At 60.7% G+C, this 57,671-nt stretch carries 39 protein-coding genes (2 of these 39 running past the window's edge); 18 read left to right on the top strand and 21 right to left on the bottom strand.

Annotation, left to right across the window (positions count from 1 at the left end):
• Positions 1-1,728: the 3' end of a M12 family metallo-peptidase gene (locus tag ACYVAC_RS04085; RefSeq protein ID WP_461096301.1), read on the top strand. It extends 1,833 nt beyond the left edge of the window; only the last 1,728 of its 3,561 coding nucleotides appear in the window; the start codon falls outside the window, past its left edge; the stop codon is at positions 1,726-1,728.
• A gap of 77 nt (positions 1,729-1,805) precedes the next feature.
• On the opposite strand, the gene ACYVAC_RS04080 is transcribed toward ACYVAC_RS04085, so the two are convergent.
• The 3 genes from ACYVAC_RS04080 to ACYVAC_RS04070 all read right to left on the bottom strand — a co-directional run bounded on the left by ACYVAC_RS04080 (position 1,806) and on the right by ACYVAC_RS04070 (position 7,156).
• On the bottom strand, positions 1,806-3,278 hold the full coding sequence (locus ACYVAC_RS04080; protein ID WP_461096300.1) for a hypothetical protein: 1,473 nt from the start codon (positions 3,276-3,278) through the stop codon (positions 1,806-1,808).
• A 1,398-nt stretch (positions 3,279-4,676) separates the two neighbouring features.
• Positions 4,677-6,221, bottom strand: a complete 1,545-nt coding sequence (locus ACYVAC_RS04075; RefSeq protein WP_461096299.1) for an NADH-quinone oxidoreductase subunit N — start codon at positions 6,219-6,221, stop codon at positions 4,677-4,679.
• Positions 6,222-6,343: 122 nt separating this feature from the next.
• Complete coding sequence (locus ACYVAC_RS04070) at positions 6,344-7,156, bottom strand: TerC family protein (protein WP_461096298.1); 813 nt, start codon at positions 7,154-7,156, stop codon at positions 6,344-6,346.
• 293 nt (positions 7,157-7,449) lie between these two features.
• Between ACYVAC_RS04070 and ACYVAC_RS04065 the strand changes: the two genes are divergently transcribed.
• Both ACYVAC_RS04065 and tamL read left to right on the top strand, forming a co-directional pair.
• Positions 7,450-12,513: a translocation/assembly module TamB domain-containing protein gene (locus ACYVAC_RS04065; RefSeq protein ID WP_461096297.1), complete on the top strand. Its 5,064-nt coding sequence runs from the start codon at positions 7,450-7,452 to the stop codon at positions 12,511-12,513.
• Positions 12,514-12,613: 100 nt separating this feature from the next.
• Positions 12,614-14,971 (top strand): translocation and assembly module lipoprotein TamL, encoded by a 2,358-nt coding sequence (gene tamL / locus ACYVAC_RS04060; RefSeq protein WP_461096296.1) that lies wholly within the window; start codon positions 12,614-12,616, stop codon positions 14,969-14,971.
• A 216-nt stretch (positions 14,972-15,187) separates the two neighbouring features.
• Here tamL and ACYVAC_RS04055 read toward each other — a convergent pair whose 3' ends face one another.
• Positions 15,188-15,886 (bottom strand): arylesterase, encoded by a 699-nt coding sequence (locus ACYVAC_RS04055; RefSeq protein WP_461096295.1) that lies wholly within the window; start codon positions 15,884-15,886, stop codon positions 15,188-15,190.
• 147 nt (positions 15,887-16,033) lie between these two features.
• Here ACYVAC_RS04055 and ACYVAC_RS04050 point away from each other — a divergent pair, with 147 nt between their 5' ends.
• The gene (locus ACYVAC_RS04050; RefSeq protein WP_461096294.1) at positions 16,034-16,714 is read left to right on the top strand and encodes an ABC transporter ATP-binding protein; all 681 of its coding nucleotides are present in this window, start codon (positions 16,034-16,036) and stop codon (positions 16,712-16,714) included.
• Between the two features lie 81 nt (positions 16,715-16,795).
• Positions 16,796-19,354: an ABC transporter permease gene (locus tag ACYVAC_RS04045; protein ID WP_461096293.1), complete on the top strand. Its 2,559-nt coding sequence runs from the start codon at positions 16,796-16,798 to the stop codon at positions 19,352-19,354.
• Here ACYVAC_RS04045 and ACYVAC_RS04040 read toward each other — a convergent pair.
• Positions 19,351-19,992, bottom strand: a complete 642-nt coding sequence (locus ACYVAC_RS04040; protein WP_461096292.1) for a GDSL-type esterase/lipase family protein — start codon at positions 19,990-19,992, stop codon at positions 19,351-19,353. The genes ACYVAC_RS04045 and ACYVAC_RS04040 overlap by 4 nt on opposite strands.
• 137 nt (positions 19,993-20,129) lie before the next feature.
• Between ACYVAC_RS04040 and ACYVAC_RS04035 the strand changes: the two genes are divergently transcribed.
• Positions 20,130-21,008 (top strand): helix-turn-helix domain-containing protein, encoded by an 879-nt coding sequence (locus tag ACYVAC_RS04035; RefSeq protein ID WP_461096291.1) that lies wholly within the window; start codon positions 20,130-20,132, stop codon positions 21,006-21,008.
• A gap of 131 nt (positions 21,009-21,139) precedes the next feature.
• Positions 21,140-21,877, top strand: a complete 738-nt coding sequence (locus ACYVAC_RS04030) for an SDR family oxidoreductase (RefSeq protein WP_461096290.1) — start codon at positions 21,140-21,142, stop codon at positions 21,875-21,877.
• Between the two features lie 83 nt (positions 21,878-21,960).
• Here the strand turns inward: ACYVAC_RS04030 and ACYVAC_RS04025 are convergent, their stop codons facing one another.
• The gene (locus tag ACYVAC_RS04025) at positions 21,961-23,292 is read right to left on the bottom strand and encodes a UDP-N-acetylmuramoyl-tripeptide--D-alanyl-D-alanine ligase (RefSeq protein ID WP_461096289.1); all 1,332 of its coding nucleotides are present in this window, start codon (positions 23,290-23,292) and stop codon (positions 21,961-21,963) included.
• Between the two features lie 95 nt (positions 23,293-23,387).
• Between ACYVAC_RS04025 and ACYVAC_RS04020 the strand changes: the two genes are divergently transcribed.
• From ACYVAC_RS04020 to ACYVAC_RS03990, 7 genes are all read left to right on the top strand, one after another.
• On the top strand, positions 23,388-25,637 hold the full coding sequence (locus tag ACYVAC_RS04020; RefSeq protein WP_461096288.1) for an FG-GAP-like repeat-containing protein: 2,250 nt from the start codon (positions 23,388-23,390) through the stop codon (positions 25,635-25,637).
• 52 nt (positions 25,638-25,689) lie between these two features.
• A complete protein-coding gene (locus ACYVAC_RS04015; RefSeq protein WP_461096287.1) occupies positions 25,690-25,974 on the top strand; it encodes a hypothetical protein in 285 nt (94 codons plus the stop codon).
• 190 nt (positions 25,975-26,164) lie between these two features.
• Positions 26,165-26,377, top strand: a complete 213-nt coding sequence (locus tag ACYVAC_RS04010) for a heavy-metal-associated domain-containing protein (protein WP_461096286.1) — start codon at positions 26,165-26,167, stop codon at positions 26,375-26,377.
• Positions 26,378-26,418: 41 nt separating this feature from the next.
• Positions 26,419-28,689 carry a heavy metal translocating P-type ATPase gene (locus ACYVAC_RS04005; RefSeq protein WP_461096285.1) on the top strand — a complete coding sequence of 757 codons (2,271 nt, stop codon included), beginning with the start codon at positions 26,419-26,421 and terminating at the stop codon, positions 28,687-28,689.
• Between the two features lie 51 nt (positions 28,690-28,740).
• Positions 28,741-30,750, top strand: a complete 2,010-nt coding sequence (locus tag ACYVAC_RS04000) for a CocE/NonD family hydrolase (RefSeq protein ID WP_461096284.1) — start codon at positions 28,741-28,743, stop codon at positions 30,748-30,750.
• Positions 30,751-31,054: 304 nt separating this feature from the next.
• Entirely contained in the window at positions 31,055-31,399 is a 345-nt protein-coding gene (locus ACYVAC_RS03995; RefSeq protein WP_461096283.1) for a hypothetical protein, read from the top strand.
• A gap of 117 nt (positions 31,400-31,516) precedes the next feature.
• The gene (locus ACYVAC_RS03990; RefSeq protein ID WP_461096282.1) at positions 31,517-32,836 is read left to right on the top strand and encodes a cryptochrome/photolyase family protein; all 1,320 of its coding nucleotides are present in this window, start codon (positions 31,517-31,519) and stop codon (positions 32,834-32,836) included.
• A gap of 181 nt (positions 32,837-33,017) precedes the next feature.
• On the opposite strand, the gene ACYVAC_RS03985 is transcribed toward ACYVAC_RS03990, so the two are convergent.
• The 4 genes from ACYVAC_RS03985 to recQ form a co-directional block, all read right to left on the bottom strand.
• On the bottom strand, positions 33,018-34,259 hold the full coding sequence (locus tag ACYVAC_RS03985; RefSeq protein WP_461096281.1) for a lytic transglycosylase domain-containing protein: 1,242 nt from the start codon (positions 34,257-34,259) through the stop codon (positions 33,018-33,020).
• A 73-nt stretch (positions 34,260-34,332) separates the two neighbouring features.
• Complete coding sequence (locus ACYVAC_RS03980; protein ID WP_461096280.1) at positions 34,333-35,562, bottom strand: lytic transglycosylase domain-containing protein; 1,230 nt, start codon at positions 35,560-35,562, stop codon at positions 34,333-34,335.
• Between the two features lie 172 nt (positions 35,563-35,734).
• Positions 35,735-36,817, bottom strand: coding sequence for a lytic transglycosylase domain-containing protein (locus tag ACYVAC_RS03975; RefSeq protein WP_461096279.1), 1,083 nt, complete (start codon positions 36,815-36,817; stop codon positions 35,735-35,737).
• A gap of 154 nt (positions 36,818-36,971) precedes the next feature.
• Entirely contained in the window at positions 36,972-39,101 is a 2,130-nt protein-coding gene (gene recQ, locus ACYVAC_RS03970; protein WP_461096278.1) for a DNA helicase RecQ, read from the bottom strand.
• A gap of 198 nt (positions 39,102-39,299) precedes the next feature.
• Here recQ and ACYVAC_RS03965 point away from each other — a divergent pair, with 198 nt between their 5' ends.
• Positions 39,300-39,878 carry a hypothetical protein gene (locus ACYVAC_RS03965; protein ID WP_461096277.1) on the top strand — a complete coding sequence of 193 codons (579 nt, stop codon included), beginning with the start codon at positions 39,300-39,302 and terminating at the stop codon, positions 39,876-39,878.
• A gap of 81 nt (positions 39,879-39,959) precedes the next feature.
• Here ACYVAC_RS03965 and ACYVAC_RS03960 read toward each other — a convergent pair whose 3' ends face one another.
• From ACYVAC_RS03960 to ACYVAC_RS03945, 4 genes are all read right to left on the bottom strand, one after another.
• Complete coding sequence (locus tag ACYVAC_RS03960) at positions 39,960-41,072, bottom strand: SMP-30/gluconolactonase/LRE family protein (RefSeq protein WP_461096276.1); 1,113 nt, start codon at positions 41,070-41,072, stop codon at positions 39,960-39,962.
• Between the two features lie 100 nt (positions 41,073-41,172).
• Positions 41,173-42,387 (bottom strand): Pycsar system effector family protein, encoded by a 1,215-nt coding sequence (locus tag ACYVAC_RS03955; RefSeq protein ID WP_461096275.1) that lies wholly within the window; start codon positions 42,385-42,387, stop codon positions 41,173-41,175.
• A 15-nt stretch (positions 42,388-42,402) separates the two neighbouring features.
• Positions 42,403-46,083 carry a BamA/TamA family outer membrane protein gene (locus ACYVAC_RS03950; RefSeq protein ID WP_461096274.1) on the bottom strand — a complete coding sequence of 1,227 codons (3,681 nt, stop codon included), beginning with the start codon at positions 46,081-46,083 and terminating at the stop codon, positions 42,403-42,405.
• Positions 46,084-46,109: 26 nt separating this feature from the next.
• Positions 46,110-48,434: a hypothetical protein gene (locus tag ACYVAC_RS03945; protein ID WP_461096273.1), complete on the bottom strand. Its 2,325-nt coding sequence runs from the start codon at positions 48,432-48,434 to the stop codon at positions 46,110-46,112.
• A 574-nt stretch (positions 48,435-49,008) separates the two neighbouring features.
• On the opposite strand from ACYVAC_RS03945, the gene ACYVAC_RS03940 reads away from it, so the two are divergent.
• Complete coding sequence (locus tag ACYVAC_RS03940) at positions 49,009-49,401, top strand: VOC family protein (RefSeq protein ID WP_461096272.1); 393 nt, start codon at positions 49,009-49,011, stop codon at positions 49,399-49,401.
• Between the two features lie 5 nt (positions 49,402-49,406).
• Positions 49,407-50,159 (top strand): Dph6-related ATP pyrophosphatase, encoded by a 753-nt coding sequence (locus ACYVAC_RS03935; protein ID WP_461096271.1) that lies wholly within the window; start codon positions 49,407-49,409, stop codon positions 50,157-50,159.
• Here the strand turns inward: ACYVAC_RS03935 and ACYVAC_RS03930 are convergent.
• Complete coding sequence (locus ACYVAC_RS03930) at positions 50,154-50,822, bottom strand: peptidoglycan DD-metalloendopeptidase family protein (RefSeq protein WP_461096270.1); 669 nt, start codon at positions 50,820-50,822, stop codon at positions 50,154-50,156. The genes ACYVAC_RS03935 and ACYVAC_RS03930 overlap by 6 nt on opposite strands.
• A 226-nt stretch (positions 50,823-51,048) precedes the next feature.
• On the opposite strand from ACYVAC_RS03930, the gene ACYVAC_RS03925 reads away from it, so the two are divergent.
• Positions 51,049-52,545: a peptide MFS transporter gene (locus ACYVAC_RS03925; RefSeq protein ID WP_461096269.1), complete on the top strand. Its 1,497-nt coding sequence runs from the start codon at positions 51,049-51,051 to the stop codon at positions 52,543-52,545.
• A 60-nt stretch (positions 52,546-52,605) separates the two neighbouring features.
• Here ACYVAC_RS03925 and ACYVAC_RS03920 read toward each other — a convergent pair whose 3' ends face one another.
• From ACYVAC_RS03920 to ACYVAC_RS03895, 6 genes are all read right to left on the bottom strand, one after another.
• Complete coding sequence (locus ACYVAC_RS03920) at positions 52,606-52,944, bottom strand: translation initiation factor (RefSeq protein WP_461096268.1); 339 nt, start codon at positions 52,942-52,944, stop codon at positions 52,606-52,608.
• A 116-nt stretch (positions 52,945-53,060) separates the two neighbouring features.
• A complete protein-coding gene (locus tag ACYVAC_RS03915; protein ID WP_461096267.1) occupies positions 53,061-53,669 on the bottom strand; it encodes a class I SAM-dependent methyltransferase in 609 nt (202 codons plus the stop codon).
• A gap of 136 nt (positions 53,670-53,805) precedes the next feature.
• Positions 53,806-54,591 (bottom strand): LytR/AlgR family response regulator transcription factor, encoded by a 786-nt coding sequence (locus ACYVAC_RS03910; protein ID WP_461096266.1) that lies wholly within the window; start codon positions 54,589-54,591, stop codon positions 53,806-53,808.
• The gene (locus ACYVAC_RS03905; protein WP_461096265.1) at positions 54,588-56,060 is read right to left on the bottom strand and encodes a histidine kinase; all 1,473 of its coding nucleotides are present in this window, start codon (positions 56,058-56,060) and stop codon (positions 54,588-54,590) included. The genes ACYVAC_RS03910 and ACYVAC_RS03905 overlap by 4 nt, the downstream gene beginning before the upstream one ends.
• A 72-nt stretch (positions 56,061-56,132) precedes the next feature.
• Positions 56,133-56,798, bottom strand: coding sequence for a hypothetical protein (locus ACYVAC_RS03900; RefSeq protein ID WP_461096264.1), 666 nt, complete (start codon positions 56,796-56,798; stop codon positions 56,133-56,135).
• Between the two features lie 41 nt (positions 56,799-56,839).
• Positions 56,840-57,671 carry the end of a TonB-dependent receptor gene (locus ACYVAC_RS03895; protein ID WP_461096263.1) on the bottom strand. 1,364 nt of this gene lie beyond the right edge of the window, so the window shows 832 of its 2,196 coding nt (coding positions 1,365-2,196); the start codon falls outside the window, past its right edge; the stop codon is at positions 56,840-56,842.

Below are 57,671 nucleotides of genomic sequence, written 5' to 3'. Positions count from 1 at the left end.
GTGGTGTGGGCTGCCACTACCCGCAGTCTGTTTCGGTTCGATGGCAGCAGCTGGCAACGGATTCCTGTGCCGGTGGCGTCGTTGCTGCTGGTAATCGGGCTGGAAGTCGATACGGCCGGAGCGGTTTATGTGCTGACGGCGGGGCAGGGGGTGTTGCGCTACCGCGATGGGCAGTGGACGCAGTTTGGTGCCGAAACACTCGACCCGTATCTGTATGCCGGTACGCTCGACAGTCGCAACGGGCTCTGGGTGAGCAACAGCGCCGGTGTCGCCCGTTTCGACGGCCGCAGCTGGACACTGCTCAACAAGAGTACGGCCGGCCTGCCGTTCGATTACGTGACCCGGCTCAGTGTCGACACCAGCGCAACCCGGCTCGCCGTGGCCAACGGCCTCGAACTGGCCCTGCGCGACGGCAGCGGCAACTGGCGTCGCTGGGCCGTGGCCGACATCGACCCGACCAGCCGGCAAACCGGCGCCACCATTGCCGGGATGGCGTTCGACCGGCAGAACCGGCTAACGGTACTGACCCAGCACAACCTGTTTCGGCTGGAGGAGCAGGGCTGGGTAGCCAGTGCCGATCCCATGCGTACCGAACCCGGCCAGTCGCCCGTTATGAGCATCGGCCCCGACAACCGGGTCTGGCTAATCACCGACAACAGTACCTTGCCGGGCCTGAGTGTCTATGATGCCCGATCGGTGCGGCTTAGTGCGGCCAGCCGCGCGCGCTACTGCCCCGGCGATACGGTGGCCCTGCGCCTGTCGGTCGACGCGGGTATTCGCCCGGGAACCCCGCTCACCGCACAGCTGACCGGGCCCGGGGGTACCTACGATGTGCCCGTTCGGTTTGCCGGCGATTCGGTCTACGCGGCCCTGCCGGCCGGGCTTACGCTGGCGGGCAGTTACCGCCTGCGTCTGCTGATGCCGACGCTGGGTACGTCGGGCTGGGCCAGTCCGTATGTGCAGGTGCTGGCCGGGCCCCGCGTGCAACTGACCGGGCCGTCGAATGGGTCGGTCTGTGCCGATCAGCCCCTGTCGCTGTCGGCAACGGTCAGTGGGGGGACCTCGTACCAGTGGCTGCGCAATGGAAGCCCGCTAACCGATGCCCGTCAGCCGGTGTTTACCCCTAATCAGTCAGGTCAGTATGCACTGGCCGTTACGTCGGAGCAGGGCTGCACCACCACATCGACTGCGGTGAATCTGACGGTGGCCGCGCCCCTGACGGTTACGGTTGCCCCGACCGCACCGGCTCCGGTGTACATCCCGGATGCGGTTGAGCTGACGGCATCGGGCAGCTTGCTGACCGGCTACCAGTGGTATCGGGAGGGTGTCCGGATCGATGGGGCAACGGCGGCTGCCTACCGGGCTGCCCAGTCGGGGCAGTACACCGTTGGGGTAACGGGGCCGACGGGTTGTACGGCGCTGTCGGCGCCCGTGTCGGTACAGGTGCTGATTCCGGTAGCCACCGAATCCGAGGCCGATCTACACCTGGGTGTGCGTCCTAATCCTTCGTCGGGAGCCGTGGTTGTTCGCTTTCGCCTGGCGCAGCGTACCGACGTAACCGTGCGGCTGACCGATGCGGCCGGCCGGCAGGTACGGCTGGTTGTCTGGACGGGCCTTGCCGCCGGCCCGCAGGAGCGAACCCTCGATAACCTGCCGACGAGTGGCTTCTATGTCCTTAGCCTGACCGCTGGCAACCAGCAGGCGCGCCACGCCCTGATTCGGCAATAACGTTTCCCCTAAAGCAACAGCCCCGCCCACCAGTGTCGGTGAACGGGGCTGCCATGCCTTAAGTCAGAACAACTCGCTTACTGCTTGAGTACCTTAATAGTCTGTTGCTGGTTGCCACTGGTGGCCCGCAACAGCAACAGCCCGCTGGGCTGCTGGCCTACCTGAAACACCTGCGGCTGAGCTGCATCCGTCGGCGTCAGCTGGCGCTCGTCCAGCAACTGCCCCCCCGACCGCAGCAGCTGCAATCGCACGGGTTGCCCCTGATTGCCATCGACCTGAACCGATACCTGCTCGGTGACGGGGTTGCCCAGCAGCCGCAGCTGCAGGCCCGCCCCCGCTTCGGTCGTGGCCCGCCGGGCCGAACGGCCACAAACGGCTTTCAGATCCCAGGTGTAGGTGACGACCTGCCCGCTCTGGCGGGCCATGAGCGTAAAGGGCTTAACGTCGCTGGCGGTGCGGGAATCCTGGTCGACAAACTGGTTGGGGTTGGTGGTCCAGCCCGTGATACCGGCGGCCTGGAATTCGATGGGCGTGCCATCGCCCCCGCTAGTATTAAAAGTGATGGCCCCGGTCGCGCAGTTGTAGGTGGGCTGGCCCAGCGTCAGCGTGCCACCGGTTGTCGGCGGAGGAGTTGGCGTGGTTGGGTTGGTCGGCGTCGTGCCGCTACAGGCGGCTTTCAGGTCGAAGCTGTAGGTAGCCGTCTGCCCGCCTTGGGTGGCGGTGATGGTGATAACCTTGGGGTCGTTGCGCAGGCCGGGCTCAACTGTGCCGGTGTTGCTGGTCGGCGACGAGCGGGTGATGCCCGGTGCTGAGAAAGTGATAGACGTGCCGTTGCCCCCGCTGGTGTTGAACGTAATGGCGCCCGTCGTGCAGTCGTAGGTGGGCTGGGTAAGTGTCAGCGTACCACCGGTTGTCGGCGGAGGGGTCGGCGTGGTGGGGTTGGTCGGTGCCGTGCCGCTGCAGAACGCCTTCAGGTCGAAGCTGTAGGTAGCCGTCTGCCCGCCCTGGGTGGCGGTGATGGTGATAACCTTGGGATCGTTGCGCAGGCCGGCTTCAACCGTGCCGGTGTTGCTGGTCGCCGACGAGCGGGTGATGCCCGGTGCGGTGTAGGTGACGGGCGTGCCGTTGCCCCCGCTGGTGTTGAAGGTGATGGCCCCGGTCACGCAGTCGTAGGTGGGCTGGCCCAGCGTCAGCGTGCCACCAGTCGTAGGCGGAGGGGTCGGCGTGGTGGGGTTGGTTGGTGCCGTGCCGCTGCAGAACGCCTTCAGGTCGAAGCTGTAGGTAGCCGTCTGCCCGCCCTGGGTAGCCGTGATGGTAATAGGCTTCGGGTCATTGCGCAGGCCGGGCTCAACTGTGCCGGTATTGCTGGTTGTCGACGAGCGGATAATGCCTGGGGCGGTGTAGGTAATAGCCGTGCCGTCGCCCCCGCTGGTACTGAGGGTGATGGCGCCAGTCGAACAGTCATAAACGGGTGCGTTCACTACCAGGGGCTTGACGGGAGCGAGCTTCACCAGCCAGCCCGATACGTCGTTATCGGTTTTACCCTGCACATCGCCATCAGTCGATTGTGTTGCCCCTGAAAACAGATAACCACCATCTTGAGTGGCGATTATATCTCCCGCCAATTCCGTAGCGGATCCACCCAGGATTTTGGTCCAGCGTACCTGGTTGGCAGGGCCGAAGCTAGTCATCCGAATGTCACCCGATCGCTGGCTGACACCATCCATGACTGTAAAGCTGGTGCTGTTGTCACTGACAATCTTAGGAAATATAGAAACATTGCTTATAGTGCCATCGTTCGGATAGTTGGTGAACGTCACGTACTGTAACGACGGCCTGTACAGGGTGGCTGTGTTATTGACGCCGGGATTGGTTGGGCTAATTGTTAATGTAACCGTCTGCCCCGAGTTGATTCCGGTAGCAATGAAAGCCTGCGAATCGAAAGGGCTGGGAATGACGTCTGTCAACGCCTGGACAGCACTGTAGCGGTCAGACCAAACCACGCCTAATCCTGAATTAAGTTTAACGGCCCATCCCTGGCCGTAAGAACTGCCAACAACCAGATAGCCATCGGATAGCGGAATAAATCGATAGGCAACCCGATTAGGGCGGAATTGGCCCGGGGGAAATGGAAGTTCAACACTGACCTGCTTCAGAAAAGAACCCCCGGCTGTGAATTGATACAGACTCGTGCCTGTGCCTTCACGACCATAGGATATGGTTCCTAAAACGGTGATACCTCCGTCTGGCGCCTGCACGATATCGAATGGAGTAGCCTGTGGATACGTACCGTTTGGATTGCTGTACGTTTCGAATGGCTGGGTCGAAAGGCTATCCCCAGCAGGATTAAGCAGAATAACGGCCCACTTATAATAGTAGCGGCTGTCGTGTGCCAACACAGCACTGTTACCGTTGGACAGTGGAACGATGTCATCCGCAAAGTAGGTGGCCATTTTTTTTCGCCATCGCTGGGTGCCATCACTACCCAAGCGGAAAACATCACCACTGGCTACGTAATAGTCACCATTCGGCGCTTGTTTAACAGAGCCGCCCATCAGTTTCTGCCACTGAATGGTGGGGGGTGTCTGCGCCCAGAGCGTTGACAGGGTGGACAGGCTGAGCCAGGTCAGTAGGCAGAGCAACAGCCGGGGGTAGTTGTTTTTCATAGCGTCATGGATTGATTTTACATTGGGCAACAAAGAAAGCGGTTGGGTGCGTCGGGTAGGTGTCAATTTGATCATATGGCTGGATATTGACTGGACGGTAGCCGACGAAGCCGCAGCCAGCAACGGCACAGCAATCGGCCCGGTGATGGACAGGGTAATACCAGCGCAGGGCCGGCGGGGAGACGGGATAGGCATGGGGATAGCAGCGGGGTGTTTGCCCCCTGTATCGCGATGCCGGCCGAAAGGTGAGCGGCTGCTACCGAAAAATTGTGTGAACGGCCGCTATGGGGTCCTGATCCAGCTGATTACCCAGTCAGGCCAGGCAAACAGCAGCAGCGTGATCAGCGCCAGCCCAACGGCCAGCCCGACAGCTGCACCGGGCAGGGCTACCGGAGTTGAAGAATCCTCCACAGAACCATCCAGTCCGGGACCATCCAGTCGGGAACGGAAGAATAGTAGAAACGGAATCCGCAGGTAATACACAAGGGCGACGAGCGCGTTGAGCAGGCCACCCACAAACAGGGCCAGCAGCCACGGATCGCCGGTATGCTGCCAGGCGTCGAACAGGGCCGAAAACGACAGCAGCTTGGCAATAAAACCAACGGTGGGGGGGAGCCCTGTCAGCGCCAGCATAACTACCGTGAGCGCAATGGCCAGCAGGGGTTGCCGGGCACCCAGTCCGGCAAACTGGCTGATGCGCAGATTGTCGCTGCCCTGACTACGAGCCAGCAGATCGATCAGGAAGAAAGCGCCGAGGGCGATAAACACGTAGGTGGCCGCATAGAACAGCACGGCTTCGAACCCGGCCTGACTCAGTGCCACCACCCCCACCAGCAGAAACCCGGCGTGGGCAATGCTTGAGTAAGCCAGCATGCGTTTGGCATCGGTCTGGCGCAGGGCCGAGAGGTTACCGATCAGGATACCGGCCAGCGCCAGTACGGCCAGGGGTGTTTGCAGGGCGGCCGCCGTGGCAACATCGGCCGAAGCCTCGGCCGGCAATGCCGTTACCAGCCGAAGCAGCACGAGCACGGCGGCCGCTTTGGGAGCGACCGAGAAAAAAGCCGCTACGGGCACCGGGGCCGCTTCGTAGGCGTCGGGCGTCCAGACGTGAAACGGCACCCCGGCCAGCTTGAACAGCAGCCCCGCCAGGGTGAGCAGCATGGCTACGGCCGCCACCGGGGCTTCCTGCTGCGACAGACCGATGCCAAAGGCATCGGCAGTGAGATCGAGGGTGCCGGTCATGCCATAGAGCAACGACATGCCGTAGAGCATCACGGCCGAACTGACGGCCCCGAACAGCAGGTACTTGATACCGCCTTCCGACGCCTTCCGATCGGCGTTGAGGGCCGTGAGCAGGTACGAGCAGATCGACACCAGTTCGATGCTCAGGTAAATGCTCAGCAGGTTGACCGACAGGGTCATCAGAAACAGGCCCAGCGTCATGGCCACCAGCAGAGCGTACCACTCCACGGGTAGCCGCCGGGTTGGGCCAGCCACCGCCGGATCGCGATCGGCCAGCCAGTCGTAGGCCAGCACCAGGGCCGCACTCAGCGCCACCACCGCCTGAAAAAAGACAGCCTGCTGATCGACGTAGAGCAGGTGGGTAAACAGAAAGCCGCGGGTGGGCCGTAGTACCGCCAGGCCACCCGCCACCAGCACCGCCCCGACGCTCAGCCCCGCCAGCCAGCCGCGCCGACGCCGGGCCGGTGCCCGTAACAGCAGCAGTTCGGCAATGAGCATCGTACAGAAGGCCGCTGCCAGCCAAAGCTCGGGGCCAAACCCGCTGATACTGTTGAGGATGTCGGTAAGTTGGTCGGTAAGAGACAAAACAGGGGCTGGTTTAGACGTGGAGCGGGCCTGCCCCGGCACAAGGCCAGCGCAGGCCGCGCCTTAAGAAGGAGTGAGCAAGGCTGGCGAAACGAGGCTTGCCTGAATACACCTTTATACAATTAAATCATGCCGTCGCGTTCCGGCTGCCCGTCGTAGGGGTGGAGGTGAACGGGCTTCTGCGCCTTGCGAAGCCGGATGTTCAGAAACTCGACCAGCAGCGAGAAGGCAATGGCGAAGTACAGATACCCTTTGGGTACGGCACCGACGGCCTGCCTGAAAATCACCACTTCCGACAGGTGAGCCCCTTCGGCAATCAGCATAAAGCCGATCATGATCAGAAAGGCCAGTCCCAGCATCTGAATGGTGGGGTGCTCGTTCACAAACTTGCCCACGGGCCCGGCAAAAAACATCATAATGCCGATCGACAGAATCACGGCGATCATCATAATGGCTACGTTCTGGGTGAGGCCGATGGCGGTCAGAATGGAGTCGATCGAGAAAACGATGTTGGTAATGGCAATCTGCGTGACCACGCTCGATACGGTTGCTTTACCCTTCACGTTGCCCGCTTCGTCGGTTTCTTCGCCCCCTTCCAGCTTATGGTGGATTTCGGAGGTGGCTTTGTAAAGCAGAAACAGCCCCCCGCCGAACAGAATGAGGCTCTGACCCGTAAGCGCAGCTTCGAACCAGCCGGCGTTGATGTGGGTAAAGGGCTTGCTCAGCGAGATCACAAACGAAATGCCCAGCAGGAGCACCAGCCGGAAGGCCATGGCCAGTACCAGCCCGATGTTACGGGCGCGCTTCTGATCCTGCACGGCCAGCTTGTTGGCCGCGATGGAAATAAAAATGATGTTGTCGATACCCAGTACGATTTCCAGAAACGTCAGGGTGAGCAAGCTGATAATCGACTCTGCTGTAAATAATTCGCTCATCGTTGCCTGTTTAGGGGTTGGAAGGTGGAGTACAAAAGTACCGGCTGCCAGGCGGGTCTGCAACTGACAGCCCACGAAAGACGCCCGCACCGGACAAAAGGACCGGGGTTAATTTAAACGGCGCTTTTGGTGCTGCCGGGCAACAAACGTATGTTTATGGGCGTATGCGTTTTTAAGAAGCCATTGACCGGCTACTAACATAATGCCGGGTTGGTGCGTTACTCAGGGAGGGCAACTTCGTTTCCGATGCGGTCGGCCAGCCGATAGCCTGCCCCAAACACCTCGTTCGCCGAATGTCTGTACCAAAACTACTTGTTCGTATTCTGCTGGGTATCCTGGCCCTGCTGCTGCTGGTGGCCGGGTTCGTCGTGCTGGTGGTGTCGACGCCCTGGGGAGAGCAGTTTGTAACGAAACAAGTTAATTCGTACCTGGGCAATCACCTGAAATCGCCCTACCGCATCGGGCGCATTACCTACAAAATTCCCGATTACCTGCAGCTCGACGACGTGTTGTTTATCACGCCCAAGGGCGATACGCTGCTGCAGGGCGGCCGCATGCGGGTCGACCTCGATATGTGGGGGCTACTCAAGAACCGGGTCAGCATCGGGCAGATCGAACTGGAGCATATCCGCCTGAATGTCAATCGAAATCTGCCCGATACCACCTTCAATTTTCAGTACATTCTGAACGCGTTTGATACCGGCGCGGCTCCCGAACCGTCCGATACGGTATCGACACCGCTGGCCATCAACCTGGCGGGTGTTTCGCTGCGCGACGTGCGAATCCTATACCACGACGATGTGGTGGGCGCCGACATGAACGCTTACGTCGATACGCTGCGGGCCAACTTCGATAAAACGGACGTCAACACATCGCTCTATTACCTGAAAAATCTGACGGCTACCGGGCTCGACGTAAAAACCCGGCTCTACGAAGGACTCCCTACGCCCCCCAGCCCGCCCAACAAGACCATCGATTCGCTCGATCTGGCGCTGGGCAAATGGCAGCTCACCCGCACCAAATGGGATGTGCAGGTCGAAACCAGCGACTTCCGGACGCGGGGCAACGTGGGCAAGCTGGCCATGGTGTCCGATTATTTTTATATCGAGGGCGAAAAAATTGGCATCAAGTCGCTGGAGCTGACCGATGGCGATGTGAGCGCTACCCTGACCAAACCCAGCCGTAAGGCCAAACCCACGCCCCCCGTTGCCACCACCAGCAGTGGCGCACCGGGCTGGCAAGCCAAACTCACCAACGTACGGTTTACCAACAACCGCCTGCGCTTCGACGACGAAACGGCGCCCCGGCAGGCCAAAGGCCTCGACTACAGCCACCTCGATCTGCGGAATCTGGGCATCGATGGCCGGTTTCTGGTGTATCAGGACTTGGGCAAGCGGGGCCAGAAAGTAAGCGGACAGCTGCGCAACGGCCGTTTCCGGTCGAGCACCGGGTTTTTCCTGCAAAAGCTGGAGGGCGATGTGCTCTATACCGACACCACCACTACCCTGACCCGCCTGTATCTGCAGACACCCACCAGCCTGCTGCGCGACAAACTGGTGTTGCGCTACGATTCGCTGGGGCAGCTGAGCAACCCGCGCTTTGCCAAACGGGTGGGCGTTAGCGTGAATCTGAACAAGAGTTACCTGTCGGTCAACGATGTGCTGCAGCTGGCCCCGTTCCTGGCCGATACGCCACCTTTTGCCGGTAACAGTGGGGGTGTTTTCCGGGCCAACGCCACGGCTACGGGCACGCTGGCCTCCCTGAACCTGCCCCGCTTTGAACTCGATATGCTGTCGGGTACGCGCATCAAAGCCAGCGGACGACTCACCAACGTAACCGATCCCGAGCGGCTGGGCGTCGATATTGACATTCGGGAAGGCACAACCAACCTGGCCGACATCAACAAACTGGCACCCAAAGGCAGTATTCCCGCGTCGGTGGCGCTGCCGCCCGACCTGCGGCTGACGGGTAAGCTGCGCGGGGCGCTCAACGACCTGGTGCTCGATGCTAACCTTGGGACCAGCTGGGGCACGGCCGGCTTCGACGGGCGACTCACCAATTTCGTGACGGGCAAAAACCAACGCTACAAGGGTACCCTTAACCTAGTCGATTTCGACGCGGGCAAGTGGACCAAACAAACCGGCACGGTGGGCAAGATTACGGGTCGGGCCACGGTCGACGGACAGGGTATCGACGTCAATACACTCTCGACCCGCTTCGACCTGGCCGTTCGGTCGGCCGACCTGAACGGGTACGTTTACCAGAACCTGAACGCCAACGGTACACTGACCAACGGTGATCTCTCTCTGGTCGGAACGCTGAAAGACCCCAATGCCAACCTGGCGCTCGACACTAAAGCGAATCTGAAAGGGGCGTTTCCGGCCGTGACCGGCAAAGCCGTTATTAACGAGCTGAACCTGAAACCCCTCAAGTTATACAGTGACCCCCTGTCGCTGAAAGGGACCATCAACCTCGACATGACCTCGACCGACCCGAAGCGACCCATCGGGACCGTGTCGGCCAGCGACGCCGTGCTGACGTTGAGCGGCAAGAGCTACCCCGTCGATTCGCTCTACGCCCGGCTCTCGGCCGAGGGCAATACCAAGACTGTGGTGGCGCAGTTGCCCGGGGCCCGGTTGCGGCTCAATGGGCAGTTCGAGTACGACCGGCTCTACGATATCGTAGTGGGCGAGGTCAGTAAATACCTGGCCATCCCCGATCTGACGTACAAGAAAATTCCGCCCCCGTATGCCTTCACGCTGAACATGAAGGCCTACCAGAATCCCCTGATCCGGGCATTTGTACCGGCGCTGACCCGGCTCGATACGGTGCGGGTCAACGCCTATCTTGATAACAGCCGCGATACCACACTCTCGGCCCAGATACAGACCGGGCGCATCGTTTACGATACGACGCTGGTCAAGCCCAGTACGTTTCGACTGGCGGCCGTGGGCAACCAGCTGGGTATCGACGGCCGGGTGCAGGGCGTTGTGTACGATGGTACGGCCATTGGCGTAACCAGCCTGACGGGGGTGGCGCAGAGTAACCAGCTGCACTTCGGCATGATCGTGAAAGACTCCATCGATCGAGACCGGCATGGGCTGGCCGGCACCCTCAAAATTGTGGACAAGAACTACCGGTTTCAGTTCGACCGGCAGGGGCTGCTGACCAACTACGAACGCTGGACCGCTGATACGAGTGGCTTTGCCCAGTATGGTAGAGACGGGGTGCTGGTAAACGGACTCCGGCTCGAAACGGGCGAGCAGTCGCTGGAGGTAGCCAGTACCGAACCGTACGGCAACGCACCGTTGCGCGTTACAACCCGGGCTATTCAGCTGGCCAACCTGGCCCGCCTGTCGGGGCAGGATACGACCCTGGCCAGTGGCGAACTCAACGGGACCATCGTTGTGCGCGACTACATGGCTACCGACAGCAAGCTGGCCTTTATCGGTGCCATCTACGTCGATAGCCTGAAAGTGGTCGGCCAGCCCATCGGCAACGTAACGGCGCGGTTCAACAACACCTCGGAAGGGAAAATCAACGTCAACACGGTGCTGGCCGGGCCCTACAACGATGCGACCATTACGGGTTCGTATAACCCCGAAGATGCCAAACAGGCACTCGATCTGGCCATTAATCTCAACCGGCTCGACGCCCGAACCATCGAAGCCTTCAGCTTCGGTGAACTGCGGCAGGCGAAGGGCAAGCTAACGGGCGATTTTACGGTGAAAGGCGCCGTCGACAATCCAAAGCTCGATGGTAGCGTGGCCTTCGATTCGGTAGCGTTCAACATCAAACAGCTGAACACGACCTACTACATCGATCAGGAGAAGCTCGCTTTTGCCGGGCAGACCATTACCCTGAACGACTTCAATCTGCGCGACGTACAGGGCCGGACTCTGTCGACCGATGGGACCGTGACCCTGAAAAATATTCCTGACGTGGCCTATAACCTGCGGGTGCGGTCGAACGGATTTCAGGTGCTCAACGCGGCCCGTAAAGACAACGATTATGCCTATGGTCAGGCGTCGGTAACGGCCGATCTGCGCATTCGCGGAGTAGGCACCAGTCCGTCGGTGGTGGGGAAGGTAAAGCTCGACGACGGCAGTAAAGTATCGGTCGTACTGCCCGACGAGTCGGTCGACGTCAACGAAGCCAACGGTATCGTTACGTTCATCAACCCCAAAGATTCACTGGCGCTCAATAAATACCTGGTTGCGCCCAAAGTCGATACGACGAAGCGCCGGCTGAGTTTTGACAACCTGAACAACGCCAACATCTCGCTTGATCTGGAGGCCGATGAGAAGTCGGAACTGACGATTATCGTGGATGAGCTGAACGGCGATTACCTGCGGGCGCGGGGCAACGCACAGCTCAACGTAACGGTTACGCCGGCGGGCGACATCTCGGTGCTGGGCCGCTACGACGTAACGGAAGGGGAGTACTCACTGACGTACCAGGTGCTCAAGCGCCAGTTCAAAATTCAGAAGGGGGGCTACATCAGCTTTGCCGGCGATCCGCTCAAGGCCGACATCAATATCACAGCCGTGTATGCCGTGTCGGTGCCCCCCGGCGACCTGATCGGCAACGAAACCACGTCGCTCAGTGCGGGCAACATCAAACGCAAGATTCCGTTCGAGGTAGCTCTGTCGATCAGCGATAACCTGGCCGCGCCCAAACTCGACTTCGATATCCGGCTGGCCGAAGAAACAAGCGCGGCTACCGCCAGCGAGCTGGGTACCACCATCGAAAACAAGCTCAAATCGCTGCGGCAGGATCAGTCGCAGATCAACAAACAGGTGTTTGCCCTGCTTATTCTGAACCGGTTTTTGCCCGAAAATACATCGGACTTTTTCTCGGGTTCCGATACGGGCGGCCTCAATAACCAGGCCGAAGGGATTGCCCGCAGCAGCGTGAGCAAACTGATTTCGGATCAGTTGGGCCGACTGGCGTCCAACGTACTCAAAGGCTTCGACGTCGACTTTAATCTGCTCTCGCAAACGGGCAGCTCCAACACGGGCGGGGTCACCAACGGCGCCCGCACCGACCTGAACGTGGGGCTGTCGCGGAGTTTTCTGGAAGGCCGGCTGACCGTATCGGTGGGTCGTAACTTCGTGCTCGAAAATGCCGCCCAGAGTGCTACCCGTAATCCCAACGAAGTATTCGACAACCTGTCGGTTAACTACAACCTGACCCGCGACGGGCGCTATGTGCTGCGCGCCTACCGCAATAATGATTACCAGGCCATTCTGGATGGCTACATCATCGAAACAGGGGTGGGGTTCGTGATTACGGTTGATTACAACACGCTGGCCGAAATCTTTAAACGCTCGCCGGGCAGCCCGGCAGCCAACTAGCCGCGACGGTCTGTGGGTTCTGTTCCATAGCCGGCCCGCCGACCCCGCAAACCATCGATTTATGAGGAGTAGTTGCTATACATACCTGCGTCATTGCCTGATGGCAGCCCCGCCGACCCGCTGGCTGTGTGTATGCCTGTTGCTGTCACTGAGTGCCTGTAATATCGGCAAACACCTGCCCGCCAATGAGCGGCTCTACACCGGGACCGACATTACCATCAAAGCCGACTCGACCATTTCGGAAGACGATCAGACGGCGATCAAAACCAAGCTGGCCGAAGTAGCGCGGCCGCGTCCTAATTCGCAGATTTTCGGGTTTCCCTACAAAGTAGCGCTCTATTACCTGTTCGGCGAACCCAAAAAGCCGAACGGCTTCCGGGCCTGGTTCCGCAAGAAGTTCGGATCGGAGCCCGTGCTGGCCAGTGCCCGCGCCATCGGCGCCAATATTCCGGTCTGGAAAGCCATCATGCAGAACGAAGGGTATTTCGGGTCGGATGTGACGGGCGAACTGAAAGAAGACGGCTACAAGGCCCGGGGTACCTACGAGGTGCAGCTGGCCCCCCGCTTCTATGTCGACTCGGTCGCCATTTCGCTGCGGCACGATTCGAGCCAGGTACAGCGTGCGATGCAGGCCACGGCCAACCGGACCGTGATCAGGAAAGGGAACCCGTATCGGCTCGATGCCATCAAGATCGAGCGCGAGCGCATCAGTCAGGCGCTCAAGCAGCGGGGGTTCTATTATTTTCAGCCCGAATACATCAAGGTGCTGGCGCTGAACGATACGGCTGCCCACCAGACCGATCTTTACTTTGCGCTCGATCCGGCCATGCCGGCCGCAGCCGGGGTGCCCTATTCGATCCGGAACGTATTTATCTACCCGAACTACAACCTCTCGACGGCGCAGGCCGACACCAACCGCAGCCGGGCCTACCAGACCGACCAGGATTTTATCGTGGTCGATTCGACCCGGCGCTTCAATCCGAAGCTGTTCCGCGATGTGGTGGCCGTGCAGCCGCACCGGCGCTACAACGCGCGGGCGCAGGATCTGACCCTCTCCCGGTTTATCAACGTGGGCGCCTTCAAATTTGTCCGTAACCGTTTTGAGCCCGATGAACAGGGCGATTCGGCCGTGCTCGATGTGCATTATTACCTGACGCCTTACCCCGCCAAGTCGATGCGCGTCGAACTCGATGGTACGTCGCGTTCCAACAACTTCAACGGGTCGCAGATTATCGTGAGCTGGCGCAACCGCAACACCATCCGCCGGGCCGAACTGCTGACCATCAACGCCAACGTGGGTATCGAGTATCAGGTAGGCGGGGGCGATCAGGCCGTGACGAACTACCGCTATGGTCTCGACGCTATCCTGACCTTTCCGCGGCTCGTAAGCCCGTTCCATTTCAATTACGACCAGCGGGCCGCCCTGCCCAAAACAAACGTTACGGCCGGGTATCAGACCATTATTCGCGGGGGACTGTACCGGGTCAACTCCTTCCAGACCACGTTCGGCTACGCGTGGCGACGCAATCAGCAGATCGAGCATGTGTTTCAGCCGTTCAACGTCAACTACGTGTATGTGCCACTGAATCAGGTTGGCGACCGGGTGTACGAAATTCTGGCCGACACCGCCGTTGCGCCGGTGGTTAAGGCGCAGTACACCAACACGGTATTCCGGTCCGATCAGCTTATCCTGAGCACCCTGTACACGTTCCACTATAATTCGTCGCCCCGGTCCAGTTCGCCCAACACCTTTCGCTTTACGGGCAACGTTGAGCCGGCGGGCAATCTGGCCAGTCTGCTGTTTCGGAAACAGCTGCCTACCGACGAGCGCAAGGGCATCTTTGGCGTTCCCTTCGCCCAGTTCCTGCGGCTGGATGCCGATGCGCGCTTCTTCCGGAAACTGACGCCCAGCCTGACCTGGGCCAACCGGCTGTTTGCCGGGGTCGGTATCACCTATGGCAACTACAAGAACTACCAGCTTCCGTTCACGAAACAGTATTTCGTGGGGGGGAGCAACAGTATCCGTGCGTTCCGGCCGCGGGCCATCGGGCCTGGCCTCTACACACGTGATACCATTCGGAACGTGCCCCTGTTTCAGGACGGTGGGGGCGATGTGAAGCTGGAAGCCAATACCGAACTGCGACTGAAATTCAACAAGTATCTCGAAGGGGCTGTGTTTGTCGATGCGGGCAACGTCTGGACGTATTCCAACGCGACCATTTTCGGCGATGGCTCCCAGTTCAAATCCGACTTCTACAAGCAGCTGGCCGTGGGCACCGGGCTGGGCCTGCGCATCGATCTTTCCTACTTTCTGATCCGGCTCGACGTGGCTACGCCCCTGCGCAAGCCTTACAAAACCGATGGCAATGAGTGGGTTATCGACAAGTTCGACTTTGGCAGTAAGGACTGGCGCAAGCAGAACCTGGTTTTCAACATCGGTGTCGGCTATCCGTTCTGAGCAGGATTGTTGTAGACAGGATTACGGGATTTGACGGACTCTCGTTTGGTCTTGCTGGACAGGATTACAGGATTTGACGGATTCTGTATGGTTGTACTAGATGGGTTTTGGTCGGCACCGATCTAGCTGTAGCCGGCCGCATGGCCAGACTGGTGCCAGTGATGAAGAAAACAGGTTAAAAAAATCCTGCTTAATCCAGTAATCCTGTCCAATTCGCTACAGCACGGGTTGCAGCACCCGCCATACCGTATTGGCCACGATCTTGTGGCCAGCCACGTTGGGGTGAATCCCATCGGCCTGGTTGAGCGACTGAATGCCCCCCACCTTGTCGAGCAGGAACGGAATGAGAACCAGCTTGTTTTTGTCGGCCAGTTCCTTGTAGAGCGCCCTGAAATCGCGGGCGTAGGTGGTGCCCAGGTTGGGTGGAATCTGCATGCCGGCCAGCACGATGGTCGCCTTCGGGCTCTTTTGCCGCACCGTGTCGATAATGGCCTGCAGGTTCTGGCGGGTGGCCGTGAGGGGCAGTCCACGGAGGCCGTCGTTGCCGCCCAGTTCCAGCACAAACACATCGACCGGCTTGCGCAGCACCCAGCCAATGCGGCTCTTGCCCCCGGCCGTGGTTTCGCCACTCAGCCCGGCGTTGACAACCGTATAGCCCAGCCCGGCCGAATCGATTTTGCGGCCTACCAGCGCCGGAAACGCCTGTGCGGGTTCAACACCGTACCCCGCCGTCAGGCTGTTGCCGTAGAATAGAATCGTACGCCTGGGGGGGGCGGTAGCGGCCGGGGTCGCAGCCGGTGGGGCCGTGGTAGCCGGTGATGATTCGGTAGCGTTGTCTGACGAGCCGCAGCCCAGTACCGTTGAGAGCAGTAGCAGTCCGCTTATCACGGAAGCCGGGTGGCAAAAGAACTTCATGAGGACGATGGGAGTTGGGTTTACAGTAGCCAGTTTACAGGTTTCGGTACGCAGTTGTGGGGCTGCCCGGCTGTTGCCAGCGCCACAGCCTGCCGCAAACTGAATACCATACCCACTGTAAACCCAATACGGCAAACCAATTGTTCAATGAGTATTCTTCGCGTCGAAAATCTTGCCCGAACCTATACCAGCGGTGGCCGTGAGCTGACCGTGCTGCACGACGTCAGTTTCTCGCTCGAACCGGGCGATACCTTCGCCATTGTGGGGCCGTCTGGTAGTGGCAAAACCACGCTGCTGGGGTTGTGCGCCGGCCTCGACCGGGCTACCTCGGGCAGTGTGTACCTCAACGAAATCCGGCTCGACACGCTGAGCGAAGACCAGCGGGCCGCCATCCGGAACCAGCACGTAGGATTCATTTTCCAGAACTTTCAGCTGCTGCCCACCCTGACGGCGCTCGAGAACGTGATGGTGCCGCTCGAGTTGCGCGGCACGCCACGGCTGGGTGCAACCGGTGCGCAGCAAACGGCGCAGGCCCTGCTGGAGCGGGTAGGGCTGGGGCAGCGCGGCCATCATTACCCCACGCAGCTGTCGGGGGGCGAGCAGCAGCGGGTCTCGCTGGCGCGTGCGTTTGCCAACCGGCCCAAAATCCTGTTTGCCGACGAACCCACCGGCAACCTCGACGCCGATACCAGCGCCACCGTCATCGACCTGCTGTTTGAGCTGAACCGCGAAGCCGGTACCACCCTGGTGCTCGTTACCCACGACCTCGACCTGGCCGCCCGTACCCAACGCATCATCCGTATCAAAGGCGGAACGATGGTAAACTAAAGAGCGAAAGAGTGAATGAGTGAACGTGCTGAATAACCGCTCTTTCACTCATTCACTCTTTCGCTCATTCACTCGTTACTTATGCATACATCCTGGCTTTTTCGCATGGCGTGGCGCGACAGTCGCCGGAGCCGGCAGCGATTGCTCCTGTTTATGTCGGCCATCGTGCTGGGCATTGCCGCGCTGGTGGCCATCAACTCCTTCGGCGATAACCTGGCCCGCAGTATCGACGAGCAGGCCCGCGAACTACTCGGTGCCGATCTGACCTTATCGTGGAATCGCCCACCCTCGGCCCGGACGCGGCAGTTTATAAAGACCATTGGCCGCAACCGGGCCTACGAAGTGTCGTTTGCGTCGCTGGTATCGATTCCGCGTACGGGTGGTGTGCGGCTGGCGCAGGTGAAAGGGCTGGAGGGGCCGTTTCCATACTACGGCACCTGGGAGGTCGAGCCCCGGTCGGCTATCGCCCGGTTTCGGGCCGGCAACAGCCGGGTGGCCCTGGCCGACGATGGCCTGCTGGTGCAGCTGGGCGCGCAGGTCGGCGATTCGGTTCGGGTGGGTAACCAGTCGTTTCAGATTGTGGGCCGGGTGCTAAAAACGCCCGGTCAGGCGGCCATTGCGGCCACGGTGGCCCCTACGGTTTTTCTGCCCAACCAATACCTGACGGGCACCGGCCTGCTGCAGCGCGGCAGCCGGGTCAGCTACAAATATTACTACCAGTTTGCACCGGGTACCGATGTGGGTGCTTACGTGCGCACCGTGCAGCGTCGGCTCGAGCGCGACGGCGTCAACATCGATACCATCGCCGACCGCAAACGGCAGACCGGCCGCGCCTTTGGCGACCTGACCCGCTACCTGAGTCTGGTGGCCTTTGTGGCGCTGCTGCTGGGGTGCGTGGGCGTGGCCAGCGCGGTGCAGTTGTACGTGAAAGAAAAAATAGCGTCGGTAGCCATTCTGCGCACGCTGGGTGTCAGCGGCCGACAGGCTATGACCATCTATCTGATTCAGACGGCGCTGATGGGATTCATTGGGGCCGTGATCGGGGCAGGGCTGGGATCGGTGGTGCAGCTCATGCTCCCCCGGCTATTCGGGCGGTTTCTGCCCATCGCCGTAAACACCAGCCTGTCGGTGCCGGCCGTGCTGGGGGGCGTGGCAACGGGCGTGCTGATCGCCGTGCTGTTTGCGCTGCTGCCCCTGCTGGCCATTCGCAAGGTGTCGCCCCTGCGTACGCTCCGGGCGGCCTACGAAGCCGACACTGCCGGCCGCGATCCGCTGCGGTGGCTGGCCTACAGTCTGATTGGCCTGTTTATCGTGGGATTCGCCTACTGGCAAACGCGCAACCTGATGCTGGCCGTGGGTTTCACGGCGGGTCTGGTAATAGCCTTTGCCCTGCTGACGGGCGTGGCTCTGGGACTGATCGGCCTGGTTCGCCGGTTGTTTCCGGCCTCGTGGAGCTACGTCTGGCGGCAGAGTCTGGCCAACCTCTACCGGCCCAACAACCAGACCGTAATTCTGGTCACGGCCATCGGGCTGGGGGCGTTTCTGATTGCCACGCTTTACCTGGCGCAGGGTTTGCTGCTGAGCCGGGTCGAACTGTCGGGTAGCGGCCAGCAGCCCAACATGGTGTTATTCGATATTCAGAACGAGCAGATTGCCGGGGTGCGCTCGGCCGTGCAGCAGCAGGGACTGCCCATTTTACAGGAGGTACCCGTGGTGACCATGCGCCTGACCGACATCAACGGCCGTACGACATCGGCCGATACGGCCCGCCCCCTCGATCAGCCGGCCCGCCCCGACAGCGATACCGCTACTGGCCCGCCGGCCTGGGCCTTTACCCGCGAGTATCGGGTTACCTACCGCGATTCGCTGATTTCGTCGGAGAAGCTGGCCAGCGGGCAGCCACCCCGGCAAACCGACGGCGCCGTCTATGTATCGGTCGAGGAAGGGTTTCTGAACCGGCTCCACGCCAAACTGGGCGATACGCTGAACTTCAACGTGCAGGGGGCACCCATCCAGACCATCATTGGCGGCACGCGTGAGGTTGACTGGAACCGGGTGCAGACCAATTTTCTGGTGGTGTTTCCGGCGGGTGTACTCGAGCAGGCTCCGCAGTTTCGGGTGCTCATGACCCGGGTGCCCGGCAACCAGGCGTCGGCGCGGCTGCAGCGTACGCTGGTGAGCCGGTTTCCCAATGTGTCGGCTATCGACCTGGGGCTGATTCTGAAAACGGTGGATGAGCTGCTGGGTCAGATTTCGTTCGTAATCCGGTTTATGGCCCTGTTCAGTATCCTGACGGGGTTGCTGGTGCTGGGCAGTTCGGTGGTGCTGAGCAAGTACCAGCGCCTGCGCGAAAGTGTGCTGCTGCGAACGCTGGGGGCCAGCCGGCGCCAGATATTGCAGATCACGGCCCTGGAATACGGGCTGCTGGGTCTGCTGGCCGCGCTGGCCGGCATGGTGCTGGCACTGGCGGGCACCTGGGCGCTGGCCACATTCGTGTTCGAGGTGCCCTACCGGCCCGACCTCCTGCCCCTGGCGGTAGTGGCCGGGGTGGTTACCAGCCTGACCGTACTGATCGGGCTCGTCAACAGCCGTGAGGTGCTGAGCCGCTCGCCCCTCGAGGTGCTGCGGAGCGAAAGCTAACGCAGATAGGGGCGCAGAACCGGTACCCAGCGGTCGTAGCCGGCGGGGGTCATGTGCAGGCTGTCGCTTTTAAACAGACTGCCCTGCAACTGCCCGCTGGCGTCGAGCATGGCCGGACCGATGTCGACAAACCGGGCGCGCTTCTGCGTGGCCAGGTACTGACGGATCAGTTGGTTGGCTTCGTCGACAACGGGCCAGTATTGCCGGCGCGACGGGCTGCGCTTGATCGAAATAAAGGTGAACGGCACGCGGGGCAGCTGCTGCCGCACGTAGGTAAACAGCTCGGTAAACCGGGCGAGCGTTTGCCCGGCCGACTGGCCGGCGGCAATGTCGTTTTCGCCCGCGTAGAGCACAATCTGTCTGGGGTGATAGGCCACGATAAGCCGGTCGGCAAAATGCCGCACATCGCTTAATTCGGAGCCCCCGAAGCCCCGGTTGATGACGGGTTTGTTCGGAAAATCCTGCGCCAGCGTTGTCCAGAAACGTACCGACGAACTACCGGTAAACAGAATGGGCCGGGCCGGCGGAGGAGTGGCTTTGTCGGCTGATTCAAAAGCCGCAATCTCGGCTTCGAACCGGTGCTGGGCACGAAGCAGTGGGGCCGTAAACAGCAGCGAAAACAGGAACAGGTAACGCATAACAGACGAATCGAAAACAGATGAGTACGTGCAAAAACGGTATAAATAGGATGCCGTGGCCCGGCCCGTCAGCATTTCGAGCGAATTAACCGGCTTGAGGGTACGAAGGCTTTGTTTGATTTTCTTAGGTTTGTTCCATGAGCCAGTCAGTTAGTCCTGTTCCCCATGTGTGTCCCTTTGCCCGCGCCGAACGACGGCAGGTCAAGGTAATTACCATCGACCAGCCCGCGCAAACCTCTGTGGTGCAGGGGCGACGCGATTATTACAAAATTGTGCTGGTAACGGGACACGTAACTATTCACTATGGGGGGCAAAGCCAGACGGTCGATGGGTCGTTTCTGTTTTTTGCCAACCCGCACACGGCCCATACCGTAATTGATCTGGGGGCTGGTCGGCAGGGATACGGCTGTCTGTTTACCGAGCCGTTTATGGCTGGTCATGAACAGGCCGATCTATTGCAGCGGTCGGCCCTGGTGCGCACGGATCGGGCACCTATACTGCCACTGACCCCCGATCAGGCCACGTACCTGACGGCTTTGTTTCGGGCCATGCTGGCGGCCCAGCAGGACGCCTACGCGTACCGCAACGAGCTGATTCGCAATGCCCTGATGCTGGTGCTGCACGAAGCTGAGCGGCTGCAGCCAGCCACGGTGGTGCTGCCCCGCACGGCGGCTGCCCGAATCACCAATTTGTTTCTGGAGCGGCTCGAAGCACAATTTCCGATCGAAAGCCCCGCCGACCCGCTGCAGCTACGCGCCCCGCAGGATTTTGCCCGTGCGCTGTCGGTGCATGTCAACTACCTCAACCGCTCGGTCAGGGAACTGACGGGTAAGGCTACGTCGGTACACATTGCCGAGCGCATTGCGGCCGAAGCCCAGGCCCTGCTTCGGCACACCACCTGGAGCATAGCCGACATTGCCTACGGACTGGGCTTCGAGTACCCCACTTACTTCGACAACTACTTCAAGCGAATGACCGGCCAGACGCCAACCCGGTTTCGAAAAGGGGAGGTTTGATTTTCATATATTCCGGATTGATTGTCTTTAGTCTGACCGGTTCGACAACCGGAACTTTGTGGGCGTAATCCGTACCAGTCTGGGGCCGTCGGATGGCTGGCCCGCTGGTCGGCAGTAAACCGACAACGCACATGAAAAAAGCAATCATTACCGGAGCCAACAAAAGCATTGGTTTCGAAACCGCCCGTCAGTTGCTCCGGCAGGGGTATTATGTTTTTCTGGGCAGCCGTAGTCTGGCCAACGGGCAGGCGGCTGCCGATCAGCTCCGGGCCGAGGGACTGACGGCCGTCGAGGTGGTTGAACTCGACGTAACCAGCGATGCGTCGGTGGGAGCGGCCCGCGCGGCTGTCGGTGCCAAAACCCCCACGCTCGACCTGCTCATCAACAACGCCGGCATCAGCGGGGGGCTTCCCCAGCTGGCGACCAGCGTACCAATTGACACCTTCAGGGCCGTGTTCGACACCAACCTGTTCGGCGTGGTGCGCGTTACGCAGGCCTTCATCGATCTGCTGCAGGCGTCGCCCGAGCCCCGCATTGTCAACGTGAGTTCGAGCATGGGCTCGCTGACGCTGCATAGCGACCCGACGTTCCGGTTCTACAACCACAAAGGCGCGGTCTACCTGCCGTCGAAATCGGCGCTCAATATGTATACCATCAATCTGGCCTACGAGCTGCGGGATACGCCCCTGAAGGTCAACGCGGTCGATCCGGGCTATATCGACACCGATTTCAACAATCACCGCGGCACGGGCACCGTCGACGAGGCCGCCCGGCGCATCATCCGGTACGCACGCATCGGTCCCGACGGGCCAACCGGCCGGTTTTTCAGTGAGGAATATAACCCGGCCACGGGCGAAATCCCCTGGTAGGCAACCAGGCAGCAGCCAAACGGCCCCGGCAGCGTATCGTCTGCCGGGGCCGTTGCTGTGTGGGCCAGATGCTGGAGTGCGGGCTAGGCGGGCTCGTTGATGAAAGGCAGCACGCTTTCGAGCCCCATCCCGCGCGACCCCTTTACCAGGATATGGGTATCGGTCATGGGATGGTCCATGAGCCAGTTGTGAAGCGAAAACTTGTCCGGAATATAGTAGGCTTTGGGCAGGTGGGTGAGCGCATATTTCATGTCCTGACCGGCCAGAATCACGAGGTCGAAATTGGCTTCGGCCACCAGCTTGCCCAGGGCCGCGTGTTCAGCTTCGCTCTCGCTGCCCAGTTCGTACATATCGCCCAGAATCACCACCCGCCGGCTGGCCGGGGTGGCCGCAAATTGCCGCACGGCCGCGGCCATCGAGCTGGGGTTGGCGTTGTAAGCGTCGAGCAGAATGGTGTTGCTGCCCCGCCGGATCAGCTGCGAGCGGTTGTTGGTGGGGTTATAGGCGGCAATGGCTGCATTGGCATCGGCCGCCGATATGCCGAAATGCTGCCCGATGGCCTGCGCGGCCAGCATGTTGTCGAAATTGTAGCGGCCCGGCAGGTGCGTGGTGGTCAGCTGCCCCGTGGTGTCGCGGTAGGTCACGGGCGATTCTGACAATAGCTCGACCGGCTCGCCGGGGTAAAAAATGGCCTGCGCAAAGGTCGTTTCGCTCCGGATGCTTTTGAGCCGCTCGCGGTACATGGCCGTCAGTACCGTGTCGCGCGAGTTGATAAACACCGTGCCGGCCGTGGCGGCCAGGTAATCATACAATTCACCTTTCCCTTTCCGAACGCCTTCGATGCCACCAAAGCCTTCGAGGTGCGCCTTGCCAATGTTGGTGATGAGGCCGTGGCTGGGCTGGGCAATGGAGCAGAGCAGGGCAATCTCACGCTGGTGATTGGCTCCCATCTCCACCACGGCTATTTCGTAGGGCGTGGGGTTGTTGTCGGTGCGCAGGGCCAGCAGGGTTAGCGGTACGCCGATGTGGTTGTTGAGGTTGCCCACGGTGGCGTGGGTGCGGAAACGCGTCGACAGCACGGCCGCAATAAGTTCTTTGGTGGTGGTTTTGCCGTTGGAGCCCGTCAGGCCAATAACGGGTATGGCCAGTTGCCGGCGGTGGTGCCGGGCCAGATCCTGCAGCGCCAGCAGCGTGTCGGCCACGAGCAGGCAGCGCGGGTCGCGGGCGGCCACGGCGGCATCGTCGACCAGGGCGTAGCGGGCCCCCGCGGCCAGCGCCTGTTCGGCAAAGGTGTTGCCATCAAACGTATCGCCCCGCAGGGCCACAAACAGGCAGTCGGGCGTAATTCGGCGGGTATCGGTCGATACGCCGGAGCAGGTCAGAAATTTATCGTACAGGTCGCTTGTCGATTGCATGCCGAATAGACGTAAACGGGATTGTCGTTCGTTTTGGAAAGGATACGGCCGGGCGCTCAGGTGGCCCGCCGTAGCCAGGAATAACCCAAAAGTAAATGAAAAAGCTGTGTACGCTTTGGTTGAGCCTGATTCCGTGGGTAGGCTACGGGCAGACGGGTGTGTCATCATTCGGTTTTCAGTACGATCAGCGCCCCACTGTCAGCGTGGGGGGGCAGCCCCTGCTCAACCCCTGGGCCGGTGGACTCAACGCCATGCAGTATGCCTCGCTGCGGCTCAACGCCGACGAGCGGCCCGACCTGCTCGTCTATGACCGCACCACCCGTAAGGCCAGCACCTTTGTTGCTATCGACAACCCGACCGGAACCGGCATTGCCTGGCAGTATGCGCCCGAATACGAAAAATTACTGCCCCCGCTGGCCGGCTGGGTATTTGCCGTCGACTACGATGCCGACGGCCGCAACGACCTGTTTACACTGGTCGATGGTAACGTGGGGGTGTACCACAACGACAGCCAGGGCAACAGTCCTGCCTTCAGCCTGACCACCCGCTCGCTCATGACCCAGGGGTTCAGCGGCCGGCAGCCGGTCTATGTATCGCCCGCCGACCTGCCCGCTATCCTCGACTTCGACGATGATGGCGACATCGACCTGCTCACCTTCGACCCTACCGGCAATCTGATTGCCTATCAGCAGAACATGAGCGTGGAGCGCACCGGCAGGAAGGGCGGGCTCGACTTCAAGCGCCCCGACTGTTACTACTGGGGTGGTTTTCTGAAAGAATTCTGCAACGACTTTACCTTCAATATCAACTGCGACGGTAGCGTGGGCCAGTCGGCTACACCCCGCAAACGCCCCACCGGAGCCGCCCGACCCCTGCACAGCGGTAACACGCTGACCATTCTGGATACCGACGGCGATGGCCGCAAAGACATGCTGTTCGGCGCCGTGAGCTGCCCCGGTGTGGCCCGGCTCCGCAACGTGGCCACCAACGATAGTGCCGCCCGTTTTACCAGTTTCGACACCCTCTACCCAGCCCGTAACCCCATTCTGTTTCCGGCTTTTGCCGGTACAAGCCTGGTCGATGCCGACGGCGACGGTGTCCGGGATCTGATGGCGTCGCCCTTCGTCGATCAGAACGATAACAATGCGTATAATTTTCGGGCGTCGGGGCTATTCTATAAAAACATAGGCACCAATCAGAAACCCGATTTTCAGTACCGGCAGGCCGATTTTCTGCAAAGCGACATGATCGACCTGGGCGAAAATGCCGCCCCCGCGCTGGCCGACCTCGACGGCGATGGTGATGCCGACCTGCTGGTGGGCTACGGCGGGGCCATCAACGGCAAAACCTACCGCGCCGGCCTGTGGCAGTTCGAGAACAAGGGCACCCTGCAAAACCCCGCGTTCAGCCTTGTCAGTACCGATTACCTCGGCCTGGGGCAGGCGCAGACGCTGGTCAACGTGGTGCCGTCGTTTGCCGACCTGGATGGCAACGGCAGTCTCGATCTGCTTGTGACGGCTGCGAGCGCAGGTGGAGCCGTCGAGATCCGGGTATTTCTGAACGGGGGCGTCAGGGGAGCGCCGGCGCAGTATAACGCGGCTGCCCCCCTGCGCTGGCCCACGCCCGACCTGATGCAGCTGGGCGAACGCCTGACGGTGACCGACGTGGACCGCGATGGCAAGCCCGACGTGCTCATCGGCAAAAACGACGGCACCATCCATTATTTCCGCAACACCGGTACGGGTGCCAGCCCGGTGTTTGTGCTTCAGAGTCAGAACTTCGGCAATCTGCCGCCTGACCAGACCTACAGCCGCGCCCGCTCGCTGGCGTTGGCCGACCTCAACGGCGATCAGAAAACCGAACTGGTTACGGCGGCCAGCAACGGGCAGGTGCGCATTTACAGCTTTCCCGATCAGCCCAACCAGCCGCTTGCCCTGCTCGACACCCTGGCGGGGCTGACGCTGCCCGGTACGCTGCTGGTAGGTACCCTGGCCGACCTCGATGGCGACCAGCTGCCCGATCTGCTGCTGGGCAGCCGCGCGGGCGGGCTGCGCTACCTGCGCAACACCTCGACCCGGGTGGTCGTAACGGCTGTGCCCGAGACGTACAGCGGCCCCTGGACATTTCCCAACCCGACCGACCGCTACCTGACCGTTCGGGCTCCCTACGACGGGCAGGTCGAACTCATCTCGCTTTCGGGGCAGGTACTGCAGCCGGCGCAGGCCGTAAAGGCCGATACCGAACAGACGCTCGACCTCGAAGGGCTCGCCGATGGCACCTACCTGCTGCGGCTGCGGGCCCCGGGCCGGGGCCCGCTGGTTGAAAAAGTGGTGCTCTGGAAATAAGCCCAAAACTCTTTCCTGAACCGGTAGTTAGAGATAGAAAACCACAACGGCTATGGAAACCAACCATCAGAACGAAGAAGAAGACAATGGCGTCGTTTACGCCGGCCTGGGTGTAAACAATGAACCCGACAACTATAACCCCGGCAGCGAAGAAGCCGCCGACACGCTGCTCTATACCGACACAGCTACGGCGCAGCATGCTACCAACGAGGAGTCGAACGCCATCGACGATGCCGACATCGACGCAGACATTCTCGACGATGTTGATGATGACGCCATAGACGCCGAGATTACGGAACTGGGCGAAGAAGAAAACGAAGGCAACGAACGCTACTAGGCGCGCCGGCTAAACGGCATAGATCGATCAATTAACTGCAGGCGGCACCCCCGTCGGGATTTTCCCGGCCGGGGTGCCGCCTGTCTGTTTACCCGTATCCTGTACAGGGGATCGGCAATTTTATACAACCGTCGGAAACGTACCCCCGGTCAAGTCTTGTTGTATGGATAACTGTTAATGACGCTGTACCATGGAAACCATCCAATTCAAAACCAATATTAAATGCGGGGGCTGCATTGCCGCCGTTACGCCATTCCTGAACAAAACGGCCGGCGAAGGCCACTGGCAGGTCGATGTGAAGGACCCGAACAAGGTGCTTACCGTCGACGCCGGCGTGGCTACCGCCGAGGCTGTTCGGCAGGCCATTGTCGAGGCTGGCTACAAAGCCGAGCCGCTGGTCTGACGTTCCCGTTTTCGTAGTTCCCTCTTTTCCCCGCTGCTGCCATGGCTGCTTCGCCCACCCCAGCCCCGATTGCCGGGGCCATTCGCCAAACCTACCCCGTGCTTGAGATGAGTTGCGCAGCCTGCGCGGTCAGTGTCGAGTCGATGCTGAAACACACGCCGGGCGTGGTCGATGCGGGGGTAAACTACGCCAACCAGAGCGCCTGGGTACAGTACGACCCGGCCGTGGTGACGCCGGCGGGCCTGCAAACGGCTGTGCAGTCGATTGGCTACGACCTGGTGCTCGAAGCCGACACCCCCGAAGGACCCGACCCATGGCAGGTGCAGGCCGACGCCCAGGCGGGCCGGTATCGGCGGCTGAAACAGCGCACGATCTGGGCCGTACTGCTGTCGGTACCGGTGGTGGTGCTGGGCATGCTGGGTATGAACTGGCCCTACGCCAACTACATCATGCTGGCGCTGTCGGCGCCGGTGGTATTCTGGCTGGGGCGATCGTACTTCGCCCATGCCTGGCAGCAGGCGCGGCACGGGCGGGCCAACATGGATACGCTGGTGGCCCTCAGCACGGGCATCGCCTTTCTGTTCAGCGCCTTCAACACGCTGAATCCAGGCTTCTGGCTAAGTCGGGGGCAGCAGCCACATGTCTACTTTGAAGCAGCCGCCGTGATTATCGCCTTTGTGTCGCTCGGCAAACTGCTCGAAGAGCGGGCCAAGTCGAATACTGGTGCCGCCATTAAAAACCTCGTCGGGTTGCAGCCCGATACCGTACACCTGATCGAAGGCGATACCGAGCGCGAACTGCCTGTCAGCGCGGTACGGGTCGGGCAGGTGCTGCTCGTGCGGCCCGGCGAACGCATCGCCGTCGATGGCGAGGTGCTGGCCGGTGCATCCAATGTCGACGAAAGCCTGATCAGTGGCGAACCCGTTCCGGTGCGTAAAGGCCCGGGCGATGCCGTCTTTGCGGGGACCATCAATCAGACGGGCTCGTTCCGGTTCGTAGCCGGCCGCGTCGGGGCCGATACGGTACTGGCCCGCATTATTCGGGCTGTGCAGGACGCGCAGGGCAGCAAAGCCCCCGTGCAGAAACTGGTCGACCGGGTGGCCGGTATCTTCGTACCGGTAGTGCTGGGCATCGCCCTGCTTACGTTTCTGGGCTGGCTCTGGCTGGGGACACCCGAAACGGCGCTGACCACCGGGCTGCTTACGGCCGTAACGGTGCTGGTGATTGCCTGCCCGTGTGCGCTGGGGCTGGCTACGCCCACGGCTATCATGGTTGGCATCGGTAAGGGGGCCGAAGCCAATATCCTCATCAAAGACGCCGAAAGCCTTGAACTGGGTAGCCGGGTCGATACGGTGGTGCTCGACAAAACCGGCACCCTGACCCAGGGCAAACCCGTTGTGACGGATCAGCACTGGCTGACCGACGAGGCAGAACGGCCCCGGCTGATGGCTATTCTGCTGGCGCTCGAAACCCAGTCGGAGCACCCGCTGGCGAACGCCGTAGTCGAATCGCTGCAATCGGCGGGGGTGGTGGCCGGGACCGTCGATGCATTCACCAGCCAGACGGGGCAGGGCGTTACAGCCCGCGTTGGGGCCGATACGTATCTGATTGGCAACCGCTCGTTGCTGACCGCCCACGGTCTGACGCTGCCGGCCACGCTTGACGCTACCGTTGGGGCGTGGGAAGCTATGGCTAAAACGGTGGTTTTCTTTGCCCGGGCCGGGCAGGCTGTGCTGGCCGTACTGGCCATTGCCGACCCCATCAAGCCCACCGCCCGAGACGCCGTTGCCCGGCTTCAGGACATGGGCCTGACGGTGGTGATGCTGACGGGCGATACGGCCCGGACGGCCCAGGCCGTTGCCGGTCAGGTCGGCATTACCGACGTGCAGGCGGGGGTACTGCCCGCCGACAAGGCCCGCTTCGTGGCCGATCGGCAGCAGGCAGGGCACCGCGTGGCCATGGTGGGCGATGGGATCAACGATGCGCCCGCGCTGGCCCAGGCCGACGTGAGTATGGCGATGGGGCAGGGGTCAGATCTGGCGATGGACGTGGCCCGCATGACCCTGATCGGCACCGATCTCCAGGCAGTGCCCCGCGCCCTGACACTGGCTCGCCAGACGGTGCGGGTGATCCGGCAGAATCTGTTCTGGGCCTTTATCTACAACCTGATCGGCATTCCGGTTGCGGCCGGGCTGCTGTATCCCACGTTTGGCTTTTTGCTGAGCCCCATGATTGCCAGCGCGGCCATGGCCCTGAGTTCGGTATCGGTGGTAGGCAACAGCCTTCGACTGCGGGCCATGCGGCTCTACTGAGTTGGTGATTTAGGGTTTTTAGGCTATCGTTGGGGCATAAACCAGTCGCTAATGCCTCTTCTCTCTTCCTCATCAACGAGTGCCGTGGCCCGCTGCCTGCTGGCCGCCAGCCTGACCGTGGCGGTCCTGGCCGGTTCCGGACTGACGACGGCCCATGCCCAGACCTCGACCCGCACGGCCGACTCGCTCTTTGTGCGGCAGCACTACCGTAAACTCGATCGGCAGATTCCGATGCGCGACGGTACAAAGCTGTACACGCTGATCTATGTACCCGTCGATGCCTCGCCCACCAATCGGTACCCGGTGCTGATGGAGCGCACGCCCTACTCGGCGGGCCCCTACGGTGAAACCAATTACCCCATGCGGGGGCCGGGTCCCAGCCGGGCGCTGTCGCAGGCCAAATACATCTTCGTGTATCAGGACGTGCGGGGGCGCTACCGCAGCGAAGGGCAGTTCGAGGAAATGACGCCCGCCCTCAACCGACCCGATCGGCCCGCCGGCAAGGGCGGCCCGAAAGCCGCCGGCCGCAAAGCCGCTGCCCCCGCCGGCACCGACGAAAGCACCGATACCTACGACACCATCGAGTGGCTGCTCAAAAACTTGCCCAACCACAATGGTCGGGTGGGGCTCATGGGGATTTCTTATCCCGGCTTCTATGCCTCAGCGGCCCTGCCCGACGCCCATCCGGCCCTGAAGGCAGTGTCGCCCCAGGCGCCTGTAACCGATGAGTTCATTGGCGACGATGCCCGGCACAACGGCGCGTTTTTTTTGCTCGACAACTTCTCGTTCATGAACTACTTCGACGCGCCCCGCACCGGCCCCGTCGACGACTATGACCCCCTCTTTACCACGCAGACCAAAGATGCCTACCAGTTCTTTCTGAAGCTTGGCCCCGTGGCCAATGCCAACGGTCCGGCCTATTTCAACAAGCGCGGTAAAATCTGGAACGAATATCTGGAGCACGACACCTATGATGCCTACTGGCAGAGCCGCAATATTCGGCCGCACCTGAAGCAGGTAAAACCCGCCACGCTGGTCGTAGGCGGCTGGTTCGACGCCGAAGATCTGTTCGGCGCACTGCGCACCTACGAAGCCATCGAAACGCAGTCGACGGGGGCGGGGGTAGGTGCCAACAAGCTGGTCATGGGCCCCTGGACCCACGGGGCCTGGGCCCGCGACGACTGGAGCCAGTTCGGGCCGCTGCGGTTTGGACAAAATACGGCGCAGTACTACCGCGACAGCCTCGAAACCCGCTTTTTTGCCTACCACCTGAAAGGGCAGGGCACCTTCGACGCGCCCGAAGCCCGCGTGTTCGACACCGGTACCAACGCCTGGCAGTCGTTCAACAGCTGGCCACCGGCCGAGGCTAAACCCCGCCTGTTTTACCTGGCTCCCGGCCAGCAGCTGACTACCGAGCGCCCGACCGGCACCGATGGATTTGCCGAATACGTGAGTGATCCGGCCAAACCGGTACCTTACACCGACGGCGTGCAGGCCCGACGGAATAACCAGTACATGATCGAAGACCAGCGGTTTGCCGCCCGCCGACCCGACGTGCTGGTATTTGAAACCGAACCCCTGACCAGCGATCTGACGGTGTCGGGTCCCATCGATGCCTCGCTGTTTGCGTCGACAACCGGCACCGACGCCGACTTTATCGTGAAAGTAATCGATGTGTGGCCCGACAGCACCAAAAGCCCCGAGTTCAGCAAAGCCGACAGCCCGCTGCGGGGCATTCAGCTGGGCGGGTATCAGCGACTGGTTCGGGCCGAGGTACTGCGGGGGCGCTTCCGCAACTCGTTCAGCAAGCCTGAGCCCTTCACGCCCGGCCAGGTTACGGCCGTACGTCTGCAACTGCCCGATGTGATGCACACCTTCCAAAAGGGCCATCGGCTGATGGTGCAGGTGCAGCACTCCTGGTTTCCGCTGGTCGACCGCAACCCGCAGCAGTTCATCAATATTGGCACTGCCACGGCGGCCGATTTTAAACCGGCTACGATGCGGCTTTATTACGATGCGGCCCATCCGTCCGCTATTCAGGTGCGGCAGCTGACGCGCTGAGTGATCGCCAATGGCACGGAGTGGACACGCTTTCGTAACATTGGCATAATATTGAATCTTGTTTGGCTTATTCGAGCAATGGTCTGTTTTTAAGGCTGTCTGCGTCGAATAAGCCTTTTTTTTGATCGGCCTTGAAGCTGTTCTGCCAACGATTTAGAGCGTTACCAATTGGTGAGAAAAATAAATTTGCGCTTTTTGTTAACATTCGCGTAACATTTGCGTAATATTACAATAACATTAGTCCGGCGGTCACAGAGCCTGATCCGGCTTACCTGATTTTTCCACGTTTAATCGAATGAAGTCAATGAAAAAAGCTCTTTTTCTCGTTGCGCTGGTAGGCTTCCTGGCGACCCAGTCGTACGCTGATCCCACAAAAGACCGCAAGGTGAAGGCTCCCAAAGCGAGTCTGGAAAAGCAACTGGCCAATTACGTTACGTTTCCCGAGGCTCTGAAGCCGATGCAGCAGGGCGGGGTAGTCGTTATTCAATTCCGGGTCAATTCGGCCAGTGAGCTTTGTCAGCTTGCCGTATTTAGCCAGAATGAGCAAATCAACACAAGTCTTACGCAGCAGCTGACCGGTAAGAAACTGAGCGGCTACGCCAGCGATGCCGGCGAGCTGCACACTGTTCGGCTGCGTTTTCAGCCCTGACCAGCGCCAGTCAGTCCGGTCACTATCCTGTGCCCCCGAAAGATCTGCTTTCCGGGGGCATTTTTTTGCCCAACCATTCGGTTCATCCACGGGTTAGCTTTAAAACAAATCTGCTTTATGGCTGAACCCTTATCGCTGGTCTGGCTTCGGCGCGACCTGCGCCTGAACGACAATGCAGCCCTGTACCATGCGCTGCGCAGTGGCCGGCCCGTTTTGCCGGTTTTTATTTTCGACCGTACGATTCTCGATGCGCTCGACGATCCTCACGATCGGCGGGTAATGTTTCTGGTGCAGGAAGTCGAACGGCTGCGCGACGAACTGGCCGAAAAAGGGGCGGCTCTACTGGTGCGATACGGCCACCCGCTCGATGTCTGGAAAGACCTTACCCGTGCGTACCCGATCGGCGAGGTGTTTACCAACTACGACTACGAAGGGTACGCCAAGGAGCGCGACAAGGCGGTGGCGGCTATGCTGGCCGAAAAAGGCATTGGCTTCAGCGCCAGTAAAGACCAAACCATCTTTGACCGCGACGAAGTATTGAGCGGCAGCAAAACGCCGTACACGGTCTTCACACCCTACAGCAAGAACTGGCACGGTAAACTCAATGCCTTCTACCTCAAATCGTACCCAACCGGCAAATACAGCCGTCATTACTACAAAACGAAGCCGTTGCCCGTACCGTCGCTGAAGGAGATGGGGTTCAAACCCGTTGAGGCCGATTTCCCGAAACGCACCGTGCCCGACCGTCTGCTCGACCACTACGGCAAAACCCGCGACTTCCCCGCCGATACCGACGGTACCAGTCAGCTCAGTATGCACCTGCGGTTTGGCACCATCAGCATCCGCGAACTGGCCCGGCAGGCGCAGGCGGCCAACGACAAAACGTTTCTGAACGAGCTGTGCTGGCGCGACTTTTACTTTCAGGTGCTCGACCATTTTCCACACGTGGAGAAACACTCGTTCCGGCGGCAGTACGACGATATCAAATGGCGTAATAACGAAGCCGAGTTCGAGGCCTGGTGTAAGGGCGAAACGGGTTACCCGATCGTCGATGCGGGTATGCGGCAGCTAAATACCATTGGCTGGATGCACAACCGGGTCCGGATGATTACGGCCAGTTTTCTCTGCAAGCACCTGCTTATCGACTGGCGGTGGGGCGAAGCGTATTTTGGTAAGAAACTGCGCGACTACGACCTGTCGGCCAACAACGGCGGCTGGCAGTGGGCCGCGGGCTCGGGCACCGATGCCGCGCCGTATTTCCGGGTGTTCAACCCAACCGCCCAGGCCGAAAAATTCGACCCCAAGGGCGAATACATTCAGAAATGGGTGCCGGAGGTAAACGATCCGAAGCGCTATCCCAAACCAATCGTTGAGCACACCATGGCCCGCCAGCGCGCTCTGGATGCCTACAAAAAGGCGGTCGGGAAAAAGGAGTAGCTTTAGTATTCGGTTTACTGTTTTCAGTTTGCCGTTTTTAGGCACTTTACCAGTACTCAGTTTACTGTTTTCAGACACCTTATCCGTGTCCAGTATTCAGTTGACCGTTTTCTAATGATTGGCGTTTTACCACCAGTGCGCCGAATACAGTAAACTGAAAACTGAAAACCGAATATCCTGCCTACAGCTTCCACTGTACCACCCAGCCTGGTTTCAGGACTTTGGGTCGGGGGATGCCGGCCAGCCCGGTGACGGGATTGATGGCGATGAGTGTGAGCGGAATAGTAGCCTTGCTTTCGGCCGAAACGGCTTTGGTGGCCCGCAGGAACAGGTGGCCCTGCGCGTCGATATCGTCGACAACGCAGTAGAGTGCATCGCCGGGCTTCAGGTCGTCTTCGCCAATCTGCAACGGTTCGGTCAGCACGAAACTCCAGCTCTGCCCAACCCTGGGCTGGCCCGCCCGCAGTAGCCTGGCCTGCACGTCACCGGCAAATACGGCGGGGGTGTTGGGTCGGCTCTTCAGAATATCGGTCAACAGACTGTCCATCACCACCGCTTCGCTGCGGGCCGGCGCGGGCCCGAGCGGATCGGCTATCGAGCTGATGGGTACGCCAACCGGCTCCGGCTCATCGTCCTGCAGCCAGCCCATGCGCCGGGCCTGTTCCCGTTCGGCTTCGTATTCGCGCCCCGTCGAGGCCAGCAGGATACCAACTGAGCCCATGCCATACTGCGGGTTGGTAAACAGCTCCTTCATAGCCAGAATCCGGTAGAGGTAATAGCCGGTTTCTTCGTTCATCACCATCGAGTAGTAATCGCGCTGGCCGGTGCGCGAAATTTTGCGCTGCACCATGCCCAGCCCTCCGTTATAGGCGGCTGCAGCCAGTGTCCAGGAACCCAGCTGCCGGTGCAGGTCTTTGAGGTACCGGCAGGCCGCTTCGGTCGATTTGCGCAGGTCGGTACGGTCGTCGTTGCCCGGTGCAATGGAAAGACCCATATCCTTGGCCGTTTCGTCCATAAACTGCCAGTAGCCCACGGCCCCTGCCGACGAAACGGCGTTGGCCTGCCAGGCACTCTCGATCAGGGGCAAAAACTTGAAGTCGTTGGGGATATTGTGTTTGGCCAGGATAGGCTCGATGATACTGAAGAAGGGGGCCGAACGGGCTTTGAGGGCGGCTACGTGCCGGGCGTAGCCTGCGCTGCCGGCCAGTGCCATGGCCAGTTTGTTCGACACGGCGCTTTGCTGGGTGGGCACCAGTTCACCGCAGAAGTGAATGCGGGCCGGGGTGGCCGGCAGGCGAACAGCAGTGCGGGTCAGGGGGCCTTTGGTCGATCGGACAACTGGTTTCCGGGCGGGCTGGGCCAGGCCGAAGCCAGCTACCAGGCCCAGGCCCATTGTAAACACAAAGCGAATGGATGGCGTCAAAACAAGTACGTGTTGGTACAGTGGATAGACAACACCGATCGGAAATGGTTTAGTTCAGCGGCATCTTATTGAGCTACAGGCTTTTCCAGGTCAGAATCCAGCCCGCTTTTACCTGGTCGACGTCGGGTAACTGAATGCCCAGTCGTCCGGTCGATGCATCGACAGCCGCCAGCGTCAGGTCATACGTGTGCTTTTCGCTCGTCGAATAAAGCTTGGTGGCGCGCAGATACACTTTGTTGGTAGTGGCATCCACATCTTCGACCAGCGCGTAGAGCACGTCGCCTTCATCGACTGGCTTGCCATCGGCAATGCCATCGCGGGTCAGGTGAAACACCCAGATCTGGCCCCGCTGCAGGCCCGACGCTTCGCGCAGCCGCGCTTTGATACCCCCCCGAAACACATCGGCCGCGTTGGGTAGCGGAATGTCTTCGGCCTGGGTCGAGGCTGTAGCTGCGTCGTCGGGCGTATCAATGGCCTGTTCGGTTGCCTGGGCCACCATAATTTCGGGCAGCAATACTTCGTCGTCCAGTTCCATGCGCTCATCGCCGAGGGGTTCGCTCAGGTGCGCCAGCACCCGATCTGGAATCAGACCCTGGTAGCAACGGTAGTTGGAGAAGAGCTCTTTGAAGGCCAGAATGCGGTACAGGTACTTGCCCGTTTCGGCATTGAGCCGCAAAAAGTAATAGTCGCGCTGCTGCTGCCGGCGAATGTTGCCCAGCAGCGCGCCAATGCCATTGTTGTAGGCGGCCGCAGCCAGGGTCCAGGAGCCAAGCCGGTTGTGCAGGTAGTTCAGATACCGGCAGGCGGCCTCCGTCGACTTCACCAGGTTCCGGCGGTCATCGGCACCGGGTCGCACGCACAGTCCCAGTTCGCGGGCCGTGGCGGGCATAAACTGCCAGTAGCCCACGGCTCCTCTCGGCGACACCGCAAAGCCTTTGAGGGCGCTTTCGACCAGCGGCAGGTACTTGAAATCGGTTGGAATGTTGTGCTTGGCCAGAATGGGTTCGATGATCGGAAAGAACGTCGACGCCCGCTGCCTGATTTTATACAGGGCCTGATTTTCGGCAGCGTTGCGAACCAGCGCCGTAACGAGCCGGCGCGCTACCCGCTCTTCGTGCAGTGGTACCGATTCGCCACAGAAAAATACGGGTGGCAGCGCCCGCAGATCGGGCTCAAAAGACAGGGCATACGTCAGATCCTGCGTGGAAGCGGGGTGGTGAGCCGCCTGGTCGAGCAGGTCGTGCGTTCCGGCACTGGCTGCCACCAAACCGGTCGCCAGCGTGAGGGTAGCAAGCAGGTTCATCGGGATAGGTTAAGTAAGTGTTGTTACGGCGTTATGACCAGTCACATCTAGTATGGTAACACCATAGCTTTGGTATTTTTTTACCTGTTTCTGGTCTGCCCCAGCCTGGAGCAAAAAAAATGCCCGACTGGGAGTTCCAGCGGGCATTCAGGATTATTTCGGCTAAAAAAAATCAGATCCAGTCCCAGAAGTGCAGCGGACGTACGCCCTGGCCCTTTTTGTATTGCAGGAAGCGGGGTCGACGGAAACGCAGTACGGTCAGGCCCATCATCAGTTTCCGGACGGGCGATTCCATATTCTGTTCATCCAGGTCGGTCGCTTTGGGGCGGGCCATAGCGGCAGCCGCCAGCAACTGGCTGGTATCCGACGGCGACCGGGTGAGAGCTACGTTGGGACGCGGCCCCCAGGTTGGGTCGATATCATCGTCGTCGACCAGTTCGATCGTGGGCGAATCCTTGATTTTCTGGGGAATGGCCAGGGGCTTGTGCCAGCTGGGCAGGGGTTTGGTCAGCTGCTCGACCGTCGAGTTTTTCAGCAGCAGGGCATATTGCCGGGGGTTACTGAGCAGCTCTTTGTAGGCCAGCACCCGAAACAGATAGCGGCTGGTTTCGCGGTGGAGCCGGAGCCGGTAGTAGTTACCGTGGCCCTGCTGCGCCATTTTCTTCTGTACGTGGGTGATGCCAGCGTTGTAGGCGGCTGCTACCAGTGTCCACGAACCCAGCTGGCCATAGAGCTGATGCAGGTGGTGGCAGACGGCCACCGTGGCTTTTTCAAGATCATACCGTTCGTCGACCTTGCCATTGACCTTCAGACCCAGGTCGCGGGCCGTACCCGGCATCAGCTGCCAGTAACCCGACGCGCCCTTGGGCGAAACGCAGTCGTTGACAAGTTCGCTTTCGGCCAGGGGCAGAAACCGGAAATCGCGCGGGATTTTGTACTTGCGCAGGATGGGGTCGATGATGGGAAAAAAGGTAGAGGCCCGCCGGCGGAGGGTGAAGAGGCACTCCTGCTGGGCGCCATACGTGCGCAGCGTCTGGAGCCAGCGACGCGAAACGCGGGGCTCATCGACGGGTAATTCTTCGCCACAAAAATAAACCGGAAACACCCGTTTCGACGAGTCGACGACGAGCAGCGAGGGGTTGTCGAGACCATGAGCCGACGCGTGAATACGGCTGGTATCTGCGCCGGAAAAGGCGCTTGCAAAAGCCGGCGTGAGGGTGGCCAGAACAAGGGATAAACTTACTTCCTGAATCAATTTATGGGTATTTGTCGTGATAGCTGTAGACAATAAAACCCGCGCTTTCGGAACGGGTTTGTCTACAACTGTTTTACGAATATACCTGATTGTCTGATATATACCAAATCGTCATTCTACGAATTATCCAACGGTCAGCGATTTGGGGGCTTTTTCAGGCCTGCAAAAGACCCCAGACCAGGGTCAGTTTGGCGTAGTCATAGCGGCCGTTGAAATGCTCGTAAACTGGCTTCAGCCGACCCTCTTCTACCCCGATCGATTTCATCGCTTTTTCGATTTCCCGCCGGTCCGAAGGGTCGATCAGCGACACCAGATCGATGTCTTCACCAGCCCGCGCCAGCTGCACCAGATGGCTCGCAATGGAGCTGCTGGTAAGACCCCGCTCGCTGGCAATTTCCTCGATGCTGTAGCCCCGGTTGAAGAGGTCGAGGGTTTGCAGCTGGGTAGAGCCGCGCGGCTTTTCGCCGGCCTGCACCCGCCCCCTCACAAAGCCCGTAATGACGTTCAGAAACTGCCGCCCGAAGAGTTCCAGCTTGCGCTCGCCCACCCCGCTCACGTTGCGCAGCGCATCGGGGGTGAGGGGCCGTTGCCGGGCCATGTCTTCGAGGGTCGTATCGGTAAAAATCACGTATGGCGGTACATTCTGCTCATCGGCCAGCGACTTGCGCAGGGCCCGGAGCTGTTCAAACAACTCGTCGCGGTTGACTTCTGTTTTGGTTTTCGGTTTTTCGACCACCGGCTTGGGTGCATCGTCGGGGCGGACAAGCTCGACTTTACGGCCGCCAAACAGCACCTGATCGGCCAGAATACCCCGGCGCAGGGCGTAGTGCTGGTCGTAAGCAACCTCGATTACGCCCGTGTTGATGAGCTGATGCAGGTAGTTGCGCCAGTCTTCGAAGCGCAGGTCGCGGCCGGCGCCGTAGGTTTTGATCTGATCGTAGCCCCCCTGCACTACGGCCTGGCTGCGCGAGCCGCGCAGAATATCGATGAGCAGGTTCATGGGCACGCGCTCACCCGTTCGGACAATGGCCGAAAGCGCTTTCTGGGCCAGTACGGTGCCATCGAACGTCACGCGCGGATCGCGGCACACATCGCAGTTGCCGCAGGGTTCGGGCAGGTCTTCCGAGAAGTAGGAGAGCAGAATCTGCCGGCGGCAGGTGTGGGCATCGGCATAGTGCTGCATCCGCTCCAGTTTGGCCAGCTGCAGCCCCAGGTTGGCCGGGTTGTTTTCGGCCAGCATGTCTTTGTAGGTGGCCACATCGGCAAAGCTGTAGAAAAGCACCGTCTGCGCTTCGGCCCCGTCGCGCCCGGCCCGGCCAATTTCCTGGTAAAAGCTTTCGATGTTTTTGGGCATGTTGTAATGAATCACCCAGCGCACGTTCGATTTGTCGATGCCCATGCCAAAGGCGATCGTGGCGCACATAATCCGAACGTCATCGCGCAGAAAAGCTTCCTGCGTGCGGGCCCGGTCGTCGGGATCCATTTTGGCGTGGTAAAACGCGGCATTGAACCCTTTCTCCTGCAGCTTGGCGGCCAGCGACTCGGTCGATTTCCGGCTCAGGCAATAGATGATGCCCGAGGTGTTGGGCTTCTGCTGCAAAAGCCGGATGATCTGCTGAATCCGGTTCTGACCGGGCAGTACTTTCAGGCTGAGGTTTTCGCGGTTGAACGACGAGATAAAAACGGCCGGATCGACCATGCCGAGCCGGGTGGCAATGTCCTGCCGGGTCAGCTTGTCGGCGGTGGCGGTGAGGGCCACCGTGGGTACACCGGGAAAGCGCTGTTTGAGCACGTGCAGCTGCGTGTACTCCGGCCGGAAATCGTGCCCCCACGACGAGATGCAGTGGGCTTCGTCGATGGCAAACAGCGAGAGGTTGACCATCGACAGCAGGTTGAAGAACGATTCGGTCAGCAGCTTTTCGGGCGATACGTAGAGCAGCTTGAGTTTGCCCGATACGCAGTCGTCTTCGATGGCACGCAGTTCGCGGCCCGTTTGCGTACTGTTGTAGGAAGCCGCCGGGATGCCGTTCATGTGCAGGGCACCCACCTGATCTTTCATCAGCGCAATCAGGGGCGATACGACCACCGTCAGGCCGGGCAGCATGAGGGCCGGAATCTGAAAACACACGGATTTGCCCCCGCCGGTGGGCATCAGCACCACCGTGTCGCGCCCGCCGATGATCGATCGGATAATGTCTTCCTGCATGGGCCGGAAGCGGTCATATCCGTAGTAGCGTTTAAGAAAGTCGGCGGGGGTGGTGAGGGGTGTTTGTTCGGTGATCATCAGTTTGTTGCGGCCCGGCGCGGGCATGAGGGCAAGGCAACGGCCAGCCCGGCAGACCTGCCGGCAATGGGCCGGGGACTCAATCAAATATACACAAAAAAAATGAGCCTGGCTCGTGGCGTTTATCTGAAATTCCATCCATATTTCCCGCACATTCCGCGTACCCTTATTTTTTCACCGTAAAACCAACTGATTATCATGAAGAAGACACTTGCCACACTGAGCCTGCTGATGGGCCTGCTCGTTGCTTTCGGCACGCAGGCGCAAACCGCATCGGGAACGATGCAAACCACGACCCGCGCTGAGAAGAAAGCCAAGAAAGACGCCAAGGAGGATAAGAAGGAAGCCAAGGCCGATAAGAAAGCGGCTAAGGAGGCCGGCGACAAGGATGCGGCCAAAGCGGCTAAAGCCGAGAAAAAAGCCGCCAAAGCCGATAAGAAAGCGGCCGATGCGCCCGATGCCATGAAGCCCATGAAGGAAGCCAAAGCCGATAAAAAGGACGCCAAGGCCGATCTGAAAGCCGCCAAGGCCTCGGGCGACAAGGGGGCGATGGATGCTGCCAAAGCCGATATGAAAGCTGCCAAAGCCGACAAGAAGGAGGCAAAAATGGCCAAAGGCAAGATGAAGGAAGAGAAAGCCACCCCGGCCGATTACAAAGCGCCCGTTGACCGATCGATGAAGGGCCCCAATGGCGAGCCCGTGATGACCGGCCCCCGGGGTGGCAAGTATTACATCAACAAGAACGGCAACAAGACCTACCTCAGCAGCCTGAAGTAAGCCTGCCCGATGGTGTGAAAACGGGCGCGCCCGCTCCGGACAACTCCGGGGCGGGCGCGCTGCTGTTTGGGGGGACCCCGCTTATTGAATCGTGATGTACGACATCGTATGAACGGCGTCGGCCTGGGTGTTCACGAAGTTTTTCTCGGGCTTGTCGAAGTTCGAGATATAAAGCCGGTTGCCTTTCAGCAGCACTTCGGCCGGCTGATCGAGTTTGCCGCCTGTGCCATCGGTGTCGGGGTTCTGCGCCAGCGTGCTGACGGTTCCGTCGGCCGCGACCACCATGATCGCGTTTTCGCGCGAATTACACACGTAGAGCTTGTCGGTTTTGCGGTCGACGATCAGGCCGTCGACGCAGGGAATCTTCTGGCTCAGCTTGAACACGCTGTTGGAGGCCAGGCTGCCGTCGGGTTTAAGCGTGATTTTATACATGGTGCCATCGCCAAATGAGCCGGTATAGAAGTTACCTTTGCTGTCGTAGTCGAGGCCATCGGCTCCGTTGTCGACACCCGTTTCGTTGACCGTGGTGGTGAAGGTAGTCAGCACGTGGGGGTCCATCGTTTTGGGTTTCAAACTGACGGTGCCTTTGTTGAGCTCATCGAGTTTGAAGTGGAAGATGGCGCTGCCCTTGTCGTTGTCGGGCATATCCCACTGGCTGTCGGTAACATAAATGGTGTTGCCTTTCCAGACCACGGCGTTGGCCAGCCCGAAGTTGACCACTACCGGCTCGATGCCGGCGGCTTTACCGTTCTGAATCCGGATACGCATCAGCCGCGACTTGTAGTTCTTGTCGTTCTCGTACTGATTTTCGGCGTAGTACAGATTACCGTCGGGGCCAAAGGCCAGATCCATGGGGGCCGCGTGTTTGGTGTCGGGCTGAACGGGCAGGCTGGTGAAAAACTGGAGCGAGTCGCCCACGTATTTCAGGATGACCCCGGGGTAGGTGTTATCGGCCAGATTGGGTACCGAGAGGTAAATGGTACCATCGGGCCCTTCGGCCAGGCCATCGGGGGTATTGTACTGGTCGGGCAGGGTGTTGAGCAGAACGGGGCTGCCGACGGTGCTGACGGTAGCGGTGGCCGATGCGGTGGTATCGGTGGTGCCAGCCGTTTCGGTATCGGCTTTCTGGGCAGACTGGCAGCCGGCGGCCAGCAGACCCAGGCCGAGCAGGAGCGGAGCAGAAAATACATTCATGGGGGCGCGTTGAGTATGCGTGAGTAACTGGGAGATAAACCCCCTGTTCGCCGAATTGTTGATACCCAGCGCGCTGGCGCCCCCGCTTCCGGGCCGATTGTTAGTTGCCGGTGATAACGAACACTACCAGAAACGCTAGGGTCGAGAGTACAAAGCCCAGCATAAACACCGTGTACGCAATGCGCAGCAGCCGGTATTTCTTGGCCAGCACCTGCCCCAGGTTGTAGATGTCGCGGGTCATGGCTTTGTAGAGGTAATCGCTGTCCTGCATCAACTCGCCCATCGTCCACTCGTAGTCGGTACGGCTCATCTGGTAGAAATTACCGAAAAACAGGGGGTTGCCTTTGCGCTGCTGCACATCTTTGCGGGTCAGGCTGCCGTGGTTCACATTGGGCCGGGTAGCCAGAATGGCACTCACGATGGTAAGCAGCGCACTGATCAGAAACAGGGCCGTAGGAATAATCAGGGCCGGATTTTCTTCGATCCGCCGGGGCAGAATCGAGACCAGCACCGATACCATGATCGAGTTGACTGAAATCAGAATGTTGGCCTTGCTGTCGGCAATTTCGCTCAGGTGCAGGTGGTTGGCCGACGTGGTCCGGAACATGGTTTCGACCCCGCGTTCGGCGCGTTTTTCCTGCTCTTTGGTTTTCGGGCGGTCTTTGTGGTCGCCGGGTTCGGCCGCTGGTTGCTGCTGGTTCAGGCGCCGGATGGCTTTCTGCTCGGCCTCCTTGTTGAGCAGCCGGCGCAGGTTGCGCGCCTGCCCATCGGCCTGCAGGGTTTGGGCGTAGTCGGTAAAATACCGGTGGTGCTGGAGAAAATCGATGTTTTTCTGCCGCCAGGTGCTGCCCTTCAGCGACTTGCCCGTCAGCTGTTCCAGCTCGTCGCGGAGCCGTTTCTGCCGGTCGTTGTAATCGGCTGCGCCCAGATGAAACAGGTCGGCATCGCACAGAATCTGTTCGGCCAGGGTCGTGGGCGACTGGGGCATTTTGGTGGCGCGGATGGCCCGCTGCACCCGGTCGGTATAGTCGGGCGTTGCGCCGGCATTCTCCAGAAAGGCAGTGGCCAGCGCCAGGCCAGTTTCTTCGTGCGCATCGGGCGGGCCGGCCAGGTAGCCCACATCATGAAACCAGGCCGCCGTCAGCAGCGCCTGCCAGTCGGTTTCGGGCAGGGCGTAATGCCGCGCCAGCTGGTCGGCTACGTCGACCACTTCGCGCGTATGGGCCAGGGTATGATATACCAGGGCCGGGTTGGGATGTTCGTCGAAAAACCGGACGACGTAGGTTTCGGCGCGGTCGGTAAGCGAAGGGTTCATGGCGTTAAAATAGGGTCAAAGACGAACACCGAGGGCAATATAAGGCAGAACCCCGTCGGGCGATACACCCACCGAGGCCGTCAGGACAAGCAGACTGGCCGGGGTCACGTAGAGGCCTCCACCATAGCCCGCGTGCCAGCGCGCCGACGACTCGCCCCGGAGCCACACCCGCCCCAGGTCGTTGAAAGCCAGCAGCCCCACGCTGCCCGGAAACAGATACGACGAGAAGTCGAACAGCTTGAGCCGGGCTTCGATGTTGTGGTAGAAGGCGTGGTTACCGGCAAAGCGGTAGTTGCGAAAGCCGCGCAGGTTGTCGTGCCCGCCCAGATACAGCAGCTGATAGAAGGCTGGTTTGCCGTAGGTGAGGCCCCCGCCCAGCCGGTTGGTAAGCAGCAGCCGCCCGCCCCGCCCCACGCGGTTGGTCAGGGTGAAGTCGGTACGCAGCTGGGTCAGGTGGTTGGGCTGATCGCTGAATCCCTGCAGGCCCAGCAGCGTTGTGTGCCACAGCACGCCCCGCGTGGGCAGCGCCGAATTGTCGCGGGTGTCGAGCTGAAACCCGAGCTGCAGACCGGCATAATTTTCCTGGGTCAGAAACGTGGCCGGATTGGGGAGCTGACTCACGTACTGCCGAATGAAGCGCCCGTCGTTTTCGTCGCCGTCGAGCCGGAAATGCTGAAAGACAGGCCCCGCCGTCAGGTCGAACTGGTTACTGAGCCGGCGCCGGAGCAGGGGTGTCAGGGTAATGAGGTTGTAGCGGGTGCGGTAGTAGCGGATGCCGCGGCTTTTGTCGTAAACCGTTTCGTTGCCTGTCCCGAAAAAATTGGTGACGTTGTCGGGGGCTTTGACCACCGCACTCAGCCACAGATCGTTCTGCCCAATCAGGTGAGTAAACTGGCCGTCGTAGCGAATGGAAACGGCTTTGGTGGCCAGCGCCCGGCGTACCAGAAGCCGCTGCATCGACGCGTAGGGGTCTTTGCGGAAACCGTGGTGCGTCCATTGCGCCCCGACCCCGATCAGGAGGCCGTCGTCGAGGTTGTAGCCGACAGACGCCAGCGGGGCTAGCCGGTCGTAGCGAAACGCGTGGGGATCGTAGCGGTTCACGGCCGGATCGGGGGCGGTATGCAGGCTGGCGCGGCCGGCCGGCGGCAGTTCGTTGGCCTCGGTACTCAGGTCGTAGATACGGGGTTTGGCAACGCCTTCCGCCACCGTGAACCGATCGTTGCCCGCCCCGCCGATCAGCCGCACGACCAGGCGACTAGGATCGGGCCGGCCCGCGTTTGCCGAGGGGGCGTTGATGACCTCGAACTGATCATTGCCGCCACGGCCGTAGAGCCGGATTTCGTGGGTAACGGCGGGGTCGAACACGCGGTAGTAAAGCCGTTGCGCCCGTTCCCCGCGTTTGGTGATCTTGAACACCGACACGGCCACCTGTCCATTGGCCCGGTGCTCGACCCGAAACAGCTCCGTCTTGTCGGAGCCGGGAATGTCGACCGCTCGCGCCAGAAAACGGTAGTAGGTCAGGCCCTCCTGCCGCAACCATCCCCGCCGGGTCTTGAGCAGGGCCAGCAACTGCGGTCCTGCCTGCTGGCGGATGGGGGCCGGCAGGCGGTCGATAGCCCTGGCCAGCACCGCATCGGTCCAGGCCGCCTGCAGGGCAGTAATTTCTTCTACCCAGTCCTGCGCGTTCAGGCCCGGCAGAAACAGCCGGTCGAGAAAGCGGGCGTTGTACATGAAGCCGTCGACGTTGGCCAGTTCGGCGCGGAAACCCTGCAGTTTGGGCTGCAGCCAGGGCGCGGCCGCAATGGTCGGAAACAAACCGTTGGCCCGGAAAAAGACCTGGTCGCGGTCGCGTGGAATGGGGTAGTAGACGTTGCTGGTGGCGGTTTTTCGGCTACCCCAGCGCCACTGATCTTCGTGCCGATCCCAGTCGCCGATGAGCAGGTCGAGCATGCGGGCCCGCAGCAGCGCCCGCTCATCTACCTGATTGTCGTTGTCGTCTTCGAGGGCGTCGAGCAGTTTCGGGGTGCTGATGGATTTGCCATCGCCGGGGTTCCGCTCCTCAAGCAGACACACCGTTTGGGCGAAGTCGGCCCGGTAGGTATCGAGGGCCAGATCGTCGGGTACATATACGACCCGCGGGTTGGCGTGTGGCACACCGGCGGCCTGCGCCAGGGGTGGTACGGCCAGCGCCGAAAACGGGTGGCTGGCCGAAATTTCATCCTGCAGCACGGGGCGGGCAATGGTTTCGCGCAGGTTGGGCGGCAGGGCCGAGGTGGGGTCTTTCTGGATGGTACGCAGCACCCACTCGTGCCCCGACGCATCGGCCAGCCGCAGCGATTTGGTTTGCATGCCACCCCCGCGCTGCAGCACCCTGAACCCGCCCTGGGTGCGGCTTATGTCGAACACGGGCAGCGTGACCGGGGTGGCCCAGGCCCGGCGGTAATTGGTGCCGAGCAGCAACCGGTGCAGGGTGCCTACGCTGTCGTAATCTGGTGCCACAGCCACCCGCATACTGTCGGGCCAGGCAGGGCGGGTGGTCTGCCCGGTCTGCGCAACGGGCGTGGGGCGACTGGTGAAGAGTGGAGCGCTGTAGGCCCGGGTCGCGCTGGCCTGCTCGTCGACGGTATAGAAGGTAGCTGTCAGCCGCCCGTCAGTCAGTTCATCGAGTACTACGTAGCCCCAGTCGGAGCTGACAAAACGGGCCAGCTTACCGGCTTTGACCCGCTCGCGGTTGATGCCCGACCCACTCACAATAAACGATCGGTTGCCGTCGACAATGTGCTGGAGGGCGTGGTCGTGGCCCGATACAAACACCAGGTTGGGCGCCTGGGCCAGGGCCTGTTCGATGGCGCGGGCCATGCGCTTGTAGGCGGGGTTGGCCAGGTCCTGAATGTTGCCGAATACGCCCCGCATGAGGGGATAGATCGAGCCGATTACGGGCAGGGGCACATACAGGTTGGGCGAGAATTCGGTCAGCGGAAACAGATGCTGCTTAAGGGTGTAGTAGCCCCCATGAATACCGTAGCTGCGAAACGGGTGGTGAGCCGCCACGATGATGCCTTTGTCTTTGTAGCGGGCCGCCAGGTCGGTCAGGCGGGTCGTAACGGCGTCGGGTGTTTTGCAGTCGCAGTCCGACGTTTCGCCCGGCTTGTCGTAGGGGTGCAGCCACCATTGCGTATCGAGCGCTATCAGAATCAGGTCGTCGCCCAGCGGTACCACCATAGGGTCGGGACAACCGTTGGCCGGAAGCAGCCGGATATTGGGCGACTGCAGGCTGTCGAGCAGCCGGCCCTGCCGCCGTATGCGGTCCCAGCCGTCGGGTTTGCCCTGGGTCCAGTCGTGGTTGCCGGGAATAAATACGACCGACGATTGCCGGCCCAGGGCGGGGGCCGCCTGGTAGCGCAGTATCTGCGCCATCTCGGCATAGTCGGGGCTGGCGGGGTCGGGCAGGCCTCGGGGGTAAATGTTATCGCCCAGGTAAACGAGGGTGGTGGCCGGATCGTTGAGCGAATAGCGGGCTGCTACCGCGTCGACAACGGGGTTCTTGCCCTGCCGCAGCCGGCCGGCATCGCCGATCAGAATAACGCGCTGCCGAACCGAGTCGGGCCGCGCCGACTGGGCCAGCAGCCGCCCGGACTGGCTAAGGATGCCCAGCAGGCTCAACAGGCCGAGCGTGGTTGTCTGAAAACGATTCATACAGTGAGGTAGTGAAAAACGGGTAATCAGTCGGCATACCGGATCGAAACGTGCAGCGCTTTCAGATTGGTAAGGCCCTGCAGGGGAGCCAGGTCTACGTAGGTCAGGTCGGGTTCGAGCAGCCCCTGTGCCTGCAGGTCTGCAATAACGGGCAGATAGTCAGTCAGCTCGCCCCGGTGGCTGTATACCACCGCCAGCCTGTCGGGTTGGGTAAGGCGCTGGTCTGTACCGGCTACGTAGGCCTTGTCGATGCGTTTTTTGAGCACTTCGTAGCGGATGCTGTACGAGCCGTCGACATCGAACCGGTGCTCGTCGTGCCGAAAACTGATGTCGACCGGGTATCCGTGGGCCAGAATGAGCTGGGTGGTGCGTAGCGGCAGGGGCAGCAGGGGCAGCAGCCGGTGGGTGAGCCGCGCCAGCGTAACCATCGACCGGACCTGCCACTCGGCAAACTGCCGGCGGTGGCTGCCCGTAAAGGGCTGATTGGGGGCTATCGACTGCCCCGCGTAGAGCGTGTAGTCGAGGCCGTCGGTCCGGTAGCGTTCGGCGTAATGGGGGTAGATGGCCTGCAGGCCGGCTTCTTCCTGGCTGAGGTAATCGTTGAGGGTGGCATTGATCCAGCTGATGCTGCGATCGAAGGCTTGCAGGGCGCGGTTGAACCGGCCCGAATGCGGGTCGGTCTGGCTGAGATACTGCTGCAGGGCGGCATCCCAGGCCGACTGATCGTTGACCGTTAGCCGGCGGCAGAACGGATGCACCTCCTGCCCTAAAAACCGGTCGATATCCTGTTCGTCGTCGGCCCGGAGCCCCGTCCGGAGCCGTGTCTGCCAGTGTCGAACCTGCTCGTGCAGCGCGGTCAGGCCCGGCGGGCTGCCTGCGCCGGCCAACTGGCCCAGCAACACATCGACCGCCGTCAGCTGGTCGGACAGGTCCTGATGCACGGCCCGGTACCGCTCGACCGACGAGTCGCGGATGTCGATGGCGCCGTAGAACGGGAAAAGCTGTCCGAACGCCACCCGGGCCGTGTTTGTATCGGTTATGGGGCCGTCGCCCCGGCGCATCAGTGCCCAGGCCACGTCGTAGAATTTCCAGGCCACGGCGGGCTGCAGGGGGGTAAACTGTTTTTTGATGAGCCGTTCCAGCCGCTCCCGAAACTGGTGGAGCTGGTACCGCAGTAACTCCTGAATAAGCGGCAGGACGTGTTCAAGCTTTTTCAGGATGGTTTCGTCGAGCACATCGGGCCGGGGACTGCTGATTTCCAGCACGCCCAGCAGCGTGTTGACCGAGGCAATCGGGTAAAGCAGAAAGCCCTGAATTCCCTGTTCGGTCAGCGTCAGCCGGTTGGTCTCCGACAGTCCGTCGAGGTTCGGAAACAGGTAGGGAATGGGGTGCTGCATGAATTTTTTCAGAACCGGCTCCACCGTCAGTTCGTCGGGGCGGGGGGCGGCCTGCTGTCCGGCGTGGCGCAGAAACAAACTGCGTTTGCGCCGGTCGGGGTGCTGCACGTAGGTGCCGTTGACCTGCGGCAGCGGCACAATGTGAATCTGCAGGTCGGGCTGCCCGCAGAGGTTGCGCAGGGCCGTTTCGAAGCGATGATCGATCGCCGTTTCCGTGTCCGACTGCAGGTGGGCAAACACGTCCTGCAGCTGCTGAATGGTTTCGGATTCGGTGATGTCTTCGATCCGAAAAAACGAAAATCCTTCGAAGTGGAAGGTGTGGATGGGCAGCGGCTCGGCCGGCAGGGCGTAGCTGTCGCCGTTGGCGAAGTCGATCCAGGCCTGTTGCAGCGGGGGCAGCGTAGGGCCGGGCAGGGCATCGACAAACGACAGGTTGATGTCGATGCGGTAATACCGGATCAGGCCCTGCTGTTCGCGCTGAAACCGCATCGACGGCAGTGTCTGGCTGGGCATGGCTACCCGATAGCATTTCTCCAGAATAACCCGGTACACGAACCGGTAGCGCTCGATACGGCTGTCGATATCGGGTACCTGATCGAGCAGGTCGGGGTATTGCTGGGTAAGCTGGGCAAAAGCCGCCGACTGATGATACAGCACCACCGGGGCCGGCAGGCCGAAGGCATAGGGCGTGGCATCGGTGGTGCTGACGAGCGGCAGCACGGCCAGTGTGGCCAGTTCGAACAGCTCGCCCAGCCGCTCCGGCGCCAGGGTACTGGCCGGATTCTCGACCAGTACAGCCGGGGCAAACTCATTGATCAGGTTGTTGTAGAAGTCGGCCAGTGCCGGGGAGGTAGTGTCGCGTCGCCGGTTGGTCAGGTAGTCGACAAACGGTCGAAACGACAGGCGAAACAAGATTGGCTTCTCGACCGATGTGGTTTCGTACAGTGATTCCATAGTGAATGCATAATCCGTAACCGGGCTGTCTCCGGCCCGTCGGCCCCCAAACGGGAGCGGGTTGGCCAGGGGCGGTGCCCATATCAAAAAACAGGCTTGCCGGGCGGCTGGTACGGCGCCAGTGGTCCGGGCCAGCGCACCGGGCGGGAGAGCGGTATCGGCCGGGCGGTTCGGTAATACCGTAGAGCCGATACAGCCGGGCCGCCAAACCCAGGGTGCGCATAGGCTGTCAACAGGGCGCCGACGCCAATGGTTTCACCATGAATCCTGCCGACAGATGGGGTATAAAGTTGACCACCAGTGACTTATTGCCGGTCGGGGGACATCGGACCGTTTCGGGTGCGCCAACCGGCGTATCCGACCACGCGTCGGTCGGGTAGCGTCGACGTTGTGTTCGGGATACAACCGACCAGCTGGCGGACTGTCGATCAGGTGATTAGGCGTCGGGTGGGAGCGGGTCGTCGCGCAGCCGGACCGGCACTGCTGTCCGGAATCGGGGCTTCCGGTGTACCTTCGCGGAGCTGTCCCACCCGCTCCGCCGGCAGAGGCAGCTGCACACAATCTGCATACGCCAATGAACCAAACCATTGCCCATGTATCGCTGCTGGTCGGCGATTATGACGACGCCATCGCGTTTTACACCCGGCAGCTGCGCTTTACGCTGCTCGAAGACACGCGCCTGAGCGATACCAAGCGCTGGGTGCGGGTGGCGCCCCCCAACAGCACCGGCACAGCCCTGCTGCTGGCCAAAGCCGACGGCGACGAGCAGCGGAAGCTGATTGGCAACCAGGGGGGCGGCCGGGTCTGGCTGTTTCTGTACACCGACGATTTCTGGCGCGACTACCAGGCCATGCAGGCGCAGGGGGTTCAGTTTGTGCGCGAGCCCGTGGAGGAGGCCTACGGCACGGTGGCCGTGTTTGCCGATCTCTACGGGAACCGCTGGGATTTACTGCAACCCAGGGCATGACACCGATGACCAAACCAACGGCGGTTTTCTGCTGGAGTGGCGGCAAAGATTCGGCCCTGGCCCTCCATCGTGTGCAGCAGGCAGGTGCGTACGAAGTGCGGTACCTGCTCACTACGGTCAATGACGCCCTGGCGCGCATTTCCATGCACGGCGTTCGGGAAGCCCTGCTCCGCGAGCAGGCAATGGCTCTTGGACTGCCCTTGCTCACGGCCCGGGTGACCGACAGCACCTACGAAGGCTACGAACGGGCCATGCAGCAGGCCCTCGAAACCGCCAGGGCCGAGGGCATCGAAACGGTGATCTACGGCGATATTTTTCTGGAAGACCTGCGCCGGTACCGCGAGGCCAGCCTGGCCCCGCTGGGTATGACCGCCGTTTTTCCGCTCTGGCAGCAGAACACGCACGCCCTGATTGCCGACTTTGTGGCGCAGGGTTTCCGAACGGTGCTCTGCTGCACCAACGATGCCTGGCTGGGGCGCGACTGGGTTGGCGCCGAGATCGACGCGACGTTTGCCGGGCGGCTACCGGCCGGCGTCGACCCCTGTGGCGAAAACGGCGAGTACCACACGTTCTGCTACGACGGCCCCATTTTTACCCGGCCGGTGGCCCTTACCCGGGGCGAGGTGGTTTATAAACCGCTCGACATACCGACCGGCGTGGATACGACCGGCGTGGACACGTCCGGCGTGGATATGCCCGCTGAGCGGCCCGTTACGCGGGGCTTCTGGTACGTCGACCTGCTGCCGGCCGGTTCATAGGCCTGGAATCTGGAGCAGGGTGTTGGGGTCGGGGCAGATCGATAGAAAAAAGGCCCGGTCGGCCACGGCGCATACGCCCGGAAAATCGCCCCGGCGGCCGAGTAGATCGGTCATCAGCTGAAAATGCAGGTGCGGGGGCCAGTCGCCGTTTTCGGGGTAGGGGCCAAGCGCTGCGAGGGGGTCGCCAGCCCGATAAACCTTCCCCTCGTACAGGCCCTCGAGCGACGCCAGCGATAGGTGGCCGTACAGGCTGTAGAGCGGTTTGCCGTCGATCCGGTGTTCCAGAATAATGGTAGGACCGTAGTCGCCGAAGCCGGCGTTGTTCTGAAAGCTGTGCACGACCCCATCCAGCGGGGCCAGCACGGGCATGCCGGCCTCGGCCCACAGGTCGATGCCGAGGTGAATTTCGCGCGGCCCGGTCTGGCTGGTTTCGGCCACCTGCTGAAAGTGGGGGCTGCGCCGATAAATGACCCGGTGCTCATTGTAGCCCCCCACGCCTACCACCGCGCCGGCGTGGCGCAGCTGGCCAAATACATACCGGCTGAAAGCGGCCGTGTTGGTCAGGTCAAGCGGGGGATTGCGGTCGGGGGCCAGGTCTGGATTGGCGGCCGAAAAGTCGAGAATCAGGTAAGGGTCGTGGCTAAAGTCGATCGGCAGCAGCATAGCGGGTGTCGGTTGGGTGCTGCAAGTTAGTTGCCGGTTTGGTACGGCGTCGGTATCTTTACCGTTCTGTTTTGGTAAAACCGCCAAATTATCTTTTGTTGGTCTGTGCTCAGAAACCCGTTTCGGCCAATCGGGCCGCCGGGTATTTTGCCACGATCGGGCGTTGCTAAACCAACCGAATCATCAACAATCAAACCATCAAAACCTAGCTAAACGATAACACTACATGGAATCAACACTTGCTCAACCGGCAGCCCGCACCGGCCATCCCCGGGGCCTTTACGTCCTGTTTTTTACCGAGATGTGGGAACGGTTCAGCTACTACGGCATGCGGGCTATTCTGCTGCTGTTTCTGATCGACAACATACGGGGCGGGATGGGGCTGAACGAAGCCGAAGGAGCCGCCATCTACGGCATTTATACGGCATCAGTCTACCTGTTGTCGCTGCCCGGCGGCTGGATCGCCGATAACCTGCTGGGGCAGCGCAAGTCGATCTGGTACGGCGGGCTTATCATTATGCTGGGCCACATCATTCTGGCGTTTCCGGCGGGGGCGGCCCTGTTCTACCTGGGTCTGTGTGTGGTAGCCCTGGGCACGGGCCTGCTCAAACCCAACATCAGCACGCTCGTGGGTGAGCTGTATCCCGAAGGCGGGGCCCGGCGCGACGCGGCCTTTTCGATCTTCTACATGGGTATCAACATTGGCTCGTTTCTGGGTATCACCATTGTCGGGTATCTGGGTCAGAAAGTGGGCTGGCACTACGGTTTCGGCGCGGCCGCTGTTGGGATGGGGCTTGGCCTGATCACCTTCCGGCTGCTGGGCCAGAAACACCTGAGCCACCTGGGCAACAGCCCCCGCAAAGCTGCGGCAACGGAGCCGACCTCCTCGGGCGGCAGCCGGTCGCTGATTGGCTTCCTGGTGGGTCTGGTGGCTGTTTTTGTGGTACTGCAGCTGACGGGTGTACTCGACCTGACCACCGCGCAGGGACTGGCGCAGGCCATGGGCGGCATCATTTCGCTGATCGCCGTTAGTTACTTTCTCTACATCCTGCTGGCCGGCGGACTCGACCCGGTCGAGAAAAAACGGGTCGTGGTGCTGTTCGTTTTCTTTCTGGCCTCGGCGGCCTACTGGGCCGGCAATGAGCAGCAGGGCTCATCGCTGCAGATTTTTGCCGACCGCTACACCAATCTGACGTTTCTGGGCTGGCAGATGCCTTCCAGCTGGTTTCAGAATCTGAACCCCGCCTTCATCGTGATTTTTTCGCCCGTGCTGGCGTCACTCTGGGTGTTTATTGCCAACCGCAAGCTGAACTACAGCGTGCCGGCCAAGATGGCTACGAGCCTGATTTTACTCGGTCTGGCCTATGTGGTCATGGTCTTTGCCGCCCGTATTGCCGTGGCCGGTGGGCAGACATCCCCTCTGTATCTGGGCGGAACCTACCTGCTGTTTACGCTGGCCGAGTTGTTTCTGAGTCCGGTTGGGCTGAGTTCGTTTTCCAAACTGGCGCCAAAACGGTATGCCAGTCAGCTCATGGGGCTGTGGTTCGTCGGCTCATCGCTGGGTAACCTCATCGCCGGTTTGTTTGCGGGCGGTTTCGACGAGAAAAATGTAGCGCAGATGCCGCAGCTGTTTCTGAACGTCGTCTTTTTCAGCCTGGGCTTTGGTGTCCTGCTATTCCTGTTCTCGGGCAAACTCCGCAAGTGGATGGGCGGCATCGAATAGAGCGCACCTGACCAGTCCAGCGGCCCGGCGGCTGATTCGGATACCCTGCACGGGGCCGGATCAGCCGCCGGCTTTTTTGGCCTTGTACTGTTTGGCCGTGAGCCACGCCAGCACCTTATCGCGGTGGTCGCCCTGAATCAGGATTTCGGCGTCTTTTACCGAGCCGCCGGCCCCGCAGGCGGCTTTCAATTGTTTGCCCAGATCGGCCAGGTCGGCATCGGTGCCGATGAAGCCGCGCACGGCCGTCACCACTTTGTTGCCACCCAGTTTCACCAGCCAGATTTTCAGCTGCTGCTGCGCGGGTGGCAGGGTGTCGGCCTGGGGCGTCTCGTCGGTCTGGTAGGCAAAGCTGGGGTCGGTGGAGTAAACGACCCCGCTGGCGCGCGATTTCTTGCTCATACCACAAAAGTACATATTCGGGCTATTTGCCGGTGCCGTGCCGCATCGTACCCGGCGCGCAAAAAAAAGCCAGTCGGTCCGACTGGCTCTCGCGCGTGAATGGAAGGAGTGTATAGTCAGGACTGACGGGCAATCAGCTGCACCAGGGCGGCTTCACCGGCCGGGTAAGGACCCGACGCCAGCTGTTCGATCTGATCGCGGGCCAGCAGCAGCTGCATGGGCCGGAAATCGACCGCCAGTTCGGGGACCGAATACAGGCAGGCCTGCTCACGCGGCCCGCCCGTTGGCCTACCCAGCTGCCGTTTGTGAAACGCTTCGAGCAACAGATGCCCCGCCGGCCGCACCCACTCCACGGCATTCCGGTGAACGCGCTGCCGAAGAATGGGGGGCATGTGGGCGAAAAGCAGCGCCACCAGATCGAAGGCGGCCGGGGGGGCGTCGAAGGTTTCGAGCAGTACCGCCCGGTAGTCGACCGACAGGTTCAGCGCCGTGGCCTGTTCCCGCGTTTGGCTGGCCAGTTGGTTGCCGTAGTCGAGCAGCGTAACCTGCCACCCCCGACAGGCTGCATACAGGGCGCACCCGAGCTGGCTTTCGGTGACCAGCAGCAGCCGGCCCGGGGGCAGCTGATCGATTATCGACTGAAAGAACGGTGAGGGAGTCGTATGGGCGGCATGGATACTATCCTGCTGGCAATCTTCCTGATGGGTAAGCGCAGATAATTCCATAAACGACCGGCAGAACTCCGTGTTTAATCTGTAGTTAGTGTCTTTTCAAGAGAGGGTTATTTGTTAGACATGGTTATTTTCAAATAGTAACAGGCTGACTGTCGATTAGCCGTTTCTGGAGCCGGTGGGAGGTTGATTACAGATCGAGCAGTTGCCGAACGGCGTCGCCGTAGGTGCTGCCGGTGGTCAGCTGGCTGGCTTTTTTATCGGTCAGCACCAGGCGGTATTTGCCATCGAAGTGGCGATGGGCTTCGCTTATTTTGTGCCGGTTGACGAGCGCCGACCGGCTGATGCGCACAAAAGTGTCGGGTAGTTTGTCGGCCAGGCTGGTGAGTGTATAGCTGGTCAGAAATTTCTGACCGTCGGTGGTCGAGAGAAAGACGTATTTGTCTTCGGCTTCGAAAAAGGCCACGTCGGCCAGCGGAATCAGCCGAATCTTGTCACCCGTTTTCACCGAGATCGAGTGCACTTCTTTTTTGGGCTGCATCTGAGCCAGCAGCCGCGCCAGATTCTCGGTCGAGAGCTGCGAGCCAACGGGGGCAGTGCTGTCGGAACGCTCGACCAGTACTCTGATTTTCTGGGCCGTACGGGCCAGTCGTTCCGCTTCGATAGGTTTGAGCAGGTAATCGATCGAGTTTTCTTCGAAGGCCCGAATGGCGTACTGATCGAAGGCCGTGGCAAATACTACCAGCGGCATCCGGGTCAGGCGGCTGAGCATGTCGAATCCATTGAGCAGCGGCATTTCTATATCCAGAAAAATAACGTCGGGCTGGCGGGCTTCGATCAGCGAGAGGCCTTCGGCGCCGTTGCTGGCTTCGCCGATTATGTCGAAGGTATCGGCGTGTTTGGTAAGCAGTCGGCGCAGGCGGCTGATGGCCAGCGGTTCATCGTCGATGAGCAGGGTTTGCAGCGGGAAATTCATTGGGGTTGGGTCGTGTGAAACGGGCCGTTCTGCCGAATCCGGGCCAGATTCAGGGTAAGTACGACCTGTTTGATGGGTGTATTCTGAAAGTCGATGGCGGCTTCATCGCCATACAGCAGCCGGAGTTTATCCTGAATGCTGCGCAGGCCGTAGCCGCCGTTCATGTTTGTCGAAAAGTCGGGGCCATTGTCGTGCACACAAAGCGATAGCTGGCCTTCGTTTTCGTAGATCCGGATGTCGATCCGGCCAGCATCGGCGCGTTTGCTGATACCGTGTTTGATAGCGTTTTCGACGATGGGCTGGAGCAGAAACTGCGGTACCTGCAGACTGAGCAGGTCGGGGTTGGCCACGTCGATTTCGAACGAGAGCCGGCTGCCAAACCGCACCTGTTCGACCTGAAGATACGTTCTGACCATGTCGAGTTCGTCGGCGAGGGAGGCAAACAGCTCGCCCGCCCGCCCCGTCGAATGCCGGAACAGCTTCGAGAGCAGCAGCGTCATTTCCTCGGCCCGGTCGGGGTCGTCGTGTACCAGGCTGGCAATGCTGTTGAGCGAATTGTAGAGAAAGTGGGGGTTGATCTTGGCCTGCAGCGCATCGAGTTCGGCGCGGGTTTTCAGTTTTTCGAGGTTCAGCAGCTGCACCTCCTGATCCGACAGCTTACGCGTTAGCTGCCGGCCCTGCTGCAGCACATACAGAAACAGGTTGGCTACCAGTATATCGCCCAGCACGTATACATACCAGGGGCCGCTGTCGCTGCCGGTACCCGGCCGCCTGGACAGCGCGTCGATGATGGTGCGGGCCATCGTCATATACAGGCCCGAATTAATCAGCAGGAAGCTGGCTATAACGCAGATACTGACAATCAGATGTCGTTTCCAGACGCTGCTGAACCGCCGGGCCAGCCAGCCCGACAGCCCCCAGGCAATCAGAAAACTAACCACACCATCGACCACATTCTGCACGATAATGAATCGGTACAGACCCGCAATGAGTGGATCGGTGGTGGTGGCAATGAGGTTGGTGAAATACACGATGCCGCTGATGCCGTAAACCAGCAGCGCCCCCATCAGCGAGCCCAGCATAACGCCCCATACCGGTTGGCGGAGCAGGTTGGTCAAGGTCAGGGCATCGGGCGGGGGAGCGGGGGCATCGGCCCCGGCGCCCGAGAAGTTGAACGAAGCGCCCTGCACCCGGGCGCCCGTCAGGTTTACATTGTCGAGCTGGCTGAAGCTGAGGTTGGCCTCCCGCAGATCGGCATCGGCAAAATCGGCGTCGTTTAGTTTGGCAAAGCTCAGGTTGGCCCGGTGCAGAATGGCCGTCCGGAAATTGGCGCCCCGCAGGTTTGAAAAGCTCAGGTCGGCCCCGGTCAGGTCGATACCGCTGAAATCGAAACCGGGCAGGTCGGAGCCCCGCAGGCGTACCTGTTGGCCATTACGGGCCAGTGAACGAAGAAGTTGATCGCGGGTCATGGCAGCGAAACGTACGGGGTAAGACATGGGCGGGTGGCTGGCCATCGGTAGCGGCCAGCCCGCCAGCCAGAACTAGTTGCATTTGGTGAGCATGGGCTCGATCTGCTGTTTGCCCCAGGCCGGTGCGAAGGTACTGGCGGGCTTAAACGTAGCCAATTTTTCCATAGCCTGTTTCAGTACCGGACAGGCTTTGTCGGTGCCACCGCCAAACTGCGCGGGCGTATATAGCAGCGACGAGCCTTCGAGCACGTAGGGGCGGGGGTTGGCGGGGTTGAGCGTTTTAGCCTGCTGAATGCCGGCCTGAAACAGGGGGCCGTACTGCTGCCAGCGGCTCATCGGGTCGACAACCATCCGGGCCTGGGCTACATAGGCTTTCAGCACGGCCAGTTCATCGTTGTTGGGCGCCAGAGCACTGGCGGCTTTCAGGTTCAGGTCGGCCTGGTCGAGGTAGCGGTCCTTGCTGGCAGCATCGGCGCCCATAAAACCCAGGTAAATGTAGTTGAGGGCGGCATAGTAGCGGGGGAGCCACTGCCCCGTTTCGACGCCGGCAATGCGCTCGAACTGGTTGGCCGAGGCCAGCAGGTCGGTGGTGGCCGGCTGCCCCCGGCGGTTGTTCATGGTGGTCAGGGCGTCGGTCATGGCCTGCGCGTACTGGGGGTTTTCGGCCGGCTGCTGGGCCAGGGCGGGCATGCCGGCGCTCAGCAGCGCTGCAACGAGGGAGGTGAGGAGGGTTTTCATGGGAGTTGACAGGGGATGGGGATTGCTTGTCGGTTGATTGATTACAGGGATGACGGATCGAAGGTGGCGCGTTTGTTCAGCATCAGCATGGCTCCTACGAAGAAGCTGCGGTACGACTGCGGCCCCACGGCGTAGCGGGTCTGCCCATCGGCGGTGTAGCGGTAGGTAAACACGTTCTGCGTATTGAGCAGGTTGTCGACGGTGGCGTAGAGAACCAGCAGGTTGCCTTTAAGGCTGGTGATGTGGCTGGCCGAGAAACTGACGTTGTGAACACCCGGCGTGCGGTCGGTCAGAAACTGGCTGGCGGGGCGGTTGGGGTTGTAGTAGGGTCGGCCGCTGCTGACGGTGTAGGTCAGACCCAGGTTGGTTTTGATGGGTTCGAAATAACGTTTGGTGATGACGCTGACGGTATGGTTGGCGATGAAGGTGGGCGTGGCGGTGGTAATGTACTGCTGAAAGAGCCGTTTGGTGTCGACGTAGCTATACGTGATCCAGTAGTCGAGGCCGTTGACCGACTGCTGATCGCGCCAGAAGACATCGAATCCGCGGGCGTAGCCGGAGCCGCTGTTGGTTGTCTGGCCGTACGGAAACCGGTACGGATTAGCGTCGAACGGTTCGGGCTGGCCGGGCTGGGCCGTAAACTCGCGGACCAGCTGCGCGTAATTCTTGTAGAATGTCTCGATCCGGAATGTGCGTTTATTATAAATACGCTGGTAGTTCAGAATCAGGTGGTCGGCCCGCTCAAACGTCAGGCTGGTGTTGCGGTACAGGTAGCGGTGATCGGGGGTCTGGTAAAACTGCCCGGCGGCCAGGGCTATCTGGCTGTAGCGCCCGGTTTTGTAGGCAACCGACAGTCGGGGGGCCAGGTTGGCG

It is taken from the genome of Spirosoma luteolum, assembly GCF_054778875.1.
Note: the sequence above shows the minus strand (reverse complement) of the source record. Positions and strands in the feature narration are given on the sequence as shown.

Excerpts from the sequence above, each read along its gene's own strand:
- ACYVAC_RS04040 (WP_461096292.1), bottom strand. The coding sequence starts at position 19,992 with ATGCGTTACCTGTTCCTGTTTTCGCTGCTGTTTACGGCCCCACTGCTT.
- ACYVAC_RS04035 (WP_461096291.1), top strand. The coding sequence starts at position 20,130 with ATGAGCCAGTCAGTTAGTCCTGTTCCCCATGTGTGTCCCTTTGCCCGC.
- ACYVAC_RS04015 (WP_461096287.1), top strand. The coding sequence starts at position 25,690 with ATGGAAACCAACCATCAGAACGAAGAAGAAGACAATGGCGTCGTTTAC.
- ACYVAC_RS03950 (WP_461096274.1), bottom strand. The coding sequence starts at position 46,083 with ATGAATCGTTTTCAGACAACCACGCTCGGCCTGTTGAGCCTGCTGGGC.
- ACYVAC_RS03910 (WP_461096266.1), bottom strand. The coding sequence starts at position 54,591 with ATGAATTTCCCGCTGCAAACCCTGCTCATCGACGATGAACCGCTGGCC.
- ACYVAC_RS04045 (WP_461096293.1), top strand. The coding sequence starts at position 16,796 with ATGCATACATCCTGGCTTTTTCGCATGGCGTGGCGCGACAGTCGCCGG.
- ACYVAC_RS03915 (WP_461096267.1), bottom strand. The coding sequence starts at position 53,669 with ATGGAATTATCTGCGCTTACCCATCAGGAAGATTGCCAGCAGGATAGT.
- ACYVAC_RS03900 (WP_461096264.1), bottom strand. The coding sequence starts at position 56,798 with ATGAAAACCCTCCTCACCTCCCTCGTTGCAGCGCTGCTGAGCGCCGGC.
- ACYVAC_RS03980 (WP_461096280.1), bottom strand. The coding sequence starts at position 35,562 with ATGAACCTGCTTGCTACCCTCACGCTGGCGACCGGTTTGGTGGCAGCC.
- ACYVAC_RS03965 (WP_461096277.1), top strand. The coding sequence starts at position 39,300 with ATGAAGAAGACACTTGCCACACTGAGCCTGCTGATGGGCCTGCTCGTT.
- ACYVAC_RS03940 (WP_461096272.1), top strand. The coding sequence starts at position 49,009 with ATGAACCAAACCATTGCCCATGTATCGCTGCTGGTCGGCGATTATGAC.
- ACYVAC_RS04070 (WP_461096298.1), bottom strand. The coding sequence starts at position 7,156 with ATGAGCGAATTATTTACAGCAGAGTCGATTATCAGCTTGCTCACCCTG.
- ACYVAC_RS04050 (WP_461096294.1), top strand. The coding sequence starts at position 16,034 with ATGAGTATTCTTCGCGTCGAAAATCTTGCCCGAACCTATACCAGCGGT.
- ACYVAC_RS03960 (WP_461096276.1), bottom strand. The coding sequence starts at position 41,072 with ATGAATGTATTTTCTGCTCCGCTCCTGCTCGGCCTGGGTCTGCTGGCC.
- ACYVAC_RS03990 (WP_461096282.1), top strand. The coding sequence starts at position 31,517 with ATGGCTGAACCCTTATCGCTGGTCTGGCTTCGGCGCGACCTGCGCCTG.
- ACYVAC_RS03935 (WP_461096271.1), top strand. The coding sequence starts at position 49,407 with ATGACCAAACCAACGGCGGTTTTCTGCTGGAGTGGCGGCAAAGATTCG.
- ACYVAC_RS03925 (WP_461096269.1), top strand. The coding sequence starts at position 51,049 with ATGGAATCAACACTTGCTCAACCGGCAGCCCGCACCGGCCATCCCCGG.
- ACYVAC_RS04030 (WP_461096290.1), top strand. The coding sequence starts at position 21,140 with ATGAAAAAAGCAATCATTACCGGAGCCAACAAAAGCATTGGTTTCGAA.
- ACYVAC_RS03955 (WP_461096275.1), bottom strand. The coding sequence starts at position 42,387 with ATGAACCCTTCGCTTACCGACCGCGCCGAAACCTACGTCGTCCGGTTT.
- ACYVAC_RS04000 (WP_461096284.1), top strand. The coding sequence starts at position 28,741 with ATGCCTCTTCTCTCTTCCTCATCAACGAGTGCCGTGGCCCGCTGCCTG.
- ACYVAC_RS04065 (WP_461096297.1), top strand. The coding sequence starts at position 7,450 with ATGTCTGTACCAAAACTACTTGTTCGTATTCTGCTGGGTATCCTGGCC.
- ACYVAC_RS04020 (WP_461096288.1), top strand. The coding sequence starts at position 23,388 with ATGAAAAAGCTGTGTACGCTTTGGTTGAGCCTGATTCCGTGGGTAGGC.
- ACYVAC_RS04025 (WP_461096289.1), bottom strand. The coding sequence starts at position 23,292 with ATGCAATCGACAAGCGACCTGTACGATAAATTTCTGACCTGCTCCGGC.
- ACYVAC_RS04055 (WP_461096295.1), bottom strand. The coding sequence starts at position 15,886 with ATGAAGTTCTTTTGCCACCCGGCTTCCGTGATAAGCGGACTGCTACTG.
- ACYVAC_RS04005 (WP_461096285.1), top strand. The coding sequence starts at position 26,419 with ATGGCTGCTTCGCCCACCCCAGCCCCGATTGCCGGGGCCATTCGCCAA.
- ACYVAC_RS03920 (WP_461096268.1), bottom strand. The coding sequence starts at position 52,944 with ATGAGCAAGAAATCGCGCGCCAGCGGGGTCGTTTACTCCACCGACCCC.
- ACYVAC_RS03930 (WP_461096270.1), bottom strand. The coding sequence starts at position 50,822 with ATGCTGCTGCCGATCGACTTTAGCCACGACCCTTACCTGATTCTCGAC.
- ACYVAC_RS04010 (WP_461096286.1), top strand. The coding sequence starts at position 26,165 with ATGGAAACCATCCAATTCAAAACCAATATTAAATGCGGGGGCTGCATT.
- ACYVAC_RS03905 (WP_461096265.1), bottom strand. The coding sequence starts at position 56,060 with ATGACCCGCGATCAACTTCTTCGTTCACTGGCCCGTAATGGCCAACAG.
- ACYVAC_RS03945 (WP_461096273.1), bottom strand. The coding sequence starts at position 48,434 with ATGGAATCACTGTACGAAACCACATCGGTCGAGAAGCCAATCTTGTTT.
- recQ (WP_461096278.1), bottom strand. The coding sequence starts at position 39,101 with ATGATCACCGAACAAACACCCCTCACCACCCCCGCCGACTTTCTTAAA.
- ACYVAC_RS03995 (WP_461096283.1), top strand. The coding sequence starts at position 31,055 with ATGAAAAAAGCTCTTTTTCTCGTTGCGCTGGTAGGCTTCCTGGCGACC.
- tamL (WP_461096296.1), top strand. The coding sequence starts at position 12,614 with ATGGCAGCCCCGCCGACCCGCTGGCTGTGTGTATGCCTGTTGCTGTCA.